At 62.4% G+C, this 55,995-nt stretch carries 51 protein-coding genes, 2 pseudogenes and 1 riboswitch (1 of these 54 only partly in view); of the genes and pseudogenes, 18 read left to right on the plus strand and 35 right to left on the minus strand.

The window, feature by feature from the left end:
* Positions 1-59 precede the first annotated feature (59 nt).
* Positions 60-1,640 (plus strand): hypothetical protein, encoded by a 1,581-nt coding sequence (locus PRZ03_RS21450; protein WP_273602185.1) that lies wholly within the window; start codon positions 60-62, stop codon positions 1,638-1,640.
* 214 nt (positions 1,641-1,854) lie between these two features.
* Here PRZ03_RS21450 and glmS read toward each other — a convergent pair whose 3' ends face one another.
* Positions 1,855-3,726, minus strand: a complete 1,872-nt coding sequence (gene glmS, locus PRZ03_RS21455; protein WP_273602186.1) for a glutamine--fructose-6-phosphate transaminase (isomerizing) — start codon at positions 3,724-3,726, stop codon at positions 1,855-1,857.
* 142 nt (positions 3,727-3,868) lie between these two features.
* Here glmS and PRZ03_RS21460 point away from each other — a divergent pair, with 142 nt between their 5' ends.
* Complete coding sequence (locus tag PRZ03_RS21460) at positions 3,869-4,357, plus strand: Lrp/AsnC family transcriptional regulator (RefSeq protein WP_409993986.1); 489 nt, start codon at positions 3,869-3,871, stop codon at positions 4,355-4,357.
* A gap of 30 nt (positions 4,358-4,387) precedes the next feature.
* Here PRZ03_RS21460 and PRZ03_RS21465 read toward each other — a convergent pair whose 3' ends face one another.
* From PRZ03_RS21465 to PRZ03_RS21495, 7 genes are all read right to left on the minus strand, one after another.
* Entirely contained in the window at positions 4,388-5,569 is a 1,182-nt protein-coding gene (locus PRZ03_RS21465) for a class I SAM-dependent rRNA methyltransferase (protein ID WP_273602188.1), read from the minus strand.
* Between the two features lie 16 nt (positions 5,570-5,585).
* Positions 5,586-6,989 (minus strand): hypothetical protein, encoded by a 1,404-nt coding sequence (locus PRZ03_RS21470; protein WP_273602189.1) that lies wholly within the window; start codon positions 6,987-6,989, stop codon positions 5,586-5,588.
* Positions 6,990-7,141: 152 nt separating this feature from the next.
* On the minus strand, positions 7,142-8,134 hold the full coding sequence (locus tag PRZ03_RS21475) for a tyrosine recombinase XerC (RefSeq protein ID WP_409993985.1): 993 nt from the start codon (positions 8,132-8,134) through the stop codon (positions 7,142-7,144).
* Positions 8,112-8,840 (minus strand): DUF484 family protein, encoded by a 729-nt coding sequence (locus tag PRZ03_RS21480; RefSeq protein ID WP_273602190.1) that lies wholly within the window; start codon positions 8,838-8,840, stop codon positions 8,112-8,114. The genes PRZ03_RS21475 and PRZ03_RS21480 overlap by 23 nt, the downstream gene beginning before the upstream one ends.
* A complete protein-coding gene (gene dapF / locus PRZ03_RS21485; RefSeq protein WP_273602191.1) occupies positions 8,837-9,697 on the minus strand; it encodes a diaminopimelate epimerase in 861 nt (286 codons plus the stop codon). Before dapF ends, PRZ03_RS21480 begins: the two co-directional genes overlap by 4 nt.
* Positions 9,698-9,793: 96 nt before the next feature.
* The gene (locus PRZ03_RS21490) at positions 9,794-10,696 is read right to left on the minus strand and encodes an LpxL/LpxP family acyltransferase (RefSeq protein WP_273602192.1); all 903 of its coding nucleotides are present in this window, start codon (positions 10,694-10,696) and stop codon (positions 9,794-9,796) included.
* A gap of 2 nt (positions 10,697-10,698) precedes the next feature.
* The gene (locus tag PRZ03_RS21495) at positions 10,699-11,583 is read right to left on the minus strand and encodes a lysophospholipid acyltransferase family protein (RefSeq protein ID WP_273602193.1); all 885 of its coding nucleotides are present in this window, start codon (positions 11,581-11,583) and stop codon (positions 10,699-10,701) included.
* Between the two features lie 176 nt (positions 11,584-11,759).
* On the opposite strand from PRZ03_RS21495, the gene metK reads away from it, so the two are divergent.
* Entirely contained in the window at positions 11,760-12,941 is a 1,182-nt protein-coding gene (metK, locus tag PRZ03_RS21500; RefSeq protein WP_273602194.1) for a methionine adenosyltransferase, read from the plus strand.
* A gap of 385 nt (positions 12,942-13,326) precedes the next feature.
* Here the strand turns inward: metK and PRZ03_RS21505 are convergent, their stop codons facing one another.
* Positions 13,327-13,698, minus strand: coding sequence for a response regulator (locus PRZ03_RS21505; RefSeq protein WP_273602195.1), 372 nt, complete (start codon positions 13,696-13,698; stop codon positions 13,327-13,329).
* Positions 13,699-13,737: 39 nt separating this feature from the next.
* Complete coding sequence (locus tag PRZ03_RS21510; RefSeq protein ID WP_263535815.1) at positions 13,738-14,703, minus strand: chemotaxis protein CheX; 966 nt, start codon at positions 14,701-14,703, stop codon at positions 13,738-13,740.
* A 232-nt stretch (positions 14,704-14,935) separates the two neighbouring features.
* Between PRZ03_RS21510 and PRZ03_RS21515 the strand changes: the two genes are divergently transcribed.
* Together PRZ03_RS21515 and PRZ03_RS21520 are read left to right on the plus strand one after the other, a co-directional pair.
* Entirely contained in the window at positions 14,936-15,997 is a 1,062-nt protein-coding gene (locus PRZ03_RS21515; protein WP_273602196.1) for a GGDEF domain-containing response regulator, read from the plus strand.
* Positions 15,998-16,019: 22 nt separating this feature from the next.
* Positions 16,020-17,117: a DNA glycosylase AlkZ-like family protein gene (locus tag PRZ03_RS21520; protein ID WP_273602197.1), complete on the plus strand. Its 1,098-nt coding sequence runs from the start codon at positions 16,020-16,022 to the stop codon at positions 17,115-17,117.
* Here the strand turns inward: PRZ03_RS21520 and PRZ03_RS21525 are convergent.
* A complete protein-coding gene (locus PRZ03_RS21525) occupies positions 17,114-17,908 on the minus strand; it encodes an HAD-IIB family hydrolase (RefSeq protein WP_273602198.1) in 795 nt (264 codons plus the stop codon). The two genes, PRZ03_RS21520 and PRZ03_RS21525, sit on opposite strands and share 4 nt — an antisense overlap.
* Before the next feature lie 69 nt (positions 17,909-17,977).
* Positions 17,978-18,087, plus strand: a riboswitch (S-adenosyl-L-homocysteine riboswitch).
* 104 nt (positions 18,088-18,191) lie between these two features.
* Here PRZ03_RS21525 and ahcY point away from each other — a divergent pair.
* The 4 genes from ahcY (at position 18,192) to PRZ03_RS21545 (ending at position 22,193) form a co-directional block, all read left to right on the plus strand.
* Complete coding sequence (gene ahcY, locus PRZ03_RS21530; RefSeq protein ID WP_273602199.1) at positions 18,192-19,619, plus strand: adenosylhomocysteinase; 1,428 nt, start codon at positions 18,192-18,194, stop codon at positions 19,617-19,619.
* A gap of 147 nt (positions 19,620-19,766) precedes the next feature.
* Positions 19,767-20,543 carry a TlyA family RNA methyltransferase gene (locus tag PRZ03_RS21535; RefSeq protein ID WP_273602200.1) on the plus strand — a complete coding sequence of 259 codons (777 nt, stop codon included), beginning with the start codon at positions 19,767-19,769 and terminating at the stop codon, positions 20,541-20,543.
* Positions 20,540-21,394, plus strand: coding sequence for a methylenetetrahydrofolate reductase [NAD(P)H] (gene metF / locus PRZ03_RS21540; RefSeq protein ID WP_273602201.1), 855 nt, complete (start codon positions 20,540-20,542; stop codon positions 21,392-21,394). Before PRZ03_RS21535 ends, metF begins: the two co-directional genes overlap by 4 nt.
* A 130-nt stretch (positions 21,395-21,524) precedes the next feature.
* Positions 21,525-22,193, plus strand: coding sequence for an OmpW/AlkL family protein (locus tag PRZ03_RS21545; protein ID WP_273602202.1), 669 nt, complete (start codon positions 21,525-21,527; stop codon positions 22,191-22,193).
* A gap of 59 nt (positions 22,194-22,252) precedes the next feature.
* Here the strand turns inward: PRZ03_RS21545 and pepQ are convergent, their stop codons facing one another.
* Together pepQ and PRZ03_RS21555 are read right to left on the minus strand one after the other, a co-directional pair.
* Positions 22,253-23,560 (minus strand): Xaa-Pro dipeptidase, encoded by a 1,308-nt coding sequence (gene pepQ / locus PRZ03_RS21550; protein ID WP_273602203.1) that lies wholly within the window; start codon positions 23,558-23,560, stop codon positions 22,253-22,255.
* Between the two features lie 10 nt (positions 23,561-23,570).
* Positions 23,571-24,134 (minus strand): 5-formyltetrahydrofolate cyclo-ligase, encoded by a 564-nt coding sequence (locus PRZ03_RS21555; RefSeq protein ID WP_263535831.1) that lies wholly within the window; start codon positions 24,132-24,134, stop codon positions 23,571-23,573.
* 128 nt (positions 24,135-24,262) lie between these two features.
* Between PRZ03_RS21555 and PRZ03_RS21560 the strand changes: the two genes are divergently transcribed.
* Positions 24,263-24,673: a TfoX/Sxy family protein gene (locus PRZ03_RS21560; protein WP_273602204.1), complete on the plus strand. Its 411-nt coding sequence runs from the start codon at positions 24,263-24,265 to the stop codon at positions 24,671-24,673.
* 27 nt (positions 24,674-24,700) lie between these two features.
* On the plus strand, positions 24,701-25,630 hold the full coding sequence (locus PRZ03_RS21565; RefSeq protein ID WP_273602205.1) for a class I SAM-dependent methyltransferase: 930 nt from the start codon (positions 24,701-24,703) through the stop codon (positions 25,628-25,630).
* On the opposite strand, the gene PRZ03_RS21570 is transcribed toward PRZ03_RS21565, so the two are convergent.
* Positions 25,599-25,889, minus strand: a complete 291-nt coding sequence (locus PRZ03_RS21570; RefSeq protein WP_273602206.1) for a DUF2917 domain-containing protein — start codon at positions 25,887-25,889, stop codon at positions 25,599-25,601. The two genes, PRZ03_RS21565 and PRZ03_RS21570, sit on opposite strands and share 32 nt — an antisense overlap.
* A gap of 112 nt (positions 25,890-26,001) precedes the next feature.
* Between PRZ03_RS21570 and PRZ03_RS21575 the strand changes: the two genes are divergently transcribed.
* Positions 26,002-26,991, plus strand: a complete 990-nt coding sequence (locus PRZ03_RS21575; protein ID WP_263535803.1) for a LysR substrate-binding domain-containing protein — start codon at positions 26,002-26,004, stop codon at positions 26,989-26,991.
* On the opposite strand, the gene PRZ03_RS21580 is transcribed toward PRZ03_RS21575, so the two are convergent.
* On the minus strand, positions 26,988-27,602 hold the full coding sequence (locus PRZ03_RS21580) for a 5-formyltetrahydrofolate cyclo-ligase (protein WP_273602207.1): 615 nt from the start codon (positions 27,600-27,602) through the stop codon (positions 26,988-26,990). The two genes, PRZ03_RS21575 and PRZ03_RS21580, sit on opposite strands and share 4 nt — an antisense overlap.
* 137 nt (positions 27,603-27,739) lie before the next feature.
* Between PRZ03_RS21580 and PRZ03_RS21585 the strand changes: the two genes are divergently transcribed.
* The 3 genes from PRZ03_RS21585 (at position 27,740) to PRZ03_RS21595 (ending at position 31,480) form a co-directional block, all read left to right on the plus strand.
* A complete protein-coding gene (locus tag PRZ03_RS21585) occupies positions 27,740-29,722 on the plus strand; it encodes a lytic transglycosylase domain-containing protein (RefSeq protein ID WP_273602208.1) in 1,983 nt (660 codons plus the stop codon).
* Positions 29,719-30,696 carry a complex I NDUFA9 subunit family protein gene (locus PRZ03_RS21590; protein WP_273602209.1) on the plus strand — a complete coding sequence of 326 codons (978 nt, stop codon included), beginning with the start codon at positions 29,719-29,721 and terminating at the stop codon, positions 30,694-30,696. The genes PRZ03_RS21585 and PRZ03_RS21590 overlap by 4 nt, the downstream gene beginning before the upstream one ends.
* Before the next feature lie 103 nt (positions 30,697-30,799).
* Complete coding sequence (locus tag PRZ03_RS21595) at positions 30,800-31,480, plus strand: glutathione S-transferase family protein (RefSeq protein WP_273602210.1); 681 nt, start codon at positions 30,800-30,802, stop codon at positions 31,478-31,480.
* A 100-nt stretch (positions 31,481-31,580) separates the two neighbouring features.
* Here the strand turns inward: PRZ03_RS21595 and PRZ03_RS21600 are convergent, their stop codons facing one another.
* From PRZ03_RS21600 to PRZ03_RS21610, 3 genes and pseudogenes are all read right to left on the minus strand, one after another.
* Positions 31,581-32,078 (minus strand): FxDxF family PEP-CTERM protein, encoded by a 498-nt coding sequence (locus tag PRZ03_RS21600; protein WP_273602211.1) that lies wholly within the window; start codon positions 32,076-32,078, stop codon positions 31,581-31,583.
* A 310-nt stretch (positions 32,079-32,388) separates the two neighbouring features.
* Positions 32,389-32,862 (minus strand): annotated as a pseudogene (locus PRZ03_RS21605) (FxDxF family PEP-CTERM protein); the annotation flags it as partial.
* A 428-nt stretch (positions 32,863-33,290) separates the two neighbouring features.
* Positions 33,291-33,692, minus strand: a pseudogene (locus PRZ03_RS21610) (FxDxF family PEP-CTERM protein); the annotation flags it as partial.
* Between the two features lie 325 nt (positions 33,693-34,017).
* On the opposite strand from PRZ03_RS21610, the gene PRZ03_RS21615 reads away from it, so the two are divergent.
* Complete coding sequence (locus PRZ03_RS21615; protein WP_273602214.1) at positions 34,018-35,256, plus strand: multifunctional CCA addition/repair protein; 1,239 nt, start codon at positions 34,018-34,020, stop codon at positions 35,254-35,256.
* Here the strand turns inward: PRZ03_RS21615 and PRZ03_RS21620 are convergent.
* The 9 genes from PRZ03_RS21620 to purE form a co-directional block, all read right to left on the minus strand.
* Entirely contained in the window at positions 35,242-36,360 is a 1,119-nt protein-coding gene (locus tag PRZ03_RS21620) for a class I SAM-dependent methyltransferase (RefSeq protein ID WP_273602215.1), read from the minus strand. The genes PRZ03_RS21615 and PRZ03_RS21620 overlap by 15 nt on opposite strands.
* Positions 36,360-38,426: a putative bifunctional diguanylate cyclase/phosphodiesterase gene (locus tag PRZ03_RS21625; RefSeq protein WP_273602216.1), complete on the minus strand. Its 2,067-nt coding sequence runs from the start codon at positions 38,424-38,426 to the stop codon at positions 36,360-36,362. Before PRZ03_RS21625 ends, PRZ03_RS21620 begins: the two co-directional genes overlap by 1 nt.
* Complete coding sequence (locus PRZ03_RS21630; RefSeq protein WP_273602217.1) at positions 38,423-39,292, minus strand: uracil-DNA glycosylase; 870 nt, start codon at positions 39,290-39,292, stop codon at positions 38,423-38,425. Before PRZ03_RS21630 ends, PRZ03_RS21625 begins: the two co-directional genes overlap by 4 nt.
* Entirely contained in the window at positions 39,289-39,783 is a 495-nt protein-coding gene (gene rimI, locus PRZ03_RS21635) for a ribosomal protein S18-alanine N-acetyltransferase (RefSeq protein WP_273602218.1), read from the minus strand. The genes PRZ03_RS21630 and rimI overlap by 4 nt, the downstream gene beginning before the upstream one ends.
* Positions 39,780-40,541 (minus strand): tRNA (adenosine(37)-N6)-threonylcarbamoyltransferase complex dimerization subunit type 1 TsaB, encoded by a 762-nt coding sequence (gene tsaB / locus PRZ03_RS21640; RefSeq protein WP_273602219.1) that lies wholly within the window; start codon positions 40,539-40,541, stop codon positions 39,780-39,782. The genes rimI and tsaB overlap by 4 nt, the downstream gene beginning before the upstream one ends.
* A gap of 82 nt (positions 40,542-40,623) precedes the next feature.
* Positions 40,624-41,592 carry an SGNH/GDSL hydrolase family protein gene (locus tag PRZ03_RS21645; RefSeq protein ID WP_273602220.1) on the minus strand — a complete coding sequence of 323 codons (969 nt, stop codon included), beginning with the start codon at positions 41,590-41,592 and terminating at the stop codon, positions 40,624-40,626.
* 33 nt (positions 41,593-41,625) lie between these two features.
* A complete protein-coding gene (locus PRZ03_RS21650) occupies positions 41,626-42,603 on the minus strand; it encodes an L-threonylcarbamoyladenylate synthase (protein WP_273602221.1) in 978 nt (325 codons plus the stop codon).
* 10 nt (positions 42,604-42,613) lie between these two features.
* Positions 42,614-43,786: a 5-(carboxyamino)imidazole ribonucleotide synthase gene (locus tag PRZ03_RS21655; protein ID WP_273602222.1), complete on the minus strand. Its 1,173-nt coding sequence runs from the start codon at positions 43,784-43,786 to the stop codon at positions 42,614-42,616.
* A complete protein-coding gene (purE, locus tag PRZ03_RS21660) occupies positions 43,786-44,289 on the minus strand; it encodes a 5-(carboxyamino)imidazole ribonucleotide mutase (protein WP_273602223.1) in 504 nt (167 codons plus the stop codon). The genes PRZ03_RS21655 and purE overlap by 1 nt, the downstream gene beginning before the upstream one ends.
* A 259-nt stretch (positions 44,290-44,548) precedes the next feature.
* Here purE and PRZ03_RS21665 point away from each other — a divergent pair, with 259 nt between their 5' ends.
* A complete protein-coding gene (locus PRZ03_RS21665; RefSeq protein WP_273602224.1) occupies positions 44,549-45,502 on the plus strand; it encodes a tetratricopeptide repeat protein in 954 nt (317 codons plus the stop codon).
* A 15-nt stretch (positions 45,503-45,517) separates the two neighbouring features.
* Here the strand turns inward: PRZ03_RS21665 and PRZ03_RS21670 are convergent, their stop codons facing one another.
* The 3 genes from PRZ03_RS21670 to fba form a co-directional block, all read right to left on the minus strand.
* Positions 45,518-46,618: a tetratricopeptide repeat protein gene (locus tag PRZ03_RS21670; RefSeq protein ID WP_273602225.1), complete on the minus strand. Its 1,101-nt coding sequence runs from the start codon at positions 46,616-46,618 to the stop codon at positions 45,518-45,520.
* A gap of 24 nt (positions 46,619-46,642) precedes the next feature.
* On the minus strand, positions 46,643-47,545 hold the full coding sequence (locus PRZ03_RS21675; protein ID WP_273602226.1) for a phosphoribosylaminoimidazolesuccinocarboxamide synthase: 903 nt from the start codon (positions 47,543-47,545) through the stop codon (positions 46,643-46,645).
* A gap of 103 nt (positions 47,546-47,648) precedes the next feature.
* Positions 47,649-48,713, minus strand: a complete 1,065-nt coding sequence (gene fba, locus PRZ03_RS21680) for a class II fructose-bisphosphate aldolase (RefSeq protein ID WP_263535784.1) — start codon at positions 48,711-48,713, stop codon at positions 47,649-47,651.
* A 245-nt stretch (positions 48,714-48,958) separates the two neighbouring features.
* Here fba and PRZ03_RS21685 point away from each other — a divergent pair, with 245 nt between their 5' ends.
* The gene (locus tag PRZ03_RS21685) at positions 48,959-49,978 is read left to right on the plus strand and encodes an ATP-binding protein (RefSeq protein ID WP_263535783.1); all 1,020 of its coding nucleotides are present in this window, start codon (positions 48,959-48,961) and stop codon (positions 49,976-49,978) included.
* Positions 49,979-49,998: 20 nt separating this feature from the next.
* Here the strand turns inward: PRZ03_RS21685 and PRZ03_RS21690 are convergent, their stop codons facing one another.
* The 5 genes from PRZ03_RS21690 to PRZ03_RS21710 all read right to left on the minus strand — a co-directional run.
* Positions 49,999-50,601 carry a substrate-binding periplasmic protein gene (locus PRZ03_RS21690; protein ID WP_263535782.1) on the minus strand — a complete coding sequence of 201 codons (603 nt, stop codon included), beginning with the start codon at positions 50,599-50,601 and terminating at the stop codon, positions 49,999-50,001.
* A gap of 198 nt (positions 50,602-50,799) precedes the next feature.
* Positions 50,800-51,771 carry a TIGR02285 family protein gene (locus tag PRZ03_RS21695; protein WP_273602227.1) on the minus strand — a complete coding sequence of 324 codons (972 nt, stop codon included), beginning with the start codon at positions 51,769-51,771 and terminating at the stop codon, positions 50,800-50,802.
* Between the two features lie 42 nt (positions 51,772-51,813).
* The gene (pyk, locus tag PRZ03_RS21700) at positions 51,814-53,247 is read right to left on the minus strand and encodes a pyruvate kinase (RefSeq protein ID WP_263535780.1); all 1,434 of its coding nucleotides are present in this window, start codon (positions 53,245-53,247) and stop codon (positions 51,814-51,816) included.
* 84 nt (positions 53,248-53,331) lie between these two features.
* Positions 53,332-55,662, minus strand: coding sequence for an NADP-dependent malic enzyme (locus PRZ03_RS21705; protein WP_273602228.1), 2,331 nt, complete (start codon positions 55,660-55,662; stop codon positions 53,332-53,334).
* 98 nt (positions 55,663-55,760) lie between these two features.
* Positions 55,761-55,995: the 3' portion of a GGDEF domain-containing protein gene (locus PRZ03_RS21710; RefSeq protein WP_273602229.1), read on the minus strand. The gene runs 1,082 nt beyond the window's last position; only the last 235 of its 1,317 coding nucleotides appear in the window; its start codon lies off the right edge, out of view; its stop codon occupies positions 55,761-55,763.

Raw genomic sequence — 55,995 nt, forward strand, 5'->3', positions numbered from 1 at the left:
ATGCCCACGTTAATCACTCCTGATTCCCCGCTCAGCCTTGAGCAGGACAGTGTCGATACATGGGTCAGTTTTGCGCGATCGCGGCCCTTGCAGGTGGGTCAGTTTTCAGTGATCGCCAACAGGAACAGGTACTTTCTTTGCGCGAAACAGGCAAACGCTACTGCCTGAGTCACGCAGGGCTCTTGGCCGCGGAGCTCGCGTGGGCACAAGACTCTGCCGCAATTTTTGAGACGATTTCAACGAATGCAGTCGAAGCCTTGATTGCCTACCAATTGATCGACGAATGGGGGGCTGACAGCGCCTGGTTCAAGGCACTTTGCCTAAAGCATCCGAACACCGTCTACCTAGCTTCCCGTGAGCTTCTTCAAGCAGACCTCATGTTGGCGGCCTCACCAAAGCTGCAGCTCTATTACGGTTTGCGGGATGCCGATGCACCAAGAGAGTTCGTTACGCTGCTCTTACCTGACTTGTTGATGGCAATCCCGAGCGCGCCAACGAGTGACCAGCTTCGAGTCTTCAATTCTTGTTTGATTCCCGCAGCCAATCAACATCTGGCGCCGGACACGTTTCAAAGCTTGATTGCCAACCGACTGAAAGACGAGTCCCTATCCATAGAATTTTTTGCGGCACTCCGGATTGCCGCACTAGCCTCGGATCCTGAACTGCACTTGTTGACACTCAAAACAGTTGCGGACGTTCAGCCGGATGTCGGACTGGCTATCCGCAGGGCGTTCACAGAGCAACGGGTAGACGTTTCCGGCTTCGTTGAGGGATCCATTGAATCGGCGAGTTGGCTGATCGAACTTCTCTCTGAATGTGCGCAAACGTCTGACTCATTGATACCGCATGAGTCAGAAGATCCTTTTGGAAAGGGCAGTCGACTCATTCACAACCTGACCAAACAAGTCTCTAGCCTCTCCAGCCCACTGGCGACCAAGGAACTCGCTCGACTTCGGACTTTGCCGGCCATGGGCGCGTGGCGCACCGAACTTGATTGGTACATCGGTGTTCAACAAAAGCTTGCTCGTTCACTTTCGTTCGTGGCACCAAACGCCACAGAGGTTGGAAAGGTCCTGTGCAATCTTGAACCAGCAAACGCCCGAGACATGGCCATTTTGCTTGTCGAGAAAATGATGTTGCTCGCAAAGCGCATTCGAGCAGAAGAAACGAACCAGCTGGAACTGTTCTGGGAGCGCGACTCAAACGGGCAAAAGAAGCCCAAGACTGAAAACTCTTGCCGGGACGTGCTGCAGGGACTGCTGCGCGACAGCATGCTTCCACTTGGCGTGCAAATCGAGAAGGAGGCAATGGCAGCGGCAGACAAACGCGCCGACTTACAGGCTACAACAATGCACCGTGGCGCCCGAATCGTCGTTCCTGTCGAGATAAAAAAGGAAAACCACCCCGCCGTTTGGACGGCTTGGCTGGATCAGCTTGAGGCACGATACACGGGCAACCCTGGTGCCCAGGGCATTGGCGTCTACCTTGTTTTTTGGTTCGGCAAAGAACCAAAGCCGCAACCGGATGGCACGGTGCCGCGCAACGCCGAGCACATGGCCGAGCTCCTTGGTGCGGCCATGCCCAAGGACAGATGGAACCGGATATTCGGCCTAGTCATTGACTTGTCGGCGCGAGCTTAAGTCGAAGCACCGAATTCGGCGCGCCCTCAAGGCATCTGCCGTCCAGAAGCGCAACGCGAATCAACGCGAGCAATAGAAAAGGCGCCGAAAGCGCCTTTTCCTATTTTCGACAGCTTTTAGTCAGACCGCTCGCCAAAACAGCCGAGAAATTTTCCGACGGACTTTATTCTGATCCGACGGACTTTATTCCTCACAGCAAAAGGCGCCGAGACGGTCATTCGACCGTCACGCTCTTGGCCAGGTTGCGTGGCTTGTCAACATCCGTCCCCCGTGCGCAGGCCGTGTGATAGGCCAGCAACTGCAGCGGGATGACGTGCAGGATAGGGCTTAGGGCACCGTAATGCTCGGGCATACGGATCACATGCAGGCCCGGCTCCGACTCAATCTGCGTGTCACCATCGGCGAACACATAGAGCTGACCGCCCCGCGCACGGACTTCCTGCATATTGCTCTTGAGCTTCTCCAGCAAGGTGTCGTTCGGCGCTACCGTGACCACGGGCATCTCGGCCGTCACCAGCGCCAGCGGGCCATGCTTCAGCTCACCGGCCGGGTAGGCCTCGGCGTGGATGTAACTGATTTCCTTCAGCTTCAAAGCACCTTCCAGCGCAATCGGGTAATGCAGCCCACGGCCCAGGAACAAGGCGTTTTCCTTGCGGGCGAATTCTTCGCTCCAGGCAATCACTTGCGGCTCCAGCGCCAAGACCGCTTGCACCGCCACCGGCAGATGGCGCAGCGCTTTGACATGCTCGGCTTCTTGCGCTTCGCTCAGGTGGCCGCGTGTTTGTGCTAACGCCAAGGTCAGCAGGAACAGGCCCACCAACTGGGTCGTGAAGGCTTTGGTCGAGGCCACACCGATTTCGACACCGGCGCGGGTGATATAGGCCAGCTCGCATTCGCGCACCATGGCACTCGTGGAGACATTGCAGACGGTCAAGGTGTGCTTCATACCCTGTGCGCGCGCATGTTTGAGCGCGGCCAGGGTGTCTGCCGTCTCACCGCTCTGACTGATCGTCACGACCAGGGTACGCGGGTTAGGCACGCTGTCGCGGTAACGGTATTCGCTGGCGATTTCGACACTGGTGGGGATCTTGGCGATCGACTCCAGCCAGTACTTGGCGGTCGAGCCGGAGTAGAAGCTGGTGCCACAGGCCAGGATCAGCACAGAGTCGACTTCTTTGAAGATGCCGTAAGCACCATCCCCAAACAGCTCGGGGCTGATGCTGGTGATGGCTTCGAGCGTGTTGGCAATCGCGGTGGGCTGCTCGAAGATTTCCTTCTGCATATAGTGGCGATAAGGCCCGAGCTCGGCCGCGCCACTGTGCGCGTGCACGGTACGCACCTGGCGCTGCTGCGCTTCATAACGGCCGGTTTGAGCGCTCAGATTGCTGATCCAGTAACGGCCCAACTGCAGGTCAACCACGTCGCCTTCTTCGAGGTAGACGATCTGGTCGGTGACACCGGCCAGCGCCATCGCGTCCGAAGCCACAAAGTTCTCACCTTGCGCTGCGTCCATACCCAGCCCCAGCACCAGCGGCGAACCTTCGCGAGCGGCGATCACGCGGTGCGGCTCGTCACGGCAGAAAACCGCCACGGCGTAAGCGCCCTTCAAGCGCGGCAAGGCTTGCTGCACTGCTTCGAGCAAATCGCCGTTATAGAGATGATCGATCAGGTGAGCGATCACCTCGGTGTCGGTCTGGCTGGTGAAGACATAACCACGCGCCTTCAATTCGGCGCGCAATTCGTCGTGGTTTTCGATGATGCCGTTGTGCACCAGGGCGATCCGGCCCACGCTATCGGTGGCCGCATTGGGGCCGGGCGAAAAATGTGGGTGGGCGTTGTGCACGGCCGGGGCGCCGTGCGTGGCCCACCGCGTGTGGGCGATGCCGGTGCCGGAGGCGATGCCGTCTTCTTCGGCCAAGCCTGTCAACTCGGCCACGCGCGAAGTGCTGCGGGCGCGACGCAGGCCGCCGTCTTGATGCACGGCGACACCGCAGGAGTCATAACCCCGGTATTCAAGCCGCTTCAGCCCCTCGATCAGAACGGGGACGATATTGCGCTGACTGACGGCACCGACGATTCCACACATGATTGCTTGCTCCGACAAATTGTTTTGCTGGGACGCATCGTAGGCATTCGGCAGAAATCAATGCTTTCAAAATCATGCATAAAATGAAATAATCAGCCACACCACCAGCATTGAGACCTAATATTTCACAAATTCAATGCATATGATCGAATTGATCACGAGCCTGGACTTGGATGCGGCCGACTTGCGCATTCTGGATTGCCTGCAAAGCGATGCTTCGCTGTCCAACCAGGATCTGGCGAGTCGCGCCCATGTCTCGCCGGCTACTTGCCTGCGGCGGGTCAAACGCTTGGTGGAAAGTGGCGTGATCGAGCGCCGCGTCGCGCTCTTGTCGGCCGAGAAACTCGGCGCCGGCCTCAGCGCCATCGTTGAGATCACGCTGGACCGGCAAGGCGCCGAGCATCTGGCTGCGTTTGAGGCCAAGGTCTTGCGCGAAGTGGCGGTGCAACAGTGCTACCAGGTCTCACCCGGGCCGGACTTCGTGCTGATCCTGCAAGTGCCCGATATGGCGGCATATCAAGCCCTGGTGATGCGCTTATTCACGCAAGACGCCAATGTGCGTAATGTGAAGGCCTTCTTCTCGGTGCGGCGCGGCAAGTTCGAGCCGCGCATTGCTTTGCCGACAATCTGAGCCCGCGCTGCGAGCGCCAACAAGGGCGAATCAGGCCTTCAGGATCAACAAGCCCTTCAGGTATTCGCCCTCAGGGAAGCAGATCGTCTGCGGGTGGTCCGGCGTCGCGCCGACGCGGTCGAGGATGAAGCCGTCGCAAGGAGCGTCAAGGCCGGCCCCGGCGACGATTTTGTGGAACAACTCGGGGCCGACGCCGCCCGAACAAGAGAAGGTGAACAACAGGCCACCCGGCTTCAACAGCATCAGGCCTAAGCGGTTGATGTCCTTGTAGGCCCGCGCGGCGCGCTCGGCATGGGCGGCGGTGGGCGCGAATTTGGGCGGGTCAAGCACGATGGCGTCGAACTGACGCCCTTCTTTGATGAACGCACGCAGCGTGGCGTTCACATCGGCATCCATGGCCAGATGGCGCGCCGGGTCAAAGCCGTTCAGCAGCACATGGGCATTGGCGCGGGCCAGGGCCGGCCCGGACGAGTCGATGCTGATCACCTGCTCGGCCCCGCCGGCCAGCGCCGCCACCGAAAAACCGCCCGTGTAGCTGTAGCAGTTCAGCACGGTCTTGCAGCCGAACTGACGCACGCTGTCGGCAAACTTCTTGCGGTTGTCGCGTTGATCCAGGTAGTAGCCGGTCTTGTGGCCCTCGGCCACGTCGAGCGTCAAGCGCCACTGGTGCTCGCTGATCTCCACCTCGGTCGCACCGCCGCCACGCAGCCAGCCCGTGGTTTGCGCCAAGCCCTCAAGGACGCGCACCTGCGCGTCCGAGCGCTCAAACAAACGCGTCAGGCCGGTCGCAGCCAGCAACAGATCCGCGATCACATCCTTCCAGCGCTCGACACCACTGGCCAGGAACTGGGCCACCAAGGTGTCGCCATAACGATCCACCACCAGACCGGGCAGGCCGTCGGCCTCACCGTGAATCAAGCGCAGCGCGTCGGACTGAATCGACAGCCGCGCGCGCATGGCCAGCGCACGCTGGATGCGCTGCTCGAAGAAGGCCGCGTCGATGCGCTGCGCCTCGTCAAAGCTCCAGGCGCGCACGCGGATTTGCGAGGCCGGGCTGAAAGCGCCCCAGCACAGGAAAGCGCCATCGGCCGACTCGACCCGCACGGTTTCGCCACCGTCGGCGCCGCCGCGGGCGATCGAGCTTTCAAAAATCCAGGGGTGGCGGCGCTGCAGCGAACGCTCTTTGCCGGCACGTATGACGATTTTTTTCATGGTTTCCTCTCGGCACTCAGCGAGCCAGGCTGCCGAAGGCATAGCCGACCGACAGATTGAAAATTTGGGCCGTTTGCGCACCATTGCGCATGGTGCGCCACTGGCCCAGGCCGGCCCGCACGCGCAGATGCTCACGTTCCCACTGCCCGTAGGCTTCTGCCTGCAGCAAGGCGCCGCTACCGACATCGACACCGCCGCCACCGGCCACGCCGGCCAACAATTCAGCACCTAAGCGCGCGCCGCCAAGCAACTGAGGCGACTGCAGGCCTGCACCGAACAGGCCGAAGGCATAGGCCCCGGCCTTGCCGGTGGCCGCACTGCCGGCCTGCGCAACACCGTAGAGGCTTGGCGTCAGCTCGCGGGTCATGACAAAGGCGATCTGGCCGATCGCGTCTTCGCTGCCGTCTTTGAAGCGAACCTTGGGCAGGTGCTGATAGCTGGCGAAGATTTGCTGAGTGCGCACGATGCCAGCCTGCTGCTCCAAACTGCTGCTGACCGATGGCGTTTGATCCAAAGGCAGGGCCAGACCCAGGCGCACAAAGCGGGTCGAAAACTGCCCGTCCGGCGCGTAGCTGAGGCCGCCGTCAAGCCGCAAGGTGGCGCCCCAGGGGCTGATCCAACGCAACGTCGGGCCGGCGCGCAGCAGCCAGCCGTTGCCGGTGTCGACATTGCCGCCGCCGGCCAGGCCCGCGCCGATCTGCCCGCCGACGCGCAGCTTGGGGCCGAACAGCGCCCAGTCCTGGCCGGCGGTGGCCAGCACCTCCATATAGCCGTCAACCCCGCCTTGCGCCGCGCCGGCGGCTTCCACGCCCCACCAGCTGCCGTCGGCAATGTATTGACGCAGGTCGGCGCCGGCAAAAACTATCCGCCCGGTGTTGGGTTTGCCGCTGCGGTCACGCGTGCCCGAGCGCGGATAGGCAAAGCCGCCTTGTAAGGCGATCTCGTCAAAGCCCAGGCCGGTACGTTGGCTGGCGCGGCCCGGCTTGCCTGCGTCACTGGGGGCGAAGCTGACGAAGTTGTTCGCGCGCCCCAGCACCAGGCCGAGACTGGTATCTGAAATATTGCCACTGGGGAAGCGCACATGCGCCAGGGACAAGCCGCTATACCAGTCGCCCGATTCCATGCGCAGCGACAACTCGGGGCGCAACATCAGCCCGCCGCCAAAGCGAACCTTGTCCGAGCCCACACCGCCGCCGGCGCCGGCATAGAGCCCGGCCGCCAGATGCGTGGAAGAACTGAGGCGCCAGCGCCGCTGGCCGGTGAAGCCCATTGTGAACAGCCCGCCGTAATTGCCCTTGGCCGCGCCGTAGACGCTGGGGCCAAAGCCCCATTCTTCGTCGACCGCCATCAAATAGCTCAGGCTCAGCAAGCCGATGCGGTCGCCATTGGGCAAGCGCAGGGGTGTCCAGTTGCTTTCCACGGTGGCAGGCCTGATGGGGCCGGGGCGCACCAGCTCAGGGGATACAGCTTGGGTTTGCGCCGCCGCAGGCGCAGCCATAGCGAGCGCGATGGCTGCGGCAATCAATGTGGAACGAGCGCAAGCAGTTGTCAAAAGGAAAGGCGGAAACACTGTCATTGTTTTTTCTTTGCGCGCGGATGCGCAGCATCATAGATTTTGGCCAAGTGTTGAAAATCCAACTGCGTATAGATCTGAGTCGTCGTGATATGCGCATGGCCCAGCAACTCCTGCACCGCCCGCAAGTCACCGCTGGACTGCAGGATGTGCGAAGCGAACGAGTGCCGCAACATATGCGGGTGCACATGGGCGGGCATGCCGGCCGCCAAGGCCCGTGCTTTCAAGCTGGCGCGAATTTGCACCGCACCCAAGCGAGCCCCGCGCTGACCCACCAGCAGCGCAGGCTCATCGCTGCGCGCGAGTTGCCCACGCACCTGCAACCATTGATCCAAAGCGGCCATCGCAGCACTGCCTACCGGTACCGAGCGGCGTTTGCTGCCCTTGCCCAAGACCGTCGCCTCGGCCGCTTGCCGGTCAATCCAGCCCAAGGACGCGGGGCCGGCTTGCAGGTCCAAGCCCACCAATTCGGACACGCGCAAGCCACAGCCATACAAGAGCTCAACCATGCAACGGTCGCGTGCTTCGAGCCGCGCATCCAAGGCCTGCGCGCCATCGGCAGCATTGCCGCCGCTGAAGCTGGCGAGCTGCACCGCATCATCGACCGCCAAGGCCTTGGGCAGGGGCTTGGCCGCCTTGGGTGCACGCAAGCCGTCAAAAGGATTCAACTCGACCAAACGCTCAGCTCCGAGCCAGCGATACAGGCCGCGCCAAACCGATAGATGCAGCGCCATGCTGCGCGGGCCCAAGTCCATCTCACCGTGCAATTTGGCCGCTAGGCTGCGGGCTTGATGAGGACGCAGCGTCAACAGGGCAATGCCGCCAGCCCCGGCCAAGTTCTGCAGGCGCAGCAGGGCGTCCGCATAAATGACCAAGCTGCGCGGCGCCAAGCGGCGCTGCACCTTGATATGTTCAAGATAGCCAGACAAGGGTGCCGCCAGCAGCTGTGGCTCGGCACCTTCGGTGACCTCAGGCCGGCGTATTGGCGTCACCGCTCACGGCCAGCAATCTGGCCAAGGCCGCGCTGGCAATATCGCCCACGCGGGCCAGGAACTCGGTGCCCATCTCGGCCGTGTAGCGGGTCGGGTCGGGCGAGCCCAGCACCAGCAGACCGAAGCTTTGGCTGGGCTTGCCATGAGTCAGAGGGATCAAGGCCAGCGAGGTCGCGGCGCCATGGTTGCCGCCCTCGTCTGCATGCAACCACTGTGCAGCCTCAAAGCCCGAGTTGATGCCGCAATAGGGCTGGCTCAGGCTGAGGGCAAAGCTCTTCACATCGGCGCTGACCGCCTGCGCGAAGTCGGCCTGGGCATATTCGGGCGCCACATGCCACAGCCGCAAGCCGGCCTGCGGAATCATGAACTGGTGGCGCAACTCCTGAAGCAGCACGGCCGGCAACTGCGCAGCATCGGCGGTCAGCATCAGGCTCTTGGTCCAGCGGTGCAGGCGGTCGGCGATGCCGACGTTCTCCTGGCCGTTGCGAATCATCTCGATGATCTTGGACTCCAGCCCCTTGATCTTTTCACGCAGCATTTCGGCCTGACGCTCCTGCAGCGACACCGCTCTTGCACCATGGGGATGACTCAGTTGCACGGTGGCCAGCAACTCGGCATGGCGCTCGAAAAAGCCCGGCGTCTTGGCCAGAAAGTCGGCGATATCTTGTTCGGTAATCACTTGCCTTGGCTCTTGTTGATTGCTCACAGCTCGATTTCTCCTTCAAACACGGTTTGCGCCGGCCCGGTCATGAAGACCGGCGCGCTCAGGCCGACGCTGAGGCCGGCCCATTCAATTTTCAAATCGCCGCCGCGTGCGTGAACCTCAACGCACTCATCCAGCAACCCCAGGCGAATACCAGCGACCACGGCCGCACAGGCGCCGGTGCCGCAGGCCAGCGTCTCGCCCGCATCGCGCTCAAACACGCGCAAGCGAATCTCGCTGCGCGACACAATCTGCATAAAGCCGGCGTTGACCTTGCGAGGGAAACGACGATGCGCCTCAACCAAGGGGCCCAGGGTCAGCACCGGCGCCGCATCTACATCACCGCTCACCACTTGCACCGCATGCGGATTGCCCATCGACAGCACGGCGAGCTCGCAATTCAGGCCTTCCAGCGGCCACAGCTCAAAACCATTGCGCGAACTGGCACACAAGCCGCTCGAATCAAAAGGCAGCGCAGCATGCTCAAAGCGCGGAGCGCCCATGTCCACGGTGACGCGGCCGTCGTCGCGCAAATGCAGCTCCAGCACGGCATTGAGCGTCTGCACCCGGATGCTGCGCTTGTCAGACAAACCATGCTCGGCCACATAGCGCACAAAGCAGCGAGCACCATTGCCGCAATGCTCGACCTCGTCGCCGCTGTTATTGAAAATCCGGTAGCTGAAGTCGACGCCGGCCACTTTGCCGGGCTCAATCACCAGGATTTGGTCGCAGCCAACGCCAAAGCGGCGATCGCCCAAACGGCGAATTTGCTCGGGCGTCAGCGTGAGGGGCTGCTGCAGCGCGTTGATGACCACAAAGTCATTGCCGGCGCCCTGCATTTTGGTGAAGCGAAGTTTCATCTACAGATTATCGCTGCCACACCATCACGGCGACCCGAGCCGTTCGCCGGGCCGACCCAGGGCGGACGCCTGGGGCCCTCGCGAGAAGGCTAAGCATTAAACATACAGCGAAGGCTCACCCTCGGGCCGCGTCTTGAAGCGCTTGTGCACCCACAGATACTGCGCCGGGTTCTCGCGGATGCGCTGCTCCAGCCAGGCATTCATCTGGGCTGCGTCGGCCTCCAGATCGCCACTGGGATAGCCAGGCGGCGCAGCCCACACCTCCAACACATAGCCCTGCCCGCCCGGCAGCATGGTCGCCACAAGCGGCACCACCAGCATTTTCATGCTACTGGCAATCTTGCCCGGCGCCAGCAAGGTGCAGGTGGGAATGCCGAAGAAGGGTACAAAGGCCGAGTCTTTGCGGCCGAAATCCATGTCGGGTAGATTGAAAAAAGCATGGCCCTCACGAATCAGGCGCAGCACCGGCCGAATTCCTTCTTCCCGAATGACCGAGGTGGTGACGCCAAAGCGGCTGCGACCGGCCAACATCTGCGCATCGAAGACCGGATTGCTTTGGCGCTGATAGACAAACACACCAGGCTGCTGCTGATTCAGCATCAAACCATTGCCCACCACATCCAAGCCCGCGAAATGGGGCACCCACCACATCACTGGCGCCGAGCTCTTCTCGGCCACTTTGATATCGCCCTTGATGTGAATCAGCCGGCGCAGCCGCTCGGGCGAGGCGAACCAAAGCAAGCCGCGCTCCAAGATGGAGCGGCCCATCCAGCCGAAATGCTCGCGCGCCAGCAGTTCGCGCTGTGCGTCGGTCTTCTCCGGGAAGCAAAGCGCCAGATTGCGCAAGGCGATGCGCCGGCGTGATTTCGCCAGACGCCACAGCACCGCGCCCAACCCTTGGCCGAGTGCGGCCAGCAGGCCCAGCGGCAAGAAATGCAGCAGCCACAGCAGGCCGATGGCGAGGTGTGCCCCGATGCGCGCGCCCATTCGTGCAGCCATGCTCAAGCCTCCTGCCGGGGCTCGGCGGCCGGCGCAACGCCAATATCCAGGCTGCGCGGATGCTTGTAGCGGTTGTATCCCCACAAATACTGATGCGGTGCGAGTCGGATCATTTCTTCCATGCCTTGGTTGATGATGGCAGCGGCGGATTCTGCAGGTAAATCGGCCGCGATCGGCGCGGCCGGCAGCACATGCACCACATAGCCCCGCCCCTTGGGCAAGCGTTCACCCCAAATCAGCAGGGGCATCGCGCCGGTTTGTTGCAGCAAACGCGCGGCCAAGGTCATGGTGTAGGCCGGGCGGCCAAAGAAATCCGCCCAGACGCCCAGGCCCTGAGGCGGCACCTGATCCGGCAAAAGGCCCACGCACTGACCCTTGCGCAAGGCCCGAATCATCTGACGCACGCCGGCCAGGGTGGCGGGGGCCGTTTCCAGCCCTGGGCGCCCACGCGAGGCATCGATGACCCGGCGCAGCCACGCTTGCTTGGCCGGCCGAAACAAGACCGTGACCGGCCCGGACGCTGAAAAGCGTTCGGCAAAGGCTTGTGCGCAGATTTCGAAGCAGCCCAGATGCGGCGTCAGGAACACCAGTCCGCGCCCCGCCACCAGCCCCTGCTCGATCAGCTCGGCGCCCCGCCACTGCAGTTTGTCGCCCAAGGGCACATCATGCGGGCGCATCCACAGCCAGGGCACTTCCGCAATCATGCGGCCAGCCTCCTGGATGCCGCCGCGCGCCGCAGCCCAAGGAAGGCCGGCAATCTGCACATGAGCCCGAAAGCGCGCCCGGTAACTGGGCGAAGCCAGATAGACCAGCCAACCGGCGACCGCGCCCACGGCATGGAGAACTCGTAAGGGCAAGCGGGACAATATTCGAAACAAGGTCAACATATTTCTATAATCCAAACATCGCCGAGTTAAATTGGACAACTTGCGGGGCGATGCGGGCTTTATTCACAAGAATGAAACACCCGCCGGGCAGCGATGCTCAACAAATGCTGCTAAAGCGTTCGCCGCGTCTCCCGACAGCACGGCAACGCCGATCAACTGTTAACTGGAGTGTAAAAGTGGCGAACAACGATTTCTTATTTACTTCTGAATCCGTATCCGAGGGTCACCCGGACAAATGCGCGGACCAGATCTCGGACGCGATTCTCGACGCAATCTTCGCGCAAGACCCACGCTCCCGCGTGGCGGCCGAAACGCTGTGCAATACCGGTCTGGTCGTGCTGGCCGGTGAGATCACCACCAACGCCCATGTGGACTACATCCAGGTGGCACGTGACACCCTCAAGCGCATCGGCTATGACAACACCGAGTACGGCATTGACTACAAGGGCTGCGCGGTTCTGGTCGCCTATGACAAGCAGAGCAATGACATCGCCCAAGGCGTTGACCACGCCTCCGACGATCATCTGAATATCGGCGCTGGTGACCAGGGCCTGATGTTCGGCTATGCCTGCGACGAAACGCCCGAGCTGATGCCCGCGCCGATCTATTACGCGCACCGTTTGGTCGAGCGCCAAGCGCAACTGCGCAAAGACGGTCGCCTGCCCTTTCTGCGCCCGGACGCCAAGAGCCAGGTGACGATGCGCTATGTGAACGGCAAGCCACATTCGATCGACACCGTGGTGCTGTCCAGCCAGCACAGCCCGGAAATGAGCGACGGCAGCAAGATGAAGCCCGAGTTCATCGAGGCGGTGATCGAAGAGATCATCAAGCCAGTGCTGCCACCGGCTTGGTTGAAGGACACCAAATACCTGATCAACCCGACCGGGCGCTTCGTCATCGGCGGCCCGCAGGGTGACTGCGGCCTGACCGGCCGCAAGATCATTGTGGACACCTACGGCGGCGCCTGCCCGCATGGCGGCGGCGCCTTCTCCGGCAAAGACCCTAGCAAGGTCGACCGCTCGGCCGCCTATGCCGCGCGCTATGTGGCCAAGAACATCGTGGCCGCCGGCCTGGCGCGCCAATGCCAGATTCAGGTCGCCTACGCGATTGGCGTGGCCAAGCCGATGAATGTGACCGTCTACACCGAAGGCACCGGTGTGATCTCGGACGACAAGCTCTCGGCCCTGGTGCAAGAACACTTCGACCTGCGCCCCAAGGGCATCATCCAGATGCTGGACCTGTTGCGCCCGATTTACACCAAGACAGCGGCCTATGGTCACTTCGGCCGCGAAGAACCCGAGTTCACGTGGGAGCGCACGGATAAAGCTGCGGTGCTTCGCGCTGCAGCCGGCCTGTAAGGCCGCCGAGCACAGCTCGGCTCCGTGCGCGGGCGACATTCATATCCGCGCAGCGGATGTGAGTGGAGACCAAAGGACGGACAAGGCCCAGTTGCTGCGTGCAGCAGCCGGGCTGTAAGCACGGCACCCGCGTCAGCGGGTACTGGGACTTGGGGCGAAGTTCATGTCGCACCGCGACGTGAACGAAGACCACAAAGCGGCTACGCTGCGTGCAGCGGCTGGCCTGTAAAAGGCCAGGCGACGCCTCAGGCGGACAAGACGCTTTGGGGCTTTGCTCATATCGCACCGCGATGTGAGCAAAGCCCACAAGGCTGCGGCACAAACCGCCAAAACGAAAGGGCCGCTCCGGCAAACCGGAGCGGCCCTTTTTTACCTTCAAAATCGATCAACTCATCCCGCACAACTTCTTGAACGGCCCCAGCACAGCGTCGCCGCGAAAGGGTTTGACGATCCAGCCGGTGACGCCAATGGCCTTGCCGCGCGCGCGCATCTGCGGGTTGTCTTCGGTCGTCAGCATCACGATGCGTACCGCTTGATTGCCGAGTTCGGTGCGGATCTTCTCCGCCATGGTCAGCCCGTCCATATGCGGCATATTGAAGTCACTGACCACCAGCTTGATGTCGGGATCGCTGCGCAGTTGCACAAGCCCATCACGGCCATCGGTGGCGACCGCCACTTCAAATCCGTTCTTGCTCAAAAAACTGGAGACGATCTCGCGCATGGTGCTCGAATCGTCAACCACTAAGACATTCGCCATTTCAGAAATTCCTCGCTCGTCCGCCCTGGGCTCTTGATTTCAAAACAGATCCAACTCGCCCGTCGGCCCGGCCTTCACCGCATGCGCCTCGAAATCCGCAAATTCCTCCGGCGACCAATGCAGATTGAAGATCACCCGCTGCACGATCACCAACGGTGGCATCCCCGGACGCGCCGGGTCGGACAGCTGGTAGCGCAAACAGAGCTGCGGATCTTGCGAGCCGAAGGAGATGTATTTGTGCTGGTGGTTGATGACGATGGGCACTTGCGTTTGCTGTTTGCTCAGCTCCTGCGGCGGGATATAGCGATTTTTGAACGCGCCCCAGATCAGATTCGTCGTTTCGCCCAACATATTGTTGAGTTCGCGGAAGTTCAGGTCCCCCCCCACGCCTTCATAGCTGAAGCCCTGAATCAAGCCTTGGCGCAGCGCGTTCTCCTCGGTTTGCAGCATCATGTAGCCGCGGCACCAGGTGCTCTCGATCGGGATCAGCGTGGACACCTCACCATGAATGATGCGGTCGTGAACCACATAGGGCGACTCGGCCACCACCTGCGCGTTGGGGAACATCGCCACCAGCGATGAGCAGGTCAGCTCGGCGATGCCTTGCACCAGGCTGCGCGGGTAGCTGAGGCTGAAAATCGCGTGGTCGATGGCGGCGCGCAAGGTGTCGGTGTCGCCGGTGTTCCAGTTCTGGCACACGGCCAGTTGCTCCGCAGCGCTCAACTCGCGCTCGCTGCTGCGTCGCAGAAAAATCGGCAGCTCGGGGCGTAGCTTGTGAATAGCACAGGCCAGCTGCAAGGCGTCGCCCTGATCACAAGGAAGGTTATCGGCGAGCAGCACGCCGCCCAGGTCCTTGTGCTTGCCCAGCGTGGCCAAAGCGTCACTGGCCGAGCGCGGCAGTGCAATCAGACCGATTTCCTGGCAAAAGTCGGTCAGAACCTGGTATTGCTCCGGGTCATGCTCAAGCAGCAAGACCTTGGCTTCGAGGAGGGTGGAGTTGATCATGGTTTTTCGCAGTGCGCGGCCGCCCTGCCCTGTGCCGAATAGCAAACAAGATGACGCCTGGCTGAAAAGCCCGGCGTTCCTCTGCGTCATCGGCAGCGCCGCCAAATTCTGTAGCACTATGCGCCCGCCCCCCCTGCCGGTTGCCCACTTCTACTCGGAAACCCGCTAGACGGCGCGGCTGCAAACCGCATAATTTCATTCGCCCCGCCGGCCCAAAACCCGAACAAGCACCATGTCAGAACTGCTGCAAGCCTCCTCCCTGCCCGCCTTGCGGGTCTTGGTGGTCGATGACCAGGCGACAGCGCGGCGCATTCTTTCGGCGCAGTTGCAGGCCGCCGGCCACCAGGTGCTGGAGGCCGGCTCGAGCGATCAAGCCTTGACCTTGTTTCAAGCGGAGTCGCCTGACCTGGTCTTGCTCGACGTAGAAATGCCCGGGCATGACGGTTACTGGGTCGCCAGCCAAATGCGGGCTGTGGAAGCGGGCGGATGGACACCCATCATCTTCCTGTCCAGCCGCGACAAGGATCAAGATCTCTGGCAAGGCATCGAGTCGGGCGGCGATGACTATCTGATCAAGCCCGTGTCGGCCACCGTGCTGCAGGCCAAGTTGCGCGCGATGCAGCGCCTGCGCCGCATGCAGACGCGGCTGCTCGAATTGTCTGACGAGCTTCGCTTTGCCAACGAACAACTGACCCGGCTCAGCCATGAAGACGCCCTGACCGGCCTGCCGAACCGGCGCGCCTTTGATGCCCGGCTGCAGCAAGAAATCCTCGCCGCCCAGCGCGACAAGCAGACGCTGACGCTGGTGCTGTGTGACATCGACTACTTCAAAGATTTCAATGACAGCCTCGGGCATGTCGAAGGCGATGCTTGCCTACAGCGCGTTGCCCGCCTTTTGCAAGAAACTTGCCGGCGCCCGCGCGACTATGCGGCCCGTTATGGCGGCGAAGAGTTTGCCTTGATCCTGCCTGGCACACCGCGCTCCGGTGCGATGACCTTTGCTCGCGCCGTGCTGCGCACCTTGGCGCTGACGGCGATTCAACACCCCAAGTCGGCCGTGGCGCCCCATGTCAGCGTGTCGGGCGGCATCACGACCTGCATCCCCGACCAATCCACCACGGTCGAAGGCCTGCTGCGACGCGCGGATGATGCGCTCTACACCGCCAAATCACGCGGACGCAACTGCTTTTTCAGTTTCGAGATGCAGATGGACACGCATGAGCAGCGCAGCGCCCGGGCGGCCAATTTGGGCGTTGACATGGGCACAGACATACGCGAGCCCGATCCAATTTAGTGTGGTGTTGCACACTAGCAAAATGACCAACCGCCCCATCGCGCTCGAAGACCTGCGCCGCTACGCCGTCGCTCGCAGCCTGTTCACCCCAACGACCTTGCCGGGCGCCATCAAACGCCTGGGCTTTGTGCAGGCCGATCCGATACGAGCCCCGGCTCGTGCACAGGACCTGACCCTGCGTTTACGCGTCAAAGACTACCGGGCCGGCGACCTTGAGCGCCGCTATAGCCAGCTCGCGATTGAAGAGGATTGCCTCGTCAACTACGGGTTTCTGCCGCGTGAACATTTGCAGCTGATGCACCCCCGCGTGGCCCGCCGCGCCTGGGACAGCAAGACGAAAGGCCATGCCCAAGCCCTGCAAAGCTTTGTCAGCAGCCGCGGGCCCAGCCACCCGCGCGACATCCAGGCGCATTTCGACCTGGGCAGCACCCGCAATGCCTGGGGAGGCAGCAGCAGCGCCACCACCCATTTGCTAGACGACATGCATTACCGCGGCATGTTGCGGGTGCAGCGTCGCGAAGCCGGTCAGCGCATCTATGCGGCGGTGACTCACACCCCAGACGAGCGCAGCCCACAAGCCAAGGCCCATGCCTTGCTGCAACTGGTACTGGCCAAGTACGCGCCCCTGCCCTCGCGCAGCCTGGGTCAGCTGTGCAGCCTGCTGGGCTATGGCGCCCCGCATCTTGGTGCCGAGATCAAACGCGCTTTGAGCCTCGCACGGCAGACCCTACCTAACGCCGAAATCGATGGCATCCGATGGTACTGGCCCGAAGGCGAAAACCCCGCAGCCAAGCGCTGGCGCCTCGATGACGAACTGCGCTTGCTGGCGCCGTTTGACCCCGTCGTTTGGGACCGTTTGCGCTTCGAGTTGTTTTGGGGTTGGGCCTATCGTTTTGAAGCCTACACCCCCGCCGCCAAACGCAAGATGGGCTATTACGCGCTGCCGATGTTGTGGCGCGGCCAAGTACTGGGCTGGGCGAATCTGTCAGTCCAGAGTGGCCAATTGATCAGCGACTTCGGCTATGCCGAAAGCCACCCGCCGCCCGACAAGGCGCTACGCCAAGCCTTGGAGATTGAGCAGCAAAAAATGGCTCTGTTCTTGGGTGCAAGTCTGCCTTAAGCACTGCCTCGGGCCCGAAGCAATGCCTGCGCCAATTCGGCAAAACCTTCGCCCCGCTCGGCCTGCGTTACGTAAAGGGGCAGATGCTGCAAACGGGGCGCCCACTGTGCGATATTGGCGACCCCAACCGTGAGCGGCAAGCGCTCGAACATCAGCTGATCATTGGCTGAGTCGCCAATATAGAGCCAGCGTTCAGGATCGAAAGCCTCACCCAATAAAGCCGGGACGGCCCAAATGGCTGCCGACAATTTATTGTGCTCGCCAATCCAACCATTGATATGGATGGAGCTGACGGTGGCCACCAAGCCATGTTCGCGCATCACGGCGCAGACGGCCGCAATCTGTATCGCATCCAACTGAGCGAACTCACTGTGGTCGACGGCGATATCGGTCAGGCGGCCGGCCGAGTCGTTGGCCAGGCATGCCCCCGGCACGCGCTGCAGCACATCGGCCGCACAGGCCTGCAAGCGCTCGAAATTAGCCTCGCGAACCCGCTCATCAGCTTGACTGAACTCGCGCTGCAACAGGCCATGTTCATCTCGGCGCAGCATCACGGCGCCGTTCTCCGCCACGATGGCAAGCAGCGGCCAAGCCAAGGCAAAGGGCTCACTCCAGCCGCTTGGCCTGCCCGTTATGGCAATCACCGGAACGCCGGCGTCACGCAAGGCTTGCAAGGACGCCAATGCGGCCGGCGCAATCTCACCATGGGCCGTCAGCGTGTCATCGATATCGGTCAACACGCCGCGCAAATGGCGCAGGCGCTGGGGCGGGCAAAGGCTGAAAGGCTGCATAAGCGCGATTGTCCGTAATCTTGGCCCTGTTCCGCGCATTGAAATACCGCATGCGGCTAGAATTGCCGCTGTTCCGAGGAGCGTTGCAACCTGAGTTCTCAACAACCCAGGCCAGGCTCGGAAAAGTTTTGCACCATGGGCTGCCAAGCCCGCAGAACCTGCAACTGCGCTCACCCGCTGACGTTTTCGCGTGGGTGAACGCTTGCCAAGTCCCACCTCGGGCTTGGGCAATCCCTCATACGGTGACAGCAGCGGCTTCATAGATTGCATGAAGGAGCTCGCAATGACTGCCACCACCTTGTCCAAAGACCAATACCATATTGCCAACCTGAGCCTTGCCGCCTGGGGCCGCAAGGAAATGAATATCGCCGAGTGCGAAATGCCCGCGCTGATGGCGATCCGCAAGGAATACGCCGCGACTCAGCCGCTAAAGGGCGCGCGCATCACCGGCTCGCTGCACATGACCATCCAGACCGCAGTGCTGGTGGAAACACTGCAGGCGCTGGGCGCCGAAGTGCGCTGGGCTTCGTGCAATATCTACTCGACCCAAGACCAGGCCGCCGCCGCCTTGGTCGCCGCCGGCACGCCGGTGTTTGCCTACAAGGGCGAGACCCTGGCCGACTACTGGGACTACACGCACCGCATTTTTGACTTCGGCGCCAAGGGAACTCCCGGCGAAGGCCCGAACATGATTCTGGACGACGGCGGCGACGCGACGTTGCTGATGCACCTGGGCCAAAAGGCCGAGAAGGATCTGAGCGTCTTGGACAAGCCGGGCAGCGAAGAAGAGCGCGTGTTGTTCGCGTCCATCAAGGCCAAGATCGCCGTTGACGGCACTTGGTACACCCGCAAGAGCGCCGAGATCCTCGGCGTGACCGAAGAGACCACCACCGGCGTGCACCGCCTGCAGGAAATGTCGGTCAAGGGCGAGTTGCTGTTCCGCGCCATCAACGTCAATGACTCGGTCACCAAGAGCAAGTTCGACAACCTCTATGGCTGCCGCGAGTCGCTGGTGGACGGCATCAAGCGCGCCACCGACGTGATGATCGCCGGCAAGGTCGCCGTGATCGCCGGTTACGGCGATGTGGGCAAAGGCTCGGCACAAGCAATGCGCGCGCTGTCGGCGCAAGTCTGGGTGACCGAGATCGACCCGATCTGCGCGCTGCAAGCGGCGATGGAAGGCTTCCGTGTCGTGACGATGGAATACGCGGCCGACAAGGCCGACATCTTCGTCACCACCACCGGCAACAAGAACGTGATCCGTCACGAGCATATGCTGGCGATGAAGCACAACGCCATCGTGTCCAATATCGGCCACTTCGACAACGAGATCGAAGTCGCGTCGCTGGAACAGTACGAGTGGGAAGAGATCAAGCCGCAGGTCGATCACGTGATCTTCCCGGACGGCAAGCGCATCATCTTGCTGGCCAAGGGCCGTTTGGTGAACCTGGGCTGCGGCACCGGGCACCCGAGCTATGTGATGTCGTCGAGCTTCGCGAATCAGACGATCGCCCAGATCGAGCTGTTCGCGCACAAGGACGCTTACGACATCGGCAAGGTTTATGTGCTGCCCAAGCATCTGGACGAGAAGGTGGCGCGCTTGCAGCTGACAACGCTGAATGCGCAGCTGTCGGAACTGACGGATGAGCAGGCGGCGTATATCGGCGTGCCCAAGGCTGGTCCCTACAAGCAAGACACCTACCGCTACTGATCGATAGGCTACTGCGCGGCCGACAGGCGTCGTTGCGGGTCCCTCCGCAGATCCTCACCTAGCGCTGCTAGGCTCCGGTCTGCGGATCCGCCCGCGTCTAGCCTGACGACCGCTCGCTACGCCTCGCAAGACCGAGAACTTTTTTTTATGCGCGCAGATCAACTGTTAGTTTCCAAAGGCCTGGCGCCAACCCGCTCGGCGGCCGCGCGGCTGATCGCGGCGGGTGCCGCCGAATGGCAGGGGCCGGCGGGCTGGCAGGCGATCCGCAAAGCGGGTGAGGATCTCAACGAGCATGGCGACTTGCGCGTCAACGATGACGCGGAGTTGCGCTTTGTGTCGCGCGGCGGGCTCAAGCTCGAAGGGGCGCTGAAACACAGCGCCCTGGATGTGAGCGGCCTGTGCGTGCTGGACATGGGCCAAAGCACCGGCGGCTTCAGCGACTGCCTGCTCAAGGCGGGTGCTGCCAAGGTGGTCGGCGTCGACGTCGGCCACAGCCAGTTACACGAAACCTTGCGCAATCACCCACAGGTGGTGGCGCTGGAGCAGCTGCATGTGCGCGAACTGGCCGGCTCGGCCTTGACCGAGCACGCGCCGGCAGGCGGCTTTGAGCTCATCGTTGGTGACTTGAGTTTCATCTCGATGCTGGGCGCCCTGCCCCATCTGGCCGCATGGTTAGCGCCCGAGGGTCAGGTCTTGCTGCTGGTCAAACCGCAATTCGAGTTGGGCAAGAAAGCGCTGGCGCGTGGCGGTCTGGTTAAAGACGCCAAGCAATACCCCTTGCTGGAAACGCAGGCCCGCAATGCCGCCAAAGACCTGGGCTGGAAGGTCCTGGGCTATTTTGAGAGCGCCATCACCGGCGGTGATGGAAATAAAGAATTCTTCCTCTGGGCGCAAGCACCGGGGACAGCGAAAGACAAGCCATGAGCAGCACAACATCATCCATCCCTGTCAGCTTCGAGTTCTTCCCGCCCAATACGCCGGTCGGGACCGAGAAGCTCAAGGCCGTGGTGCAAGACCTCAGCGTCTTGAACCCGCATTACTTCAGCGTCACCTACGGTGCCGGCGGCTCGACGCGCGACAAGACGCTCAGCACGGTGATAGACATTGCCCGCGCCGGTTTCGAGGCCGCGCCGCATCTGTCCTGCGTGGGCTCCACACGCGAGAACATCGCCGAAATCCTGGCCACCTACCGCGCGCAGAACATTCGCCGCGTGGTCGCCCTGCGCGGCGACCTGCCCAGCGGCACCGCTACCGCAGGCGAGTTCCGTTATGCGTCCGAATTGGTCGCTTTCATCCGCGAGACACAAGGTGCCGACTGGCAGATCGAGGTCGCCGCCTACCCCGAGTACCACCCGCAGCAACGCTATGCCGCCAAGGACTTGCAGCACTTCGCCGACAAGATGGCAGCCGGCGCCAACTCGGCAATCACGCAGTTCTTCTTCAACCCGGATGCTTACTTCAACTTCGTTGACGAGGTGCGCAAACTCGGTGTGACGGCGCCCATCGTGCCCGGCATCATGCCCTTCCACAACTATGCCCGTATCGCGCAGTTCGCGGCCCGCGACGGGATCGAGATCCCGCGCTGGGTGGCGCTGAAGATGGAAGGCTATATGGACGATGCGGCCTCCATCCGCGCCTTTGGCCTGGACGTGATGACGCGCGTTTGCGAGCGCCTGATCGCCGGGGGCGCGCCCGGCATCCATTTCTATACGCTCAATCAGTCAGGCTTGACCTTGGAGTTGTGTAAACGCCTCAGGCTCGGCCAAGTTTCTTGAGTTAAGTCAAATGCCCCCGGCCCTCCTCGCGAGGGCTTTTTTTACTTTGCGTTAGATCAAGGGTTTACCCCCTCAGCAGCATTCCAATCTCTTTCATCGGGGCTATTCCCGGCTTTTTGAAAGTAGATCAATGAACAAGAATTTTGCTGCTGCAATCGCTGGCGTCTGTGCAACCGCTGCTCTGGGCTTGGCCAGCTTCTCGGCTCAGGCTCAGACCACACAAGAAGGCCCTTGGTTGGTGCGCGTGCGCGCCGTGCATCTGCAATCGGCCAATGACAATAGCTCCAAGCTGAGCTCCACCTTGACCAGCGTTGTTGGCAAGCCTGCCGAAGCTTCGATCAACGACAAGTGGCTGCCTGAGCTGGACATCAGCTATTTCATCAACCCCAATGTCGCGGTTGAGCTGATCCTGACTTACCCGCAAAAGCAAGACCTGTCCGTCACCGGCGTGGGCAAGATCGGCAGCTTCAAGCATCTGCCCCCTACACTGAGCGCGCAGTACCACTTCAGCCCAACCAGCATGTTCCGCCCCTATGTTGGCCTGGGTGTGAACTACACCAATATCTCGGACGTGCAGTTTGACGCCAATGTCGCTGCGTTGAAGCTGGGCCTGAAGCACAACAGCTGGGGCCTGTCCGCACAGATCGGCGCCGACATTGAAGTTGCCAAGAACCTCTACCTGAACGTGGACCTCAAGAAGGTTCAAATCAAGACCACCGTTTACTCCAACGGTGCTGATATTGGCGAGTTCAAGGTTGATCCGCTGCTGGTCGGCGTTGGCCTGGGCATGCGCTTCTAAGCGAGCTTAGTCAAATAAAGCCGCTGCGCCTTTTCAGGCTGCAGCGGCTTTTTTCTTGCTCAAAGCGCAGCGAAGGCATCCCGCGTCATATTCTCCGGCCCGCCTTCTGCCCGGCAGACCACATCATCTTCGATGCGTATGCCGCCAAAGCGACTGAGGTGCTCGACCAAGGGCCAATTGACCGCTGCCGCCGCAGGGCCGGCGCGCAGCTGACGCAACAGCGTCGGGATGAAATACAGACCCGGCTCTATCGTCACCACCATGCCGGCCTGCAGCTTGCGGGTCAGACGCAGATAGGGGTGGCCCTCGGGCTTGGGCGCAAGCTTGCCAAATTCATCGGCCATGAAACCGCCGATGTCGTGCACCTGCAGGCCCAGCAAATGGCCAATACCGTGTGGCATGAAGATGGACGTCACGCCTTGCTCAAGCATGGCCTCCACACTCATCTTGACGATGCCTTGTGCCTGCAGAATGCCGGCCAGATGACGGTGCGTGCTGAGATGGATGTCACGGTAGTCGACCCCGTCGCGCACCTCGTCCACCAGCGCCAGCTGCGCGGTCTCCATCGCCGCGAGCAGGGCGTCAAAGTCGGCGTCATCACCACGGCTCCAAGTGCGCGTGATGTCCGAGGCATAACCATTGACCTGCGCGCCAGCGTCAATCAGGAAAGAGCGACTCTCGGCCGGCCGCTGCACATCCTGGTACTGGTAATGCAGCACGGCGCAATGCTCGTTCAACGCGACGATATTGCCGTAAGGCAGATCGCGGTCGGTGTGGCCCGCAGCTACAAGATAGGCGCGGTGAATCTCGGCCTCGGACGCGCCGGCCAGAAAAGCATCACGTGCGGCCATATGCGCGGGCGCGGCGCGGCGTGAGGCGGCCCGCATCTGGTCCAGCTCATAGCCATTCTTGCGTGCGCGCTGGTAATGCAGCAGGTTCAGCAAGTCTTGCGGATTATTGGGCTCCACCCCGGCCAAACTCGCATCCGTTTCGCCAATGATGGCCAGGCGCCCGGGCAGTTGCAAATGCGCTGCCGCATCCTCGGCGCGGCTGATGATGATCAACTCAACCGCATCGACCCACTCGCCGGTCGGGCTGCTTGGCGGCACATGCCAGTAATCATCGGGCTGGTAGTAGACGACGCGCGGCTTGTGGCCGGGGCGCACCACGATCCAGCTATTCGGATGATTGCTCAGCGGCAGCCAATGCTTGAAATGCGGGTTGGCTTGGAAAAGATAGGGCCGATCATCCAGGAACGCGTATTTCTCGATGCCGGAGGCGATCAGCAAAGCGTCAAAGCCGGTGCGCGCCAGGGCGCTTTCGGCTTGGGCTTGCAGCTGGCTCAGGTGTTGTGCGTAAGTAGTCATGCCCGCATTCTCAACCATTGCAGTCCCACACCACACCTTCCTCGGTCAACATGGCGTCCAGCGGTACGTCATGGGCTTCGGCCTTCAACATGGGCTGAAAGCCATGCGCATAGCCAATGCCGGCCGTGGCCGGGCGCGGCTGCAGCGCCGCCAAGGTGCGGTCCATAAAGCCGCCGCCATAACCCAGCCGCAGGCCGCAAGGGCCAAAGCCCACGCAAGGCACCAGCAAAAGTTGGGGCTCAAAGACCTCGGTGTCTTTCGGCTTAGGTATGCCGTAAGCATCCTCCTCCATCGGGCAACCGGGGTACCAGACATGAAAGCGCAGCGTGCCCAAGGCCTTGTCCACCACCGGCAAGCCAATCCTGCGTTCCGGATGATCCTCGCCCCAGCGGTAGAGTGCCGGCAAAGGGTCAAACTCACCCTTGATCGGCCAGTAAGCACCAATGGTCAACTCGGTTCGGCGCAAAAGCCAAACGCGCAAAACCTCCTGCAAATACTCGGCCAATTCCAAACGGTTTGGCAGATCCAGGCGCGCCTGAATCAGTTTGTGGCGCAAGGCAGCGCGGTCATTCATATCCACGGACAATTCCTCCCAACAAAGAAACTGCGGGCCAGCTTTCCAAGTAGCTCTGCTGGCGGCTACCCCGATTGTGTGGGCAGACCATAGGGCGGCCAGCTTCGTTGAGACCCTATATTTGAGCCATGGCAAGCAAAGAATTACTTGATCACTGCATGGAGTTGCTGGCGCCGCTGGGGCCCTTGCGCAGCCGCCGCATGTTCGGCGGCTGGGGCATTTACGCCGGCGACTTCTTTATCGCCATCATTGCCTTCGACCAGTTGTATCTGAAAGCCGATGCGCAAACCCGCCCTCTGTTCGAGGCCGCCGGCTGCGCGCCGTTTCAGTACGAGCGTGAGGGTCAAGTCATGCGCCTGAACTATTTCGTCGCGCCGGAGGAGGCGATGGAGTCGCCCGCGCTGATGGATGCTTGGGGGCGCTTGGCCCTGGGCGCGGCATTGCGCGCCGGCACGGCAAAGAAACCGCACCAAAAATCCAAGCCAAAGACCGGCACAGCAAAGCCAGGGGCGAAAATGGCGACCAAGCGCCAAGCTTGACTCTCACTTTCACCCGGTCCCGCCTCTATGCAAGCCTTGCTGAGCGCCATCGCCACGATGGGCCTCCCCCTTGACGCCCAGCGCATCTTCCACGGTCGCGGTGCCCGCTTCCCGGGCTGCGAGCAATGGGCGCTGGACGCCTTCCCACCAGTTTTTTTGTTGACCAGTTTTCAGCCCGCGTCGGAACTTGACTTGAGCCTCATCCGCGCTGCCCTGGCGGCGCGCTGGCAAGACCTGGCACCTGACCGACCGCTAGACTTGGTCTATCAATACCGGGATGAAGGCCGCAGCGAAACGCGCCTGCTCAGCGGCAGCGTGCCTGAGCCGCATCTCGTGTCCGAGCAAGGTTCGCGTTATCAAGTGCATCTGCTGAAGGGGCAAAACCACGGCCTGTTTCTCGATATGGCCGGCGGGCGGCGCTGGGTGCGCGATCATGCGCAGAGTCGACCCGGCATCAAGGTTTTGAACCTGTTTGCCTATACCTGTGCCTTTTCGGTGGTGGCCTTGCAAGCGGGGGCCGGCAGTGTCGTCAATGTGGACATGAGCAGTGGTGCGCTCAATATCGGCCGCCAGAATCACCAAATCAACGGGCTCGACGGCAAACCCGCGCGGGCCAGTTTTCTGGCCCATGACATCTTCAATTCCTGGGGCAAGATCAGCCGCAGCGGCCCCTATGACTTGATCATTCTCGATCCGCCCAGCTTTCAAAAAGGCAGCTTTGTCGCCACCAAGGACTACGCCCGACTGATGCGCCGCCTGCCCGATCTGCTGGCGCCGGGCGGCCACGCCATGCTTTGCCTGAACACGCCCAAGCTGGGCCTGGCCTTTTTGCAAGATCAAATGCTGGAGCTTGCGCCCCAGCTGGCTTTTGTAGGGCGCGTGGCCAACCCGCCGGCGTTTGCAGACATCTCCGAAGACCGCTCGCTCAAGGTGCTGATTTACAAGGCGGCTGATTAGGCCGACAAGCCCCCGGCGGCACCAGCAATTGAAAGGCGGCCTGCGGCCAAGCTTCAAGCACGACCCGGCTGCCGGACGCGAGCGCCACGCTTTGGCCGGCCTCCAGCCACAGATCCTCGGCCGGCGCCTGCGCCCGCCCCTGCTGCGTCAGCCACACACGCCCTTGGGCGACGGCCAGTTCACGGGCGCCTGGGCCGATTTCCAGACTCATGGCCTCGCCCGGCGCCAAGGCCCACAATGCTTGCGAATAGCTCATCATTCATTTACCTCCAGTTGACCGCGCAATCGGCGCCGTCTATGGGCCTGAATACTAGAGACAGCCTGGCAGCAGGTCCAATGAGATGGGCGCACGGGATTGATACCATTCACGCATGAATCAAGCGCCCGCCGTCCCGCATCAAAAACCGACCCGCCAACGCCCGCTCTCCGTAGGCTCCTTGCGCGCCTTCGAGGCGGTGGCCCGCCTCCTGAGCTTTCGCGGCGCGGCCGATGAGTTGTTTTTGACTCAGTCGGCGATCAGCCGGCAGATCCGCTCGCTCGAAGAAGAACTCGGCTTCAGCCTGTTTCTGCGCGGCACCCGCCATGTCGAGCTGACCAGCGACGGCGCCGCCTTGCAAGCAAGCACCATCGCCGCACTGGAGCGAATCGACCAAACGGTGCGCCAGCTGCGCCAGGCTCGCGGCCGCCGGGTCGTCAACGTGACAACCTTTGCCTCCTTTGCCTCGCTCTGGCTGATTCCGAGGTTGGAGGCCTTCCAGCGCGAGCATCCCGACATCGACATCCGCGTCTCGGCCAACGATCAGGTGATAGAGCTGGACGACAGCGAGTTCGACATCGCGCTGCGCTATACGGCGGCCGGCAATATGCCGCCAGGAGCTGAGCGCTTGTTCGGCGAGACGCTGACGCCGGTGGTCAGCCGCTGGCTGTCGGCCCAAGGCGATCAGGGCGAGCGCCCACCGTTGCGTCAGCCTGCCGATCTGGCCCACTACACCCTGGCCGAAGAGGATGACCAACGCCCAACGGCAGAGTTTCTCGGCTGGCGGCGCTGGTTGCGCGAGCATGGCGCGGCCGACTTGCAGCCGCGCCGCTGGATGTATCTGAACTTCACCTACCAGCAAGTTCAAGCGGCCTTGGGTGGGCAAGCGGTGGCGCTGGCCCGGGTCGCCTTGGTCAGCGAACAACTGCAACGCGGCGACCTGATCGAGCCCTTCGGCCCGGCCGGCCGCATGAGCAGCCCCATCGCCTATTGGCTGCTGCTGTCCCGCCACAGCAAGACCCGACCAGAGGTGCTGATGTTCAATGACTGGCTGCTGACCCAGGCGGCACAGGCGCGCATCGATATTGGCGAAACCTTACCCTAGGGCGAAATGGTTTCGCGCTCGGTCAGAATCAGTGTCAGCGGCTGGTCATGCGGCTCGGCCGCAAAATGACATTCACTGAGGGACCAAGCCAAACCAATGCTGGTGACGCCGGGATGCGCGGCCAGCCAGCGGTCGTAATAACCGCCGCCATAGCCGAGCCGGTAGCCCTCGCGGGTGAAGCCCACGCAGGGCACCAGCACCACGTCAGGCACCAGCACCGCACCCTTGCTACTGCCTATACCGCACTCGTCTTGAACGGTCGGCGTGCTGCCGTCCCAGCGCCGGTAGTCCATGCGGCGCGGCGCCTTGTAGGCGTAGGGCAAGGCCCATTGCATGGGCTCAGCTGGCGAGGCTTCGCCCTCGTCCTCCTCATCATCCTGGGCTGCAATCGGCAAAGATTCTTCGTGCAAGCCGAGGTTTCCTGAGCCCAACAAGGACGCCAAGTGCTCGGCTGCGTTAAATTCCCCCTCAAGCGGCCAAAACAGACCCAGGCACTGCGGCTCCAGTTGCTCCAGCAAATGGCGCAGCTGTTGCCCCAAACTGCCGGCAGCGGCATGCGCTGCCGGGGTGGCGGCCCAGGCGGCTCGCTGGGCCAGCAAGTGAGTCCGCAAAGCCGGGCGCTCATGCGGAAGCGATGAAGATGTTGATTGAAAACTGGACACGGTACCCTTTGATGCGCAAGCGGAATTTCTCAGCAGTATATGGAGCGTTAAGTGCAACGGCCTTGGCCCTGGCATTGGCATTGGCAATGGGCGCGCCAGCACGCGCCCAGACGCAAACGACGGCAGCGCCAGCCCAGCCCGCCCAATCCGCCCAACCCGATTTAGTCCTTGAAGCCCACGACGCACAGCGCCGCAAAGATCGCAAGCGCTTGGCCGCCATCAACGAAGTCGCACAGGCGCAGCGCCATCCGCTGGCACCCTGGATCGCCTATTGGGAGCTGGGCCTGCGCCTGGGCGAAGTCAGCCAGCCCGAGGTGACGGCTTTTTATGCGCGCTGGCCGGGCAGCTATGTCGAGGACAGGCTGCGCAATGACTGGTTGCTGGAGCTGGGGCGCAGGCGTGACTGGAAGAACTTTGCCATTGATCACCCCCGTTTTCAGATGCGCGATGACCGCGAGGTCGCTTGCTATGCCTTGCTGGTCGAGCACCTGAACGGGCGCAATGTGGCCGAGCCAGCACGGGCGGCTTGGATTGCGCAGCGCGAAGGCGACGATGGCTGCCAGTTGCTGGCCTCTACCCTGCTTGAAGCCAAACAATTCAGCCCTGCCGATGTGTGGTTGAAGCTGCGCCTGAGCGTCGAGGCGCTGCGCCCGCGCGCGGCCAAACAAGCTGCCGGGCTGCTGGGCAAGCCGGTCGAGCTGGCCTTGGCCGAGTTGCAAGACAACCCGGCCCGCTTCATCAACCGCAAAGCCAAGGGCGGCGCACGCACCCACACCGAGCTGGCGACCTTGGCCTTGATGCGCGTGGCGGCCAATGACCCGGCCCAAGCGGCCGACTTGATGCGTGGGCGCTGGGAGGCCGAGCTGCCGCATGATTTAGCCGCCTGGGCCTGGGCGCAAATTGGCCGCCAAGCGGCCTTCAAACTGCAGCCAGAAGCTAACGACTATTTTGAGCGCGCTTTCAAACAGCAGGCCAAACACAAACAGCCCCAGCCCGAATGGAGCAGCGAAACCATGGCCTGGGCAGCCCGAGCCGCCATGCGCGCCGGTGATTGGACGCAGGTGCTGCAGGTCATCGGCAAGATGAGCCCCGCCGATCAGGCCGACCCCACCTGGCAGTTCTGGCGGGCGCGGGCGCTGCTGGCCAGTGCGGCCGAAGGAGCGCCTGGAGAGGCGATCCGCGCCGAAGCGCGCGGCCTGCTGCAGGCCACCGTGTCGCCCTTGACCTTTTATGGCCGCTTGGCCGGCGAGGAACTCGGCCTGACCCTGCCACTGCCCGCCGCGCCCAGCCCCTTGACGGCGGCGGAGCGCAAGCAAGCGCAAGCCCATGCCGGCTTGAACAGCGCCTTGCTCTTGATTGATTTGGGTCTGCGCAATGAGGGCGTCAGGGAATGGAACTTCAGCCTCATGCGCATGAGCGACCGCGAGTTGCGTGCCGCCGCGCAAGAGGCCTGCGATCGCGAAATTTGGGACCGCTGCATCAACACCAGCGAGCGCAGTCGCCAGGAGATCGACATGGCGCAGCGTTTCCCGACGCCGCACCGCCAACAGCTGCTGGCCAAGTCGCGCGAGGTCGGGGTTGACCCGGCTTATGTTTACGGACTGGTCAGGCAGGAGTCGCGCTTCGTGATGGATGCGCGCTCGCATGTTGGTGCATCGGGTCTGATGCAGGTGATGCCAGCGACCGCACGCTGGACGGCCAAAAAGATCGGGGCCGAGTTCCGGCCCGAATACATGATGGACCGCGACTTCAATATCAAGATTGGCGCCAGCTACCTGAAGTTGGTGCTGGATGACTTTGGCGGCTCCATGGCGATGGCGGCTGCGGCCTATAACGCCGGGCCTGGACGGCCCCGGCGCTGGCGCGAAGGCAGTGTTCTGGAGGCCGCAGTTTGGGCCGAGAACATCCCCTTCAACGAGACTCGCGACTATGTCAAAAAAGTGCTGACCAATTCGGCCCTCTATGCCCAGGTACTGGGCTTGGACAATGCCAGCCTGCGCAAGCGCCTGGGCCCGCCCATCGGCCCCCGCGACGCCAGCCCCACCATCACCCCGGAAGAACAGCAATGACGATGATGAACACGAGCAATCCGAACATCCTGATTCTGGGCGGCAGCGGCTTCATCGGGCGCAGCCTGTGTGAGCAGCTCACCCGCGCTTACGGCGGGCGGGCGCGCATCACCGTGCCGACTCGGCGTTTGGCCCACGCGCAAGCCGTTCAAGGCCTGCCCGGCCTGACGGTGTTGCAGGCCGATGTGCACAAGCCCGGCCAGCTCGAAGGCCTGCTGCCCGGGCATGATGTCGTGATCAATCTGATCGCGATTTTGCAGGGCAGCGAGGCGCAGTTCGAGCGCGCCCATGTGGACTTGCCACGCCGCTTGGCCGAGGCTTGTGCTGCCAGCGGCGTGCGGCGGCTGATCCATGTCAGCGCCCTGGGGCTGCGCGATGACGGCCGCCCGGCACCCTCTCGCTATTTATGCTCCAAGGCGGCCGGCGAGGCTGTGCTGAAGGGCGCAGAGCTGGAATTGACACTCCTGCGCCCCTCGGTGGTGTTCGGGGCCAGGGACCGGTTTGTCAATCTGTTTGCCAAGCTGCAGTCGGTTTTTCCTGTGCTGCCCTTGGCTGGCGCAGCGGTGAAGTTTCAGCCGGTCTGGGTCGAGGATGTGGCCGGAGCGATCGTCGCCTGCGTACAAGACCGCAACACCATCGGCCGAACCTTTGAGTTGGCCGGCCCGCAAGTGCTGAGCCTGGCGCAGATCGCCGGCCTTGCCGGGCAGATCAGCGGACACGCGCGGCCGATTTTTGCGCTGCCCGCGCCACTGGCCTGGTCGCAGGCGGTCGTGATGGAGATGATGCCGGGCGTGCCCTTGATGTCGCGGGACAACCTGGCCTCAATGCAAATCGCCAATGTGGCCAGCGGCTTGTTGCCGGGCCTCGAAACCTTGGGGCTCAAGCCGCAGTCGATGGCCGCCGTGTTGCCGGACTACTTGAGCGCCGGCCAAGGCTGCGCAAGGTTGGAAGCTTGGCGCGCCGCGCGGGATTGATTGATTGATGCGCAAGCTGCATCACTGGCTTGCATAAACTTCAGCCATAACGCCGCGCTGCTTGGCTATGCTCAGGCCTCTATTTTTTGCGAGGTGAGAAGGCATGAAACTCTTGATCGGCAACAAGAACTACTCGTCCTGGTCCATGCGGCCCTGGGTGCTGCTGAAGGCCTTCGGCATCCCCTTCGAGGAGGTCAAGCTGCGCTTTGACTTCACGCCGGATTCGGCCTTTTACCGCGCCTTGCAGCCGGTCACGCCTACGGCCAAGGTGCCCGTGCTGGTCGAAGACGATGGTTTCGCCGTGTGGGACACCTTGGCCATCACCGAAGCCCTCGCCGACATGCACCCCGAGCATGCGATCTGGCCGCGCGACGCCCGCCAACGCGCCCGTGCTCGCAGCTTGTGCGCCGAAATGCATGCCGGCTTTGGCAAACTGCGCGGCCTATGCCCGATGAATATCGATGCCGATCTGCACGAAGTCGGCGCCAAGCTGCTGAGCAGCGAGCCGGGCTTGCGCGCCGACCTGGCGCGCATGGACACCCTCTGGAACGAAGCGCTGGCCGCCAGCGGCGGGCCCTTCTTGTTTGGCGCTTTTGGCGCTGCCGATGCCTATTTCGCGCCGGTGGTAATGCGAGTCACACGCTACGGCCTGCCCTTGAGCGAGCAGGCTGCGGCCTATGCCCAGGCCATCGAGCAGCACCCGGCCGTGGCCGCATGGGTCAAGGACGCGATGGCCGAGCAGGACTTTTTGGACTTCGAGGAGCCCTATCGGCAAAAGGCCTGAGTGCTTAGGCCAGAATAGCTGCCAGAAATAAAAAAGAGCGCCACCAGGGCGCTCTTTTCATATCGGGCCTTGCGGCCCAAAGTTTTGACTTGCCTAAGTCTTAGGCAGCCTTGCGGCGGCGAGCCACGAAGCCGACAGCACCCAGACCTGCCAACAGCAGGGCGTAGGTTGTTGGCTCAGGAACGGGTGTTACAGCCAGTGCGACGGAATATGAGGCATTACGCAGTGCAGTACCAGTCACGTCGATGTGATAGATGCCAGCTGCCAGATCAAACTTGACAGTAGTGTCGTCACCCGCAAATTCTGCAAACTTCGTGCTATGTGAAGTGTTCCAAACAGCCAACTTCAAATCAGGGATCGCGGCAACAGTGACACCATTCAGCTTGAGCGAAATGGAGTTTCCGGAAGCCGAAACATTACCGAACGTGTCAACGACAAAATCGATGGTGTCTGCAAAAGCACCTGCCTTGACCAAGAAAGAATCTTGGGTTGGGTTGGCTAGGTCATGGCTGATCACGCCCAGGTCATAGCTGGCGGCAGAAGCAGCGAACGAAGAAGCGGCCAACACAGCTGCGGCGACAAAATTCAATTTTTTCATGCTTTACTCTTTGAGAATTAAATGCGCCCACCCTGGGCAGGTCCAGGAACCTGTCTTAGCTCCCTTGCTACGCACTGTAGCGATTCAGGTTCTATCTGCCTTCCCCCTGTTCGGGGGGATCTCACAAAAAGTTGTGCACTGCACCACACATTCGTCATTGATGCCTGCTAATTTTTAAACATAGCGCATTTGCCGCCCATCGTAGGCACTCGCTCCAAGCGCAAAAACACCCCGGAAATAACAAAGAGCGCCTCCAGGGCGCTCTTTACAGACTGGGCTTTGCAGCCCAACTTCGTGCTTGACCTAAAAATTAGGCAGACTTGCGGCGGCGAGCAACGAAACCGATGGCACCCAGACCGGCCAACAGCAGGGCGTAGGTGCTTGGCTCCGGCACTGGCGTCACTGAAGAAGTCACAAGGTATGAGCCCCCAATGGCATTAGCTGCCACCTGCGCTGACACCGCATACTTGTAGCTACCAGCAGCCAAGCTGCCAAAATCCTTGGTAACTGCCGTCGAATCAAAATTCACCGTACCTACCACGACGTTGTTTGTCACATCCCACAGAGTCAAAGAGGCATTAATCAGGTTTGCAAATGTAGTCGGCGGCGCAGTGTCATTCGTCACAGCAACGGCCACTGTGTTTACTGGCGCGGCCAATGTGAAGGTAAAGAAATCAGAAATGATCGAATTCGCCCCTACCGCAGAGCCAGTGCCAAACTCGATGGCATCATGCTGACCCCAAGGTGTGGTAAGCGCAGATGCAGAAAACGACGATGCAGCCAGCACAGCTGCAGCAACAAAATTCAGCTTTTTCATGGTTCAACCTCAAGAAAGTTAAGCCCGACTGGGCCGGCCAGGGAACTGCAAATCAAATCCCTTGAGGTAACTCTAACAGTGTGACTGAATTTTGATGCCCCCCCATCTAGGGGGTGCAGTTCGTGATTCTTCACACGAACTGGGGCTTACCCTGAGGCACTTTGCACTTCAAATTGAACCTCTCATGGCACAGCAAGATTTTGATAGGAGAGACCTATGAGTAAACCATGAAGACCGATGACAGTGTGGGCGCACCTTGTGGCCAAGTCGACCCAGCGGGACCGCACTGCGCCCGGGTTTTGTGACAGTTTTTGGCCCGAAAATGACAAAGAGCGCCACTAGGGCGCTCTTTGTAGATCAGGCCTTGCGGCCCGATGAGTTTACTTGCCTAAAAATTAGGCTGCCTTGCGGCGGCGAGCCACGAAGCCGACAGCACCCAGACCTGCCAACAGCAGGGCGTAGGTTGTTGGCTCAGGAACGGCTGTGACGTTGTATTCTGCACCGATGAAAGCGGCTTTCTTGAATTCGCCCGACAGGTCCAAGGTACCACTGGCCTTAACGGTGTAAACACCGGCAGCCACATTTTGGAACTTGAAACCAACAGCGGATGCGTCAAGATCAACCAATGAACCAACAGAGCTGCTCGTGAATGTCACTTTGTCCAGCGTGTATGTGCCTGCGAATGGCGCGGGGAAAGTCACGGACTCAGCGGCAAAGAAATTGCCAACGATGTCAGACAAGCTGGCAACGGTAATTTGTCCAACAACTACGTCAGTAAAGCTGGTACCAGAAATCGAAGGTGCGTAGATGGTCGTTGCATTTGCAGCAACCGAAGACAAAGCCAAAACGGCTGCGGCGATAAAATTCAGTTTTGACATGGTTCACTCTCTTGTGTTTTGCCCACTCGGGCTAGCTAGGGACCTGTGAATCAACTCCCCTGGACGCACTCTACCAGCGAGTTTTCGATTTACACCCCCTCACTTCGGGGGTTGAGGTGGTTTTTTTGCACTGCAGCATTTCTCCAGCCCGAACGGATCATCAGAATCCGGGGTTTCATGACACAAGCATGTCAGATCGATGCATCGATGTTGCATCCAACACAAACGAAGCGGATCTGAGACGATGAAACAGTATTTGGTGGGCGGCGCGGTGCGAGACAGACTGATGGGATTAGAGGTCAAAGATCGCGACTGGGTCGTGGTTGGCGCCGACCCGCAAGCGATGGTCAAGGCAGGCTACACGCCGGTGGGGCGAGATTTCCCGGTTTTTTTGCATCCCAAGACGCATGAGGAATACGCCTTGGCGCGCACCGAGCGCAAAACCGCGCCCGGCTATCACGGCTTTGACTTCCAAGCCTCGCCCGAGGTAACGCTGGAGCAAGACCTGGCGCGGCGAGACCTGACGATCAATGCGATGGCGCAGGACGAGTGCGGAGCCGTCACCGACCCTTACGGCGGCCAGCAAGATTTGACGAACAAGGTGTTGCGCCATGTGTCGCCGGCTTTTGCGGAGGATCCGGTGCGCATCTTGCGCCTGGCACGCTTTGCGGCTCGTTTTGCCGATTTCAGCGTCGCGCCCGAAACGCAGGCCTTGATGCGCCAGATGGTCGCGCAAGGCGAGGTGGATGCCCTGGTGGCCGAGCGGGTCTGGCAGGAGTTCGCCAAGGGGCTGATGGAAGGTCAGCCGTCCAGGATGTTGCAGGTGCTGCGCGAATGCGGCGCGCTGGCGCGCATTGCGCCTGAGGTCGAGGCTTTGTTCGGCGTGCCTCAGCCGGCGGCTCATCACCCCGAAATCGACACCGGCGCTCACTTGGCTCTGGTACTGGACCAATGCGCGCATCTTGGCGCGCCGCTGGTCGTGCGCTTCGCCTGCCTCTGCCACGACCTGGGCAAGGCGCTGACGCCGGCTGAATTGCTGCCGCGTCATATCGGCCATGAAGCCCGCGGCGTGCCGCTGCTCAAGCGCTTGAGCGAGCGTTGGCGGGTGCCGAGCGACTGCCGCGAACTGGCCGAACTGGTCGCGCGGGAGCATACCCATGTGCACCAGAGCGAGGCCTTTGGCGCCGAGGCCAGGCTGCGTCTGCTGGAGCGCTGCGACGCCTGGCGCCGGCCAGAACGCTTCGAGCACCTGCTCTGGGCCTGCGAATGTGACGCGCGGGGCCGGCTCGGGCTGACGCAAAAGCCTTATCCGCAGCGCGAGCGTCTGCTGAAGGACCTGCAGGCGACTTTGGGCATTGATCTAGCTGCCGTCAGCGCCGCTGCCTTGGCCGAGGGCAAGACCGGGCCCGCGATTGGGCGGGCGGTGCAAACCGCGAGGTTGAACGCCCTGCTCGCGCTACAAGCCCGCCTACAAGCTGTGTGAGCGGTCGCCGGCTCTGAAGCCGATGGCGTCAAAACCGTCACCGGTCGCAAAGCCGATGACCTTGAACAACTCGCCCATCTCATGCTCGGCGATCAGCTTGTGCGCCATCACGCGCTCGGCCAAGCTGGCCGACTCCAACAACGACACCAGGCCGCAATTGAACAAGAAATGGGCTTGATTGGTGTAGCCGAGCACGCTCAGGCCCGACTCTTGGCCGGCCAGCGCGATGCCAGTGAAGTTGACATGCGCGGTGATGTCCTTCTGGCCGAGCAAGACCAACGGGTCGGCGTCGGCGCGGTGCTCGTGATGGCACATCAAGGTGCCGCCGCTGCGCTGCGGGTGGTAGTACTCGGCCTCGGGGAAGCCATAGTCGATCAGGAACACGGCGCCACGCCGCAGACTGGCCGCCAAGGTGCGCACAAAGGCTTCGGCCTGCGGGTGAATCTCGGTCACCGTGCCGGGCGCGAACGGCTGAGCCTCATCCACCGGCGGCCGCGCGATGCTGGGCCTGTCCGCAAAGACCAGCGCGCCGGTTTGCTCGTCGACAGCCACGCCGCGCTCGGCCCAGGCCTGCCCATCAAAAGCCAAGAGTTGCACCGGCATCGCGTCCAAGACCTCGTTGCCCAGCACCACGCCCTCGAAAGATTCGGGCAACTGATCCAGCCAGCGCACCTTGTTACCCCAGGCGCTCAGACGCTCCGCTTGGCGCTGACGCAGGCTGCCGGACAGATCGACGATGTTGTACCGAGCGACTGGCTGGCCTTGCTCATCCAGCGCCTGCAGCACTTGCGCGGCCAACGCACCCGTGCCGGCACCGAATTCCCAGACCTCATCGGTGCCGGTGGCCGCCAAAGCCTGGCCGACCTGAGCGGCCAGCGCGCGGCCAAACAGGGGCGACATCTCGGGCGCGGTGACAAAGTCTGAGCCGCCTTCTTGGGCGCTGGGCATGAGCCCGAACTTGCGCCGCTGATTGCTGTAATAACCCAGGCCGGGGGCGTACAGCGCCAGCGCCATGAAATGGTCAAAACCGAGCCAGTCGCCTGCGTCCTTGATGGAGCGGCGTATCAACTGGTCCAGCGGGTTGCTTTGTTTGTCGGTGCTCATCAGCGCTGCGCCAACCAATGTTCGAAGGCCTGCGCCGACATCGGCTCGCCTATCATTTCACCCTGCAGGCCATCGCAACCCCATTCAAGCAACAAATCTCGTTGTGCAGCGGTCCGCACGCCCTCGGCGCTGACCTGCAGCCCCAGGCCCGCAGCCATTTGAATCACCGCCCGCACGATCGCCGCTGCGCCCTGATCGTTGGGCAAGGGCGCCACAAAGCTCTGATCAATTTTGAGCTTGTCCAGCGGCAGCCGGGTCAGGTGCGCCAAGGAGGTGTAGCCGGTGCCAAAGTCATCGACCGACACCGTCAGGCCCTGGGCACGCAGAGCCGCCAGGGTGGCCGGCGCGCTGGCGATTTCATCCATCAACATGCGCTCGGTCAGCTCCAACTCCAGCCAAGCGCCGGGCACGCCCAAATCACGCAAGACCTCGGCCACCAGTTCGGCAAAGCCGTCAAGGCGGAATTCCATGCGGGAAAGATTGACGGCGATGCGCACCGGGGCAATGCCGCTCTGATGCCAGACGCGTGCCTGCTCGGCCGCCGCCCGCATCACCCAGGCGCCCAGATCCAACATCAGCCGGTGCCGCTCGGCCACGTCGATGAAAACATCGGGCCCGAGCAGGCCGCGCTGCGGATGGCGCCAGCGCAACAAGGCCTCGGCCCCGACCAGCTCTCCGGTCGCTGCGGACACCTGCGGCTGAAAGTACAGCACGAACTCATTGCGTTCGATGGCCTGTACCAACTGGCTCTCCAAGACCAGCTCCGCATAAGCGCTGTCGGCCTGGCTGGGCTCATAAAAACAGTAGCTGGCGCGGCCCTTGGCCTTGGCCAGATACATGGCCATATCGGCATGTTGAATCAAATCCTCGGCGCGCGCGCCATGCGTCGGATACATGGCCACGCCGATCGAAGGCGTGACGGTCAGCACGCAGCCGTCGGCATTGACCGGCACTTCAACCACGGCCAGCAACGCCATCAGCACCACCAGCACATCGGCGCGCGACTGCACATCACCCAGCAAAATGACGAACTCATCGCCACCAAAGCGGGCCACCAGGTCGGTGCCGCGCAGGCATTCGCTGATGCGCTCGGCCACTGTCTTCAAGACCTTGTCGCCCTCCAGATGCCCCAGCGAATCATTGACGCGCTTGAAGTTATCGAGATCGATGAAGAGCAACGCAAACTGCTGCGGCGTGGGTTTGAGCTGGGCCGCCGCGGATGCCTGCAGGATCAAGGTCTGCACCTGCTCCATAAAAGCGCTGCGGTTCAACAAGCTGGTCAAACCGTCGTGCCGCGCAAGGTATTGGATGCGGGCCTGAGCGGCCAGCCGCTCGCGAATATCGCGCACGATGCACATGCGCAGCCGCTCGGCGCCGCGCTCCATGCTGCGCACAATCAGCTCCACCGCAATGCCATGCCCATCGCGGTGCATCATCTCGGACTCAAACGTCAGCTCGTCGCGAGCCTCCATCACCGCCGCGACCCGGTCACGGCACCGTGGCGCGACAAAATCCAAGGCGGGACGCCCCAAAAGTTCCTGCAAGCGGTAGCCGAGCAAGTCGCACAAAGGCGGATTGGCGTCGGTGATCATTCCCTCGCAGTGAAAGGCAATGCCTTCGACCGAGGCTTGCATGAATTTGTCCAGCCGGGCCTCGGACTCCAGCACCGCGAAGTCCGCCGCCAAGCGCGGCGCCTTGTACGACAGCTGCACCAGGAAAGCGCTCACTTCGCCGTCAACATCGAGCTGCGGCGTCAGACTGACCTGATTCCAGCGGCTGGCGCCATCGACGGCCAGCAAATCCAGCCCATGGTGCACCGGCTGGCGCGTTTGCAAGAGACGCTCCAGCTGCGGCTGAACCAAACGCCATGCGGTCGGGCCGATCAGCTCGGCGAAGCTGCACCCCAGCACCGTTTGTGCATCGAAGCCGAAGGCCTGCGCATAGGCCCGGTTGGCGAACAAGCAAGACTGAGTCTTGGCGTCATACAGCGCCAGCAAGCCGCCCAGATGATCTGCAATGAAACGCAAGCCTTGGTCGATAGTCCCAGGCGCAGGCTTTGCACTCATCGCGGCCCCAAGCCTTGCAGCGTCGCTTGCACAAGGCAAAGATCTTCCCAGGCGCGCGCCTTCTCGCTCAGATTGCGCAACAAATAGCTGGGAGCCAGGGTAACGATCACCGGCGTGCCCTGGTAGTCATGCACGCGCCCGCGAAGCCGGCCCAAAGGCTCACTGCTGCCGAGCAAGGTCTGCACCGCCAGTCGGCCCATGGCCAAAATCACGCGTGGCTTGACCAACTCGATTTGCCGCGCCAGATAGGGTCGGCATTGTTCCAATTCGGCCGCGCCGGGCGTACTGCCCGGCGGCGGGCGGCACTTCAGGGCCGAGCTCAAATACACCTGCCGCTCGGGCGCAGGCGAATTGGGATCGAGGGCGAACGACAAATTGATGGCCCGCAGCATATTGCCCAGCAACTGCGCGGATTGGCCGGCAAAGGGCTCACCCTGAGCGTCCTCTTGCTCGCCCGGCGCCTCACCCACGACCAGGCAATCGGCGCGAACAGGCCCGGCACCGAACACGCTATTGCTGCGCCCGCCGCACAGCGCGCAAGCTTGGCAAGCGGCCGCGCTGCTGCGCAACTCGGCCCAATCCATGCGCGCGATGGCGGGCGAACGGGCAGCGCCACCGGCAGCAGGAGGCGTTGATTCAAGCGACTCAGAGGGCCGCAAAGCAGTTGGCAATGCCTGCACCGCGGCGATTGCAGGGGCGGCGTGGGTAGGCGCTGCACTTGGTGCTGCACTTGACGCTGAAACAGGTGCGAGTGCGGCTGCCGGCGTTCGCAGCGGCTCAGCCAAGGCCTCTTGCTGCGGGACCGGCGACCAGACCCGCAGGCCCATTTCGGCCAACATCGCTCGCTGGCGCTCGTCCCAACTCATGGCGCCACCGCCAGGCTCATCAGCACCGCATCTTCACGCGGACCTTGCTGGACCGGATAGTAGGCGCGCCGCAAACCCGTCTCAGAAAAGCCATAACGTCGATAAACCTCGCGCGCACGCTGGTTGCCGACGCGCACCTCCAGCCACAGCTGCGGGCAGGCTTGCTCGCGGCAAATGCCGCACAAGGCGTCCAGCATCAAGCGCGCCAAGCCCCTGCCCTGCTGCTCGGGCGCCACCGACAAATTGAGCAGATGCATCTCATCCACACCCTTCATGGCGAGCATATAGCCGAGCAGCTGGGGCTTGGGATCGCGTCCCGCCGGCACAGGGCGCAGCACCAAGGCTTCATAGCCGGCGGCCAGCGAGTCGATGAAATTACCCTCGGTCCAGGGCATCGCATAGACCTGACGCTCCAGCGCCAAAACCTCGGTCACATCCGAGACGGCCATGGGCCGCAAGCGGGTGGCGAGAGCCGCAAGTTGGGCGCTCATGGGCGCTCCGCCTGACGCTCAGCTTGGTGTACTGCCTGACGTTCGGCTTGGCGTTCCGCCGTGGTCTGAGCGACCTTGTCTCGAACATAAACCGGCATGGCCTCGGCCGCATCGAGTTGCGCGCCGCTGTCCCAAGCCTGCGCCGCCAGCGCGGCCAGTGCAGACGCACGCGAGCGGCTGTTCGCCCAGACGCGGCAGTCCGCCCTATCTGACATGGCGAGTTGCTCAGCAAAAACCGTCAAGGCCGACCCGGCCACGGCACTTGGGGCTTGCGCCTGCCAAAGCTCGCACAGACTGGCCGGCGTATATAGCGCCGGCTCCGCTTCAGTGACCCAAACGCCCTGTCTCCACGCATAGCAGGCGGCGTAGATCTCGCCCATGCGCGCATCCATGGCCACCCAAACCGAGCCCGTCAGCGGCGGCTGCCCATCGGCTGCGGCCTGCTGGCGCGCGTCTTCGGCCACCAGCATCAAACTGTCGATCGCCAGCACCGGTTTGCCGGCACCGAAAGCCAAACCCTGCACCACCGCGCAAGCCGCGCGCAGGCCGGTGAAAGCCCCCGGGCCGCGCCCGAAGCCAATCGCATCCACGTCCGCCAAACTCAGGCCCGCAGCGGCCAGCAGGGCCAGCACTTCAGGCACCAAACGCGCCGAGGCCTGCGGCCCACCGGCAGCCTCGAACAGCCAGCGACCGGCCGGGCTGGTCAGCGCCAGGGCCATTGTTTCGGTCGAACTATCCAGGGCCAGCAATATGCTCATGGCGGCAGTGTAATTGGGGGCAATAACGAACGAAAAAGCCCGGCCGGTTTGGTGCGGCCGGGCTCGTTTGCGGTGCGAAAAATCAGAAAGGATTGTTGCGAGCGCGGGTGGCTGCCATGCGGCCAATCTGGGCATGCCCGGCAGGCGCATACAGGCGGTCGGTAGCCCACAAATAGCTGTTCCAGCTATTGTCTTTGGTGGCTTCCGGGGTCAAGGTCTTGACCGTGCAATCCGGCAAGGCCGGCGTCGTAAGACATGCCGCATTGGTGAAATTGGAAATACCAAAGCTGCTCGGATAGCGGGCGATGACCTGGGTGTTTTCATCGGTCAAAACCAAGCCGATCAAGCGGCCATCGTTGATGATTTCAACGCGCATTTCGAGATTGAACTCGCGCGTCAACTCACTCAAGAAAGCCGGGCGTGTCGAATCCACTTTGCGGTCGGTCTCGGCCAGCGGCGAAAAACCCATGTCCGGCAGGGTCGACAAAATAATCCGGCCGTTGGCATTGGCGAGGCGATTGACTTGGGCGCCCAAGGCCTTGCCGCGTGCGCGCGCCTCGGCGAGCAAGGACTCCCTGCTTTGCGCCGGGAATTTGGCGTACAGCTCCAAGACGTCATTGGCGCCAACCAAGACCGAAATCAGGTCGCGTGGCCCAATGCCGCCGACCAGCAAGGTATCGACCTGGCCCTTGAAATCAGCCACCTTGGCGCCGACCTTGGCGCGCATCAACCCTTGCGGCGCGGCCACCTTGTTGGGATTGCACTCGGCAAACACCAGGCCAAATGAGGAGGCCAGCGTTTGCACCCAGATCGGGTTGTTTTCACATTCCAGCACGCCGGTGGTGGCGTTGAGCGCATTGATCGTGTACTTCTTGCCCTCGGGCGTGATCAAGCTCGACTCGTCACCGAGCGCAATGATGCGGGACGGATTGAAGGGCTCGATTTGTTCGGTGCCGCCGCCGCAGCCCGCCAGCACGCCCAAGGTGGACAAGGCAGCGGCTGCCAATAGGGCGCGACCGTAGCGGCCTGCGCTACGCTGAATACTCTTCATGAAAACTCCGTCCAAAAATTCCAACACTCAAGCCTAGGCTTCAAACGCCGCAGCGGCGCGGGTCAGGCGATCCCGGACCCCGTCCCACTCACTGCCCTGCGGCGGCAATTCAATCCAAATCTCCTGCGCACCGGCCGCGTCCAGTTCGCGCAACACGGCGAACAACTGTTGCGCGGCCGCCAATGCATCGGCCGGCATCTGCCGCCTCAAGCCGACATGGGGTACCTCCACCGTACGGGAATATACCGCCAGGCCCGTTGGCAGCGGCTGGCTCAAGCGCGCAGCCAAGGCTTCGGCGCTGTGCAGACGCACGGTGGCGCGAGGCGCGTAATGGGCGGCCAAGGTACCCGACGCGCGCGGCGCCTGGGCATCATTGGCCTGCAAGGCTTGGCCCAGCGCCGCCTCAATTTGCGCCTGCGTCAGCACTCCCGGACGCAACAAGACCGCGCCGCCGCGACTGCAGTCGACGATGCTGGACTCGATGCCGACCTCGCATTCGCCGCCGTCCAAGACCAGCAAATCGGTCTCAAACTCGCTCACAACATGCTGCGCCTGCGTCGGGCTGACACGACCAAAGCGATTGGCGCTGGGCGCCGCCACGCCGAGCACACCCTGCGCCCGTGCCGCCGTCAGCAAGGCACGCGCCACCGGGTGCGCCGGGCAACGCAGGCCTATGCTGGTCTGCCCGCCGGCCGCCGCTGCGGCCATGGCCGGCGCGCGCGGCACGATCACCGTCAAAGGGCCAGGCCAGAACGCATCCATCAAACGCTTGGCCAAGGCTGGCAATTCGGTGCTGAAGGCGGCGGCATCGGCTGCGTCCAGCACATGCACGATCAAGGGGTGATCGGCGGGCCGGCCCTTGGCGGCAAAAATCTTCGCCACTGCGGCGTCGTCATCGGCACGCGCGCCGAGGCCGTAGACCGTTTCGGTCGGCAGGGCGACCAAATCACCGGCAGCCAAGCGAGTGGCGGCCAAGGCTACGGCAGCGGGGTCGAAACCACTCAACAACATAGGGGCAAGCTCACCAATCCGCCGCCAAGCCGAGCTGTGTCGCCGCTTGCCGCGCGACACTTTCGGCCTGTTCGGTCGTGGCGGCGGTGATGTTCAGGTGACCCATCTTGCGTCCGGGCCGGGCGCTGGCCTTGCCGTAGAGGTGTAAATGGGTGCCGGGCAGCGCCAACACTGCGTCCCACGCCGGCGTGCGCTCGACACCGGGAACAGCAGGGTCAAACCAAAGGTCGCCGAGCAGATTCAGCATCACGGTCGGCGAATGCAGGCGCGGCTGAGTCAGCGGCAGGCCGGTCATCGCGCGCACCTGCAGGTCAAACTGCGACAGATCGCAGGCATTCATCGTGTAGTGGCCGGAGTTGTGCGGGCGTGGCGCCATCTCGTTGACGATCAGGCGGCCGTCTTGCAGCACAAAGAACTCCACACAGAGCACGCCGACATAGTTCATTGACGCCGCAATGCGTGCGGCCGAGGCCAAGGCTTGAGCCTGCAATTCCTGGCTGACATCTGGAGCCGGCACTTGCGTGACGGCCAGGATGCCGTCGATATGCAGATTCTGCTGAACCGGGAACTGGACGATGTCGCCTCGGTCGCTGCGGGCGCTGATGACCGAGATCTCCAGCGCCAACGGCAGCATCTGCTCCAACACACAGCGGACCTGTTTGAGCTCAGCCCAGGCGGCAGCCAAGTCGGAGCGGCTGCGCACCCGCACCTGGCCCTTGCCGTCGTAGCCCATGGTGGCGGTCTTCAGGATGCCCGGCAGCAAGTCATCGCCGACGGCCAGCAAATCGGCCTCGGTAGTGATCACCGCATAAGGCGCGCAAGCGACTGCACTGGCCGCAAAATGGGCTTTCTCGGCGGCGCGGTCTTGGCAAATCGCGACCGCCGCGCCGGCCGGCGCCACAAACCTTGTCTGCGCCAATTGTTCCAAGGCCTTGGCCGGCACGTTCTCGAACTCGGTCGTGACGGCCGCGCATTGCTGCGCCAACTGACTCAGACCGTTTGGGTCCAGATAGTCGGCGCGAATATGCTCGTGCGCAACCAAACCGGCCGGGCTGTCGGCGTCCGGGTCCAAGACCACGGTGCGAAAGCCCAGGCTTTGCGCGGCGTGCACGAACATGCGGCCCAGCTGGCCACCGCCCATCACGCCCAGACTCGATTCACCCGGCAGCAATATCGCCCGCATCAGATCAATTCCTGTGTCATGGCGCGGGCCACTTCGGTCTGGCGGGCCCGGTAGGCGGTCAAGCGCGCGCGCAAATCGGCGTCGTGATTGGCCAACATCGCGACCGCAAACAATGCCGCATTGCCCGCGCCGGCATTGCCGATTGCGAAGGTCGCGACCGGGATGCCCTTGGGCATCTGCACGATAGAGTGCAAGGAATCGACACCTTGCAGATGGCGGCTGGCAACGGGCACGCCGAGCACCGGCACTTCGGTCTTGGCTGCCAACATACCCGGCAAATGGGCGGCGCCGCCGGCGCCCGCAATGATGGCCTGCAGACCGCGCGCGGCCGCCGTCTCGGCATAGGCGAACATATCGTCTGGCATGCGGTGGGCGGACACGACCCGCGCCTCAAAGGCGATGCCGAACTCGGCGAGAATGGCGGTCGCATGCTTCATGGTGTCCCAGTCACTGCTGGAACCCATCACCACGCCGACCAAAGGAGTTGCTGCTGCTATGTTCATTGAGACGCTCGGCAAGTCCTACACGTTTGTAAGGCCCGCTTGCAAGAAGACCAGAGACAAGGGCTTACGCAAAATTGTTCCAGCTAGGCATGACGCCGAAGGCAGTACGCCTTGTACGACAAGGCGGAAGAACGACGCTGGGGCAGTTTTGCGAAAGTCCGAAAACCTTGAATTGTAGGCGGCGAGCGCCATTTGCTCGCCGTCAGCCCTTTTTTACGGGCCCCTAACCGCCGTTGAACCGCCAACAAGCTCACCCGCCATGATAGACATCACGCTACAAAACTTCGAATCCGAACTCATCAACGGCTCGGTGCAGCAGCCCATGCTGCTGGACATCTGGGCACCCTGGTGCGGCCCCTGCCGCACCCTCGGCCCGCTGCTGGAGAAGCTCGAGGTCGCCTATGCGGGCCGCTTCAAGCTGGCCAAGGTGAATGCCGACGAAGTGCCGGAAATTTCGACCCAGCTGAGCCAGATGTTCGGCGTGCGCAGCATCCCGTTTTGCGTGATGTTCGTGGACGGCCAACCGGTCGACGGTTTCGTGGGCGCGGTGCCCGAGGCACAGATCCGCGAGTTCCTCGACAAGCATGTGCCCGCCGGCGAGGTGCTGGAAGCACAGGAAGAAGTCGCCGAGGCCGAGGACTTGATGGCCGAGGGTGACTTGGAAGCCGCGCTCGTCAAGCTGCAAAACGCATTGGAAACCGACCCCGCCAACGAGGCGGCGCGTTTTGACTATGTCAAGGCCTTGCTCGAGCTGGGCTTGCTGGCAGACGCCAAGGCGGCCTTTGAGCCGGTCGCCGCGCGCGCTGCTGACAGCATCACGCCGCACGCACGCTTTGCCGCACTCGGGGCTTGGCTGGCCGCCACCGAGCGCGCCCAAGCCGGCCTGAACGCCGCCGAGTTGCAGGCCGCCATTACGAGCAATAAGCGCGACTTCGATGCCCGCTTCGCCCTGGCCCAGGGCCTGTTCGCCCGGCAGAGCTATACCGAAGCGATGGATGAGTTGCTGGAAATCATCATGCGGGACAAGGCCTGGAACAACGGCCTGGCACGCAAGACCTATGTGGCCATCTTGGAGTTGATGAGCAAGCCCACCCCCAAAGCCGCGGCCACCGAGACCAAGGGAACGCTGGAACTGGCGGGCCATGCTGCGGTCGTGCCGCGCGACCCCTTGTTGGATCAGTACCGCCGCAAGCTCAGCATGGCGCTCAACTGAAGCTGAGGCCTGGCCTCAGCGGGGCCGCAAGTCCGAGTCACTCAAAGCTTGCGCCCAAGCTTGCTGTTGCTGGGCAAAGATCGACCAGCATTGGGTAGCCAGCTCTTCGTGCCGGGCCGCTTTGGCCTTGTCACCCAGGGCCGCAAAAACCTGCGCTAAACGGCTGTGGGTCGAGGCCTTGTCATCGGCATCGGTCAGCCCGCCCAGTTCCGACTCGGCCTCAAGAGCTTGCTGCAAGCCCAACTCCGATTGGCCCAAGTTGACCCGGCACCACGCCAGATCGGCCAGCAAGCTGCTGCCCCAGCGGGCGAGGCCGGTCACCATGGTCTGCGGCAAATGTTCCTCGAACAAGGCGCGCGCTTGGGCGTAATCGCCCTCAACGGTCAGAATTTGCGCGCACAAGACGGGCGTCAGGTCCGACAACACCGAGCCGCCAACCGCAGCGTCGTAATGCCGGATCGAATCGGCGCCGAGCAAGAGCCCCGAACGCTTGACCAGCCCTTGTGAGAGCGCATCGCGCCGCACCTGCGCCGCGCGGGTCGCGGCCATGTTGTACATCAGCGCCGACAGCGAGGCATCGTCGCCTTCAGCCTGCGCATGGGCGCGGGCCTTGGCATACCAGTCACGCGAAAGGTCGGGACGCCCGGTCAGGTCATGGGCCAGCCCCAGCACCGTGCAGAGCCGGTAGCGCGCGTCATGGTCATCGGCCTTGGCCTGTGCATCGCAAGCCCGCACCTGCGCCAGCATCTCCGGTAGATCATGCCTAAGGTAGGCAAACTGCGCCAACCAGGCGCAACACAGGACCGACAACTCGCTCAGCCCGGCTGCTTTGGCCATCGCATGCGCGCGCACCACCTTCTCCTGCGCGGCGCTGCTGAAGTCGGTGTAGTAACTCATCAAGCCCTCGGCGTAATGCAGCCAAGCGGCAATCTCCGGGTTGGGGTGCTGAAAGGCCAGCAGATGCAGGGCCGTCAAGTCTTCACGCGCACGGCTCATTTGCCCATGGCGCACAAACAGCACGGCGCGCTGCACCTTCAGGCTGGCGCTCTGCGCCGCGCCCGTCGACGCCGCGATCTCGGCGTCGAGTCGTTTCAACAGGCGACTCTTGATACTCATGGCCTGTTGCTCATGCACGCATGCTCAGGCTTGGGTCAAGCGCTGCAAGGCTTCCCGGTACTTGGCCGCCGTATTGGCGATCACCGCATCCGGCAGCGCCGGCGCCGGCGCGGTCTTGCCCCAGGGCTTGCCGCCAACCTCGGCCTGCTCCAGCCAGTCGCGCACAAACTGCTTGTCATAGCTGGGTGGGTTGATGCCGACCTGGTAGCTCTCGACCGGCCAGTAGCGCGAGGAGTCGGGCGTCAAGACCTCATCCATCAACGTCAGCGTGCCGTCGGCATCCAAGCCAAACTCGAACTTGGTGTCGGCAATGATGATGCCCTTGGTCAGCGCAAAGTCGGCGGCACGTTTGTAGAGCTGAATCGAGATATCGCGCACGCGGGTGGCCAGATCCTGGCCAATGATGCCGACCATCACGTCGAAGGAAATGTTCTCGTCATGGTCGCCCATTTCGGCCTTGGTGGCGGGCGTGAAGATCGGCTCGGGCAGCTTGGATGCGTTTTGCAAGCCGGCAGGCAGCTTGACGCCGCAGACCTCGCCCTTGTCCTTGTACTCGGCCCAGCCGCTGCCGGCCAGATAGCCGCGCACCACCGCCTCGACCGGCAGCGGCTTCAGGCGCTTGACCAGCATGGCGCGGTCCTTGACCTGAGCCTTTTCGGCCGCGCTGCTGACCGCCGACAAGGGGTCGTCGCCGGTCAAATGATTCGGCACGATGCCGTCCAGCTTGGCAAACCAGAACAGCGCCATCTGCGTCAGCAAAGCGCCCTTGCCGGGAATCGGCTCACCCATGATGACGTCGAAGGCCGACAAGCGGTCGCTGGCGATCATCAGGATGCGGTCCTCACCGACGGCATAGTTTTCGCGCACCTTGCCACGGGCAATCAGGGGCAAGGAGGTGATCGTGGAGTTCAATAAGGCTGCGGTCATGACGGTCGTCCGTTGGGTAGGGCGCGATTTTAGGCGGCAATCCACGCATAAAAAAACCCGCTGGGCACAAACCGAGCGGGTTCCAAGCGAATGAATCGCCCTATTACTTGATCATTTGATTCAGCTCACCCCGGGCGTAGGCTGCGGCGACATCGACCAAGGAACGCGCCTTGATCTTGCCGGCCTGACCTTCGCAGCCGAACTCTTGAAAGCGCTGGCGCACGATCACCTTGGCTGCGTCACGGGCGGGTTTGAGGAACTCGCGCGGGTCGAACTTGCTCGGATTCTTGACGAAGAACTCGCGCACCGCCGCCGTCATCGCCAGGCGAATGTCGGTGTCGATATTGATTTTGCGCACGCCGTGTTTGATCGCTTCCTGAATCTCTTCGACCGGCACGCCGAAGGTCTGCCCCATATCGCCGCCGAACTCGCGGATCTTGGCCAGCAGGTCTTGCGGCACGCTGGACGAGCCATGCATCACCAAATGCGTATTGGGCAGGCGGGCGTGGATTTCCTTGACCCGGCCAATGGCCAAGATGTCGCCGGTGGGCTTGCGGGTGAATTTGTACGCGCCGTGGCTGGTGCCGATGGCGATGGCCAGCGCGTCGAGCTGGGTGCGCTGCACAAAGTCGGCCGCTTGCTCGGGGTCGGTCAACAATTCGGCATGGGTCATCACCGCGTCGGTGCCGTGGCCGTCTTCCTTGTCACCCTGCATGGTCTCCAAGGAGCCCAGGCAGCCCAGCTCGCCCTCGACCGTCACGCCCAAGGCATGCGCCATGTCGACGACCTTGCGGGTGACATCGACGTTGTACTCATAGCTGGCGATGGTTTTGCCATCGGCTTCCAGCGAGCCGTCCATCATCACCGAGGAGAAGCCCAGGTCGATCGCGCCCTGGCAGACAGCCGGGCTCTGGCCATGATCCTGGTGCATCACGACGGGGATATGCGGATAGCTTTCCACCGCAGCCTGGATCAAGTGCTTCAGAAAGTGCTCGCCCGCGTATTTGCGTGCACCGGCACTGGCCTGCATGATCACCGGCGCGTTGAGCTCGTCGGCGGCCATCATGATGGCCTGGACCTGCTCCAGATTGTTGACATTGAAGGCCGGGATGCCATAGCCATTGACGGCGGCATGATCCAGCAGTTGGCGCATTGAAACGAGAGCCATGAGAGAGTCCCTTGGGAAGTTAAAAACCGTAAAAAACCCTGCGAACGCAGCCTAGCGCCAAAACCTGGTCTTGGGGCATGTAACCGCGCTGTAACTGGCGGCGATTCTAGCGGCGGCTTTGCCACACAGAAGCAAGGGCTGACTCGCTTGTGCGCCAGCGCCCGAGCATTTAGGCTCGCTGTGCCCTATTTTTCACGGCTTAGCGAAGTTTGAAGCCGCTGACACTAGGCTCAAGGGAGTACTGCATGACACGTTTAGCCATTGACCAGTTGACGCTCTGGATCACCGCCGCCGCGCGCGAGCATTCGCACGACCTGGCCAGCCATCTGGAGGAGCGCACTGGTGCCAGCCGGCGCGCCTCGCTGGCCGCCTTGCGCCGCCTGGTTGATGCCAACTGGTTGCGCCGCAGCGGCAGCGACCGCCGGCCGGTCTATGGCCCTGGGCACCTGCGCCAAGTCGCGCGCAGCTACACGCTCTATGGCCTGCAAGAAGACATCCCCTGGCAGCGCGACTTTGCGCCCAATTTCGACCTCCCGCCCCATGTGGCGCGGATGATCCAGCATGGTTTCACCGAGCTGGTCAATAACGCCGCCGATCACAGCGGGGGCAGCAGCGTCACCGTCTCGCTGCGCCAAACACCCAGCCACGCACAGCTCTTGGTCTCCGACGATGGCTGCGGCGTGTTCGACAAGATCTGCTCGGCCTTTGACATCGCCAACGCCCAGCACGCGATGCTGGAGCTGAGCAAGGGCCGACTGACCAGCCAGCCCGAGATGCACACCGGCCGCGGCCTGTTCTTCAGCTCGCAGCTGGCCGATGTGTTCGACATCCACGCCAATGGCACCGCCTTCCAGCGTAGAGCCTGGGAGAGTGGAGGCTGGCAGCCGGGCCGGCCCATGCCGCGCCAGGGCAGCTCGATCTATATGTCGATCTCGCTCGACACCAAGCGCACGCTGGACCAGGTGCTGGAGGCCTGGAGCCTGGACGGCAGCGGCATCGAGTTTGACCACACCACCATTGCGCTGCGCCTGCTGGCCGGGCCGGGTCAGCCGCTGGACTCGCGCGCGCAGGCCCGCCGGGTGGCAGCACGCCTGCCGATGTTCAAGCGCGCCGAGATCAATTTCGACGGTGTCGTCGATGTAGGCCACGGCTTCACCGACGAGTTGTTCCGCGTCTTCGCCAAAGCGCATCAGGAAGTGGAGCTACTGCCCACGCATATGACGCCACGCATCGCAGCCTTGGTGAAAAGCGCGCAGAACGCCTGATCTGACAGGGTTTCGCGGGCTCAAAGCTCGCTGCTGATCAAGGCCCGCATCGCCTCGGCCTCCTTTCGCATGGCGGCATTCAAACGAGGCAAGACCCGGGCAAGCTCATGTCCGCGTGCCGCCACAAAATGCACCGGGTCCACCTGCATAGGCTCCGGCAGCACGGCGATTCCCGCCGCATGGCCGGACTCCCGGCGCAAGACCTGCTCCACCGCCCAAGGTTGCGGGCTGCGGTGAGATGTCAGCATCACATCGCAGCGCCCGGCCATCAACATGCGCGTACGCGCCGCCAGATCACCATCGACTTGCTCGACCCTGAACAGCGCCGCTTGTTTCGCTGCCTCAAAGGCAGAGCCGTAGCTGATGCCGCGGGTAACACAGAGGGTACGAGCACCCAGATCTGCCAGGCTGCGGTAATTGAGCGAGCGATCGCGGCGCACCACCATCCAGACATGGTTATCAAACACCGGTTGGCTGAACTCGAACTGCTGCTCTCGACTGGCGCTGCGCGAGACCCCGAATGCCAGCGCCTGGCCGCGCTCGGCCATCAAGAGCAAACGCGCCCAGGGCACGGCTTGGATCTGCCATTCAATGCGCGCAGCCTGCCCGATCAGCTTGAGCATTTGCGTCACAAAAGGTCGGCGACTGGATTCACTGACTGCGATTGGCACTGGCAGCCAAGCCTGCGTCGGTGCATTCGCATTTGCGGCCACCTGTTTTGAGAGTGCCAGCGAGCCGCCCGCCAATAAGGCATCGCGTCGTCGCATCCATAAACCGGGTTCAGCCATCTGGGTGCCTAGCGCAACCGGCTTTGCGCTCAATCAGCGCGCCCCTGGCTTGGGCTGGTCCGCCTGGATAGGCGCCGGGGGCGCTGGCTGTGCCGCAGCGCTGGCATTCAAGGCCGCCATGCGTGCCCGGTAAACCTGCCGTTCACTGGGCGGCAGCAGCGCCTCATAGCGCTCGCGCAGCAAGGCCCGTTCGGCTTCCATGCCCGGCAATTGGTCAATCGTCTGGATGACCTGCTTGCCCCAAGGCGTGCGGCTGCAAGACGGATAAGTAACAATCAAGCCCGGTGCCTCCACCAGCGGCAAATATTCAAAGTCACCCAGATCGGGCTGGGTCTTGCGCAACTGCTCGACCTCGATCGAATAGCCCAGCGTCACATCAAAGCGCTTGCGCCCCAGGGTGTGCAAAAGGCCGGACAGCAGCCCGTACTCGCTGAAGTCCAGCACCTGTTCCGGCCGGCTGGCGCGGGCTTGCTTCAAGGCCTCATCGATCCCCAAACCAAAGCGCCGTTTGGGCAAGGTGCCGACCCGCACCTCGGGCGACTGCAGCAACTCGGCCAGGGAAATATCGCCGCGCGGGCGCTTCTTCCAGCCCCCCGGCGGCACATAGCCGCGCCGCACAATCAGCACCGGCGGCAGTTGAATGAAGAAGGCTTCGCTACCAAAGACCGTATAGGCCTCACGCTCCGGCACCTTCAACATCGACAGCGTGCAGACCGGCTGCCCACTTTGCATGTATTGAAAGATCCGCTCGGTGCTGCTGACCTCAAGCACATGGCGATACTCGGGCATGCGCTTGATCAGGGCGCTGAGGTATTGATCCCGCAGCCCCGTGCCCTTGTTTGGCCCATCCACCATGTGATAGGGCACAAAGTCCAGCAGAAGCCAGCGTATTGCCGGCGGCTCGACCTGCGTCTCCAGCGCCGAACTGACGCCCGGGAGAACCCATCCGGCCAAAAAAACGGTGGCCCAGGTTCGGCGCAAATGATGACGCAGGCGCAAGTTCATGCACCGACTATAGCGGGCCGCTGGCCCGCCAAAACTTGCGGATTACCCGCCGACGCGGCAGACCTTCAGCATATTCGTGCCGCCTGGGTAGCCCATTGGCTCACCGCAGGTGATCGCATAAGTGTCGCCCGGCATCAACACGCCCTTGTCGACCAGAATCTTCTCGGCCGCCGCCAGCGCGGTGTCACGGTCTTCGAACTTGGGCATCAGCAAAGGCCGCACATTGCGGTACAGCGTCATCTTGCGCTGGCTGATTTCCTGCGTGGTCAATGCATAGATAGGCACCTGAATGCGGTGCCGGCTCATCCACAAGGCGGTCGATCCCGACTCGGTCAAGGCCAGGATCGCCTTGCAGCCCAAGTGATGCGCGGTGAACAGCGCGCCCATCGCAATCGACTGATCGATACGGCCGAATTGGCGGCCTGCGAAGTCGGTGTCCAGCGTGACGAACTCGGCGCGCTCGGCTTCCAAGGCAATTGCCGCCATCTGTTCGATGGTTTCAACCGGGAATTTGCCGGCGGCCGTCTCGGCGCTCAGCATCACCGCATCAGTGCCATCAAGCACGGCGTTAGCAACGTCGGACACTTCGGCACGCGTAGGCACCGGATTGATGATCATCGACTCCATCATCTGGGTCGCGGTGATCGCCACCTTGTCCAGCGCCAGCGCCATCTTGATCATGCGCTTTTGCAGCGCCGGCACCGCCGCGTTGCCGACTTCAACCGCCAAGTCGCCACGCGCGACCATGATGCCGTCACTGGCCTTCAGGATCGCCTCGAGGTGTGGAATCGCTTCCGAGCGCTCGATCTTGGCGATCATGCTGGGCTTGTGGTTATAAGGCTCGCCGGCCATATTGGCGAGCTGGCGGGCCATTTCCATATCGGTGGCGTTCTTGGGGAAGCTGATCGCCAAGTACTCGCAGCGGAAGCTCATCGCGGTCTTGATGTCTTCCATGTCCTTGGCAGTCAGCGCCGGCGCGGTCAGACCGCCGCCCTGCTTGTTGATGCCCTTGTTATTGGACAGCTCGCCGCCAAGCTTAACGATGGTGTGCACCGCAGCGCCGCGCACTGCTTCGACCGTCAGCACCAAGAGGCCGTCGTTCAATAGCAGCGTGTCGCCGGGCTTCACATCGCGCGGCAGCTCTTTGTAATCAAGGCCAACGGCTTCCTCGTTGCCGAGTTCGGTACGGTCGGCATCGAGAATGAAACGCTCGCCGTTGATCAGCTCGATCTTGCCGTTCTCGAACTTGCCAACACGGATCTTCGGGCCTTGCATATCGGCCATGATGGCGACGGCCTTGCCGGCGGCCATTGCGGCTTCGCGCACCATGCGAGCGCGGTCGATGTGGTCTTGCGCCTTGCCATGCGAGAAGTTCAGCCGCACCACGTCCACGCCGGCCCGGATCATCCGCTCCAGGATCTCCGGGGATGAAGAGGCTGGGCCGAGGGTGGCAACGATCTTGGTGGCACGGGTCATGACGGGCTCTCGCTGAAATAAAGTTACAGGCGCCGATTATGAGCCGCTTTCAAGTCAGTAAACCGGTTTCACGCGGTTACAGCATCAGCCCTTGGTCGCCAACACGTCCGCTACCGCCAGCGCCGTCATATTGACGATGCGGCGCACCGTCGCCGACGGCGTCAAGATATGCACCGGCGCCGCTGCACCCAGCAGAATTGGCCCGACCGTCACACCGTGGCCGCAAGTCACTTTCAACACATTGAACAAGATATTGGCCGCGTCCAGCGAAGGCAAGACCAACAAATTAGCCGAGCCTTTCAAGGTACTGCCGGGCAGGAAGGCGGCCCGCACCGACTCAGACAGCGCCGCGTCGCCATGCATCTCGCCATCGCATTCCACATCCGGCGCATGCTGCGTGAATAACTCGCGAGCCCGGCGCATCTTGACGGCCGACGGCCGCTTGCTGGAACCAAACATCGAATGCGAAACAAAGGCCAGCTTGGGCGGCAGGCCGAAGCGCTTGACCTCTTCTGCAGCCATCGCGGCGATCTCGGCCAGTTGCTCGGCGTCGGGTTGGTCGTTGACAAAGGTGTCGGTGATGAACAACGTGTGCTGTTCCAACATCAGCGCATTCATGGTGGCGAAGTTGCGCGCACCGGGCTTCAGGCCGATCAAGTCAGACACATGCTCCAGATGATTGTCAAAGCGTCCGACCAGGCCGCAAATCATCGCATCGGCGTCGCCGAGTTTGATCGCCAACGCGCCAATCGTGGTGGCCGAACGGCGCACCGCCGCCTTGGCCATATCGGGTGTCACGCCCTGGCGCCCCAGCACCGCGTGATAAGCCTCCCAGTATTGACGGAAGCGCGCATCGTTGTCGGGGTCTATCACCGCCACATCGACGCCCAGCTTCAGGCGCAGCCCCGCACGCTCAATCCGTGCGCTGATCACCTCGGGACGGCCGATCAACGTCGGCTTGACGATGCCCTCATCCAGCGCCACTTGCACCGCACGCAGCACCCGCTCATCCTCGCCTTCGGCGTAGATGACGCGCGCCGCGCCTTTTAGAACAGCAGCCTTGGCGGCGGTGAACACCGGGCGCATGAACATGCCGGTCTGGTAGACATAACGCTCCAGCGACTGGCGATAGGCCTCCAGATCTGCGATCGGCCGCAGCGCCACGCCGGACTCGGCCGCGGCCTTGGCCACCGCCGGCGCGATACGCAGAATCAAGCGCGCATCAAAAGGCTTGGGAATCAGGTAGTCAGGTCCGAAATGCAGCTCTTCGCCGGCATAGGCGGCCGCGACTTCGTCGCTGGTCTCGGCCTTGGCCAGCGCGGCGATTTCACGCACGCAGGCCAGTTTCATCTCTTCCGTAATCTTGGAAGCACCGCAATCCAGCGCGCCACGGAAGATGTAGGGGAAGCACAGCACGTTGTTGACTTGATTCGGATAGTCCGAGCGGCCGGTGGCGATGATGCAATCGGGCCGCACGGCCTTGGCCAGTTCAGGGCGAATCTCCGGCTCCGGGTTGGCCAGCGCCAGGATGATGGGCTTCACAGCCATTTTGACAATCATCTCTTGCGTCAGCACGCCGGCGGCCGAGCAACCCAGGAAGACATCGGCACCGTCGACCACATCGGCCAAGCTGCGCGCTGAAGTAACTTGGCAGTAGCGCTGCTTCGACTCGTCCAACTTGCCGGCCTTGGCGTCCTCGCGTTGATCCTGGATCACGCCTTTGGAGTCGCAGACGTAAATGTTCTCGCGCTTCACGCCCAGACCCACCATCACGTCTAGGCAGGCAATCGCCGCCGCACCGGCGCCCGACACCGCCAGCTTGACTTTCGCGATGTCCTTGCCGACCAGTTCCAGGCCATTGAGCAAGGCCGCGCTGGAGATGATGGCCGTGCCGTGCTGGTCATCATGGAAGACCGGGATGTTCATGCGCTCCTTGAGCTTCTTCTCGATGTAGAAGCATTCGGGCGCCTTGATGTCTTCCAGATTGACGCCGCCCAGCGTGGGCTCCATCGCGGCAATCATCTCAACCAATTTGTCCGGGTCGCGCTCGGCCAGCTCGATATCGAACACATCGATGCCGGCGAATTTCTTAAACAAGCAACCCTTGCCCTCCATCACCGGCTTTGACGCCAAGGGGCCGATATCACCCAGGCCTAGCACCGCCGTGCCATTGGTGATCACGCCGACCAGATTGGCGCGTGAGGTGTACTCGGCTGCCAGCGCGGGGTCCTGCTCGATCGCCAAACAGGCATAAGCCACACCGGGCGAATAGGCCAGGGACAGGTCGCGCTGGTTGGACAGGGCCTTGGTGGGAGTGACCGCGATCTTGCCGCGCGTCGGTGCGCGGTGGTATTCGAGCGCCGCTTCGCGCAGCGCAGCTTCGGCCGGGGACAAATCGTCCATCTTCTTGCTCATCGCGGTCTCCTGATTATTCAAACTGGCGGCAGCTTAGCCTGCCGATTCCATCCATTCGATGCCGAGTGCTTTAGGCGTCATGCAAAGATGGCAAAACCTTAGGTCGTCTCCGCGTCTTGCGCCGATGCGCCATGCTCCACCCGGTTGCGGCCCAGGCGCTTGGCTCGGTACATCGCTTGGTCGGCCGCGCTGACGGCGGCCTCGATGGTCGCTTCGCTTTCGGCCTGCGCGACGCCGAAGCTGCTGGTGACTTGCAGGCCGGACGGCCAAGCCAAGCCCGTCAAATGCTGGCGCAGGCGCTCGGCCACGGCCACCGCCTCAGTTTCAGTCGTC

Origin of the sequence: Roseateles albus, from assembly GCF_028595345.1 — a bacterium.
GTDB lineage: Bacteria > Pseudomonadota > Gammaproteobacteria > Burkholderiales > Burkholderiaceae_C > Paucibacter_A > Paucibacter_A albus.

Bases quoted from the DNA above. Each gene is read 5' to 3' on its own strand.
- PRZ03_RS21590 (WP_273602209.1), top strand. From the start codon at position 29,719: ATGACGATGATGAACACGAGCAATCCGAACATCCTGATTCTGGGCGGC.
- PRZ03_RS21525 (WP_273602198.1), bottom strand. From the start codon at position 17,908: ATGCAGCCTTTCAGCCTTTGCCCGCCCCAGCGCCTGCGCCATTTGCGC.
- PRZ03_RS21535 (WP_273602200.1), top strand. From the start codon at position 19,767: ATGCGCGCAGATCAACTGTTAGTTTCCAAAGGCCTGGCGCCAACCCGC.
- PRZ03_RS21465 (WP_273602188.1), bottom strand. From the start codon at position 5,569: ATGAAAAAAATCGTCATACGTGCCGGCAAAGAGCGTTCGCTGCAGCGC.
- PRZ03_RS21600 (WP_273602211.1), bottom strand. From the start codon at position 32,078: ATGAAAAAATTGAATTTTGTCGCCGCAGCTGTGTTGGCCGCTTCTTCG.
- PRZ03_RS21505 (WP_273602195.1), bottom strand. From the start codon at position 13,698: ATGGCGAATGTCTTAGTGGTTGACGATTCGAGCACCATGCGCGAGATC.
- fba (WP_263535784.1), bottom strand. From the start codon at position 48,713: ATGGCTCTCGTTTCAATGCGCCAACTGCTGGATCATGCCGCCGTCAAT.
- purE (WP_273602223.1), bottom strand. From the start codon at position 44,289: ATGAACATAGCAGCAGCAACTCCTTTGGTCGGCGTGGTGATGGGTTCC.
- PRZ03_RS21555 (WP_263535831.1), bottom strand. From the start codon at position 24,134: ATGAATGACCGCGCTGCCTTGCGCCACAAACTGATTCAGGCGCGCCTG.
- PRZ03_RS21695 (WP_273602227.1), bottom strand. From the start codon at position 51,771: ATGAACTTGCGCCTGCGTCATCATTTGCGCCGAACCTGGGCCACCGTT.
- PRZ03_RS21665 (WP_273602224.1), top strand. From the start codon at position 44,549: ATGATAGACATCACGCTACAAAACTTCGAATCCGAACTCATCAACGGC.
- PRZ03_RS21625 (WP_273602216.1), bottom strand. From the start codon at position 38,426: ATGAGTGCAAAGCCTGCGCCTGGGACTATCGACCAAGGCTTGCGTTTC.
- PRZ03_RS21565 (WP_273602205.1), top strand. From the start codon at position 24,701: ATGCAAGCCTTGCTGAGCGCCATCGCCACGATGGGCCTCCCCCTTGAC.
- PRZ03_RS21645 (WP_273602220.1), bottom strand. From the start codon at position 41,592: ATGAAGAGTATTCAGCGTAGCGCAGGCCGCTACGGTCGCGCCCTATTG.
- ahcY (WP_273602199.1), top strand. From the start codon at position 18,192: ATGACTGCCACCACCTTGTCCAAAGACCAATACCATATTGCCAACCTG.
- PRZ03_RS21510 (WP_263535815.1), bottom strand. From the start codon at position 14,703: ATGATCAACTCCACCCTCCTCGAAGCCAAGGTCTTGCTGCTTGAGCAT.
- pyk (WP_263535780.1), bottom strand. From the start codon at position 53,247: ATGACCCGTGCCACCAAGATCGTTGCCACCCTCGGCCCAGCCTCTTCA.
- metF (WP_273602201.1), top strand. From the start codon at position 20,540: ATGAGCAGCACAACATCATCCATCCCTGTCAGCTTCGAGTTCTTCCCG.
- PRZ03_RS21620 (WP_273602215.1), bottom strand. From the start codon at position 36,360: ATGAGCACCGACAAACAAAGCAACCCGCTGGACCAGTTGATACGCCGC.
- PRZ03_RS21670 (WP_273602225.1), bottom strand. From the start codon at position 46,618: ATGAGTATCAAGAGTCGCCTGTTGAAACGACTCGACGCCGAGATCGCG.
- PRZ03_RS21460 (WP_409993986.1), top strand. From the start codon at position 3,869: ATGATCGAATTGATCACGAGCCTGGACTTGGATGCGGCCGACTTGCGC.
- tsaB (WP_273602219.1), bottom strand. From the start codon at position 40,541: ATGAGCATATTGCTGGCCCTGGATAGTTCGACCGAAACAATGGCCCTG.
- PRZ03_RS21705 (WP_273602228.1), bottom strand. From the start codon at position 55,662: ATGAGCAAGAAGATGGACGATTTGTCCCCGGCCGAAGCTGCGCTGCGC.
- PRZ03_RS21545 (WP_273602202.1), top strand. From the start codon at position 21,525: ATGAACAAGAATTTTGCTGCTGCAATCGCTGGCGTCTGTGCAACCGCT.
- PRZ03_RS21450 (WP_273602185.1), top strand. From the start codon at position 60: ATGGGTCAGTTTTGCGCGATCGCGGCCCTTGCAGGTGGGTCAGTTTTC.
- PRZ03_RS21575 (WP_263535803.1), top strand. From the start codon at position 26,002: ATGAATCAAGCGCCCGCCGTCCCGCATCAAAAACCGACCCGCCAACGC.
- PRZ03_RS21630 (WP_273602217.1), bottom strand. From the start codon at position 39,292: ATGAGTTGGGACGAGCGCCAGCGAGCGATGTTGGCCGAAATGGGCCTG.
- PRZ03_RS21675 (WP_273602226.1), bottom strand. From the start codon at position 47,545: ATGACCGCAGCCTTATTGAACTCCACGATCACCTCCTTGCCCCTGATT.
- dapF (WP_273602191.1), bottom strand. From the start codon at position 9,697: ATGAAACTTCGCTTCACCAAAATGCAGGGCGCCGGCAATGACTTTGTG.
- PRZ03_RS21655 (WP_273602222.1), bottom strand. From the start codon at position 43,786: ATGCGGGCGATATTGCTGCCGGGTGAATCGAGTCTGGGCGTGATGGGC.
- PRZ03_RS21685 (WP_263535783.1), top strand. From the start codon at position 48,959: ATGACACGTTTAGCCATTGACCAGTTGACGCTCTGGATCACCGCCGCC.
- rimI (WP_273602218.1), bottom strand. From the start codon at position 39,783: ATGAGCGCCCAACTTGCGGCTCTCGCCACCCGCTTGCGGCCCATGGCC.
- pepQ (WP_273602203.1), bottom strand. From the start codon at position 23,560: ATGACTACTTACGCACAACACCTGAGCCAGCTGCAAGCCCAAGCCGAA.
- PRZ03_RS21585 (WP_273602208.1), top strand. From the start codon at position 27,740: ATGGGCGCGCCAGCACGCGCCCAGACGCAAACGACGGCAGCGCCAGCC.
- PRZ03_RS21595 (WP_273602210.1), top strand. From the start codon at position 30,800: ATGAAACTCTTGATCGGCAACAAGAACTACTCGTCCTGGTCCATGCGG.
- glmS (WP_273602186.1), bottom strand. From the start codon at position 3,726: ATGTGTGGAATCGTCGGTGCCGTCAGTCAGCGCAATATCGTCCCCGTT.
- PRZ03_RS21520 (WP_273602197.1), top strand. From the start codon at position 16,020: ATGACCAACCGCCCCATCGCGCTCGAAGACCTGCGCCGCTACGCCGTC.
- PRZ03_RS21515 (WP_273602196.1), top strand. From the start codon at position 14,936: ATGTCAGAACTGCTGCAAGCCTCCTCCCTGCCCGCCTTGCGGGTCTTG.
- PRZ03_RS21650 (WP_273602221.1), bottom strand. From the start codon at position 42,603: ATGTTGTTGAGTGGTTTCGACCCCGCTGCCGTAGCCTTGGCCGCCACT.
- PRZ03_RS21570 (WP_273602206.1), bottom strand. From the start codon at position 25,889: ATGATGAGCTATTCGCAAGCATTGTGGGCCTTGGCGCCGGGCGAGGCC.
- PRZ03_RS21490 (WP_273602192.1), bottom strand. From the start codon at position 10,696: ATGGCTGCACGAATGGGCGCGCGCATCGGGGCACACCTCGCCATCGGC.
- PRZ03_RS21690 (WP_263535782.1), bottom strand. From the start codon at position 50,601: ATGCTCAAGCTGATCGGGCAGGCTGCGCGCATTGAATGGCAGATCCAA.
- PRZ03_RS21495 (WP_273602193.1), bottom strand. From the start codon at position 11,583: ATGTTGACCTTGTTTCGAATATTGTCCCGCTTGCCCTTACGAGTTCTC.
- PRZ03_RS21615 (WP_273602214.1), top strand. From the start codon at position 34,018: ATGAAACAGTATTTGGTGGGCGGCGCGGTGCGAGACAGACTGATGGGA.
- PRZ03_RS21560 (WP_273602204.1), top strand. From the start codon at position 24,263: ATGGCAAGCAAAGAATTACTTGATCACTGCATGGAGTTGCTGGCGCCG.